Genomic DNA, 57,671 nt, shown 5'->3' on the forward strand with positions numbered 1-57,671 from the left:
GTCGGGGCAAGGGTTTGCTTATTCGACAAGTATGGGCAGGGTGATCTTGGGCGTCAAGCAATGCCATTCCGCCAATTGATAATGATTCTTATTAACTGGTAGAATGACTGTTGATATAGCCTCGCTCAACGCTTGAAGGTCGATTGTGAAAAAACTCTGGTTCCAGCTGCACTGGTTGGTCGGCATCACCGCCGGCACGGTATTGATCGTCATCGGCCTGACCGGCGCCATCCTCGCTTTCCGCGACGAGCTGCTGGACGTGCTCAATCCCGGCGTGACCAGCGTGGCGGTGCGCCAGGCGCCCGTGCTGGCGCCGCCGCAGGTGGCCGAAGCGGTCAAGCGCGCGCATCCAGGAGCGCGCATCACCAGCATCGTCCTGGATGCCGAGCCGGGGACCACGGCGCGCGTCAGCCTGGCGCCGGCGCCGGGCGAAAAGCATGGCGAGACCGTCTTCGTCAATCCGTACAGCGGCGCCATGATGCCGCCGCTGCATTACGACGAAGTGTTCGAATGGGTCGAATCGCTGCACCGCCATCTGCTGCTGCCGCGCGATGACGGCCGTCCGGTGGTCGGCGCGCTGGCCCTGTGCCTGATGGGGCTTGCGTTGAGCGGCCTGTATCTGCGCTGGCCGCGTCGCCCGCTTGACTGGCGTACCTGGCTGACCTTCGATACGCGCCTCAAGGGGCGCTCCTTCCTGTGGGGGCTGCATTCGGTGGCGGGCACCTGGGCGCTGCTGGCCTACCTGCTCTTCACCGTCAGCGGTGTGTACTGGAGCTATGACGTGGTGCGCGACACGGTCGATGGCTGGGCCGGCGTGCGGCGTCCGCCGCGTGTAGCGGCCGCGCCCAAGCCCGCCGGCGCCAAGCGCGTCGAAGCCCATGCCGAAGCCGCCGACCTGACGCTGGCCTGGTCCACCTTCCAGCAGCAGGCGCCGGGATGGCGAACTGTCTCCCTGCGGCCGCCGGAACGCGTCACGCAGCCGCTGCAAGTGCTGTGGGTGGCTAGCGACGCGCCGCACATACGCGCGCGCAGCCGCATGTCGATCAACCAGCAGACCGGCGCCATCGTCAAGAACGAGCCGTATGTGCAGATGGGCGTCGGCGCCCGCGCGCTGACGACGCTTTATCCGCTGCACATGGGGACGTATTTCGGTTTGCCTGGGCGTCTGTTCATGTTCTGCGCCAGCCTGGCGCTGCCTGGCTTCGCGGTCACGGGTTGGATGCTGTACCTGAAGCGCCGTCGCCAGAAGCGCGAAGCGCAGGCCGAACGCGCCAAGCTGGCCGAAGCCGGCCGCATCGACAGCGCCGATCCTGTGCTGCTGGCCTACGCCAGCCAGACCGGATCGGCCGAGCGGCTGGCGCTGCAAAGCGCGGCCGTGCTGCAACAGGCCGGCGTGGCGGTGCATGTGCAGTCGCTGGAAAAGCTGACGCCACCGCTGTTGGGCAGCTACCGCCGCGTGCTGTTCGTCGCCAGCAGTTTCGGCGACGGCGAACCGCCGGACACCGCGCGCCGCTTCAGCCTCCTGCTGCATGCCGCCGCCGAGGAGCTGGCGCATTTGCAGTACGCCGTGCTGGCGCTGGGCGACCGCAATTATCTGCAATTCTGCGGTTTCGGCCAGACGCTGGACCGCCGCCTGCGGGTGCTGGGCGCGCAGCCGCTGCATCCGATCATTGAAGTCGACAACGGCGACGCCGGTGCGCTGGCCCGCTGGTCGCAGGCCTTGCGCGAGCTGGCCGGCATCGGTGGCGATGCGCCATCCGTTGAACTGTCGGCTGCGCTGCCCGACAGCGGCTACACCAGCTGCCATCTGGCGCGGCGCGAACTGCTCAATCCGGGCAGCGCCGGCGGGGAACTGTACGAAATCACGCTGACCGGAGGCGATGGTGCGAGCTGGCGTCCGGGCGCCTTGCTCGATGTCTGGCCGGGCCACTACGCGCCGGAGCAATCGGCGCGGCGCTATTCGCTGGCGTCGCTTCCGCAGGACGGCTGCATACAGCTGCTGGTGCGCCAGGCTCGCAACGAACACGGCATGGGCCTGGCCTCCGGATGGCTGACGACGCAAGCCGCGTTAGGCGATGAAGTGCGCGTGCGTCTGGTGGACAATCCATCCTTCGACATACACGACGGTGCGCAGCCGGCGATCTACATCGGCAACGGTTCCGGCATGGCGGGCTTGCGCTCGCACCTGCGGGCGCGGGTGGCTGGCGGACAGCGGCGCAACTGGCTGGTGTTCGGCGAGCGTCAGCGCGAATTCGACAGCATCTGCGCCTCCGAAATCGATGGATGGCGAGATAGCGGCCATCTGCCGGAGCTGGACCTGGTGTACTCGCGCGACGCCGACGGCCAATACGTGCAGGATCGCCTGCGCGCCAAGGCCGGCCAGCTGCGCAGCTGGATCGCCGACGACGCCGTGATCTACGTGTGCGGCAGCCTGCAAGGAATGGCGGGCGGTGTGGACGCCGCGCTGGAAGACATCATCGGCAGCGCAGCCCTCGACGAGCTGCGCGAAGCCGGCCGCTATCGCCGCGACGTGTATTAAAGCGCGGTCTCGTAACCTTCGAGGACGTTGACGACGTTGGTGCCCAGCTCCTTGACCGCGTAGCCGCCTTCGAAGATGAAGGCGGTCGGCAGGTTCAGGTAGGCGAGACGCTCGCCGATCTTCAGATAGTCGGCGCTTTGCAGCGCGAAGCGCGACAGCGGATCGCCGGCGAAGGTGTCCACCCCCAGCGACACCACCAGCGCATCCGGCGCGAAGCTGCCCAGGCGGATGCAGGCCGTCTCCAGCGCCGAGAACCACGCCTGCACCGAGCTGCCCGCCGCCAGCGGCAGGTTCATGTTGTAGCCCATGCCCGCACCTTCGCCGCGCTCGTCGGCATGCCCCAGATAGAACGGATACTCGTTGCGCGGATCGGCGTGGATGGAGATGAACAGCACGTCGTCGCGATTGTAGAAGATGCTCTGCGTACCGTTGCCGTGGTGGTAGTCGATGTCGAGGATGGCAACCTTGCGCGCGCCGTCGTCCAGCATGTGCTGCGCCGCCAGCGCGGCGTTGTTGAGGAAGCAGTAGCCGCCGAAGAAATCCGCGCCCGCATGGTGGCCCGGCGGACGGCTCAGCACAAACGCGCCGCGCTCGCCCAACCGCAGCGCGTGCGCGGCGTTGACCGCGCAATCGGCGCCGGTCTTGGCGGCGGTCCAGGTGCCGGCCGTCAGCGGCGTGCCGCTGTCCATCGAATACAGCCCCAGTTTGGCGCAGAAGTTATCCGGCTCGATGTCGTCGCGCAGCGAGCGTATCGGCCAGACGGCGGGGAAGGCGTCCTTGCCGGCGTTGGCCGGATCTAGCGCCAGCCATTCGCTCCAGGCGCCGCGCAGGAAGTGCAGGTAGCGCGGCGTGTGGATGCGTTCCAGCGACATCAAGGGCACGCCGTGCGGCGTGACGATCTTGCCCAGTCCGCGCCGGCCCAGCTCCGCCAGCACCGCGTCGGCACGCTCCGGCTTTTCGAAGCAGGGCACCATCTCGCCGCGGAAGATTTCAAAGCGGCCGTGGTGCTGGGCGTGCAGTTCGTTGTAAAAGGTGAGCAAGGAAGCCTCGGGTTCAGTCGCAGTCCGTGCTGGAGTGGCACAGATTGCTGGCGCGGTAGGCGGTGACGTAATCGTCGAAGCTCGATTGCGGCGCCGCTTCCATCTCCGCCTGCTCGGCCAGCGAGGTCGCTGCCAGGCCGTCGAAGTAGGCAGCTTCGCCGGCATCCGGCGCATGGCTGCGGAAGTAGGCCGCGTGCTGCTTGCTCTGCGCCAGGCCGAAGGCGGCGAACGATTTGCCGTTGGCGCGCAGGGCCGCCAGCACCTTGGCCGATGGCGTCAGGTCGGCGTCGAGCAGCTTGGCCGCCTGCTGCGCCATGGCGTCGGCGTGGACGGTGTCGCCGCGCTGCGCGTCGAGCAGGGCCGCCACCGGGCGGATGCGTTCGAGCAGCTGCTGGCCCCAGGCTTGCAGGCTGATGGCGCCGTCGTCGCTATTGAGCGTCAGGCCCGGACGGCGGCCTTCCTTGACGGTGCGGGCGAAGTTGTCGGTGTGGCGCAGGCCTTCTTCCGGCGAGATGGCCGGGCTGTCCTCCAGTGCGCAGAACAGCAGGAAGGCGTCGAGGAAGCGGCCGGTCTGCACGCTGATGCCAACCGGTTCGAACGGGTCGACGTCCATGCAGCGCACTTCGATGTACTGCACGCCGCGCGCGCACAGCGCCTGGATCGGCCGTTCGCCGGTCTGGATCACGCGCTTGGGGCGGATGGTGGAGTAGTACTCGTTTTCGATCTGCAGCACGTTGGTGCTCAGCTGTATCCATTCGCCGTCGCGCTTGGTGCCCAGTTCCGCATACGGTGCGTACGGCTGGTTGACGGCCTTGGTCAATGCGGCCACGTAGCTGTCCAGGCAGTTTTCGTGCGGGCTCAGTCCCGATTGCGCATCGTTCTGGTAACCCAGGTCGCTCATGCGCAGGCTGGTGGCGTAGGGCAGGTAGAGCGTGTCGTCGGACAGCGTTTCCAGCTTGTGCGGACGGCCGCGCAGGAAGCCGGTCGACAGCACCGGCGAGGCGCCGAACAGATACATCAGCAGCCAGCTGTAGCGGCGGAAGTTGCGGATCGTCGCCAGGTAGGCTTCGGACTGGAAGGACTTCGGCGACAGGCGCCTGGCGTTGCCCTCATGCTCGGCCAGCACGCGCCACAGGCGTTCGTCCAGCGAGTAGTTGTAGTGGATGCCGGCGATGCACTGCATGGCTTTACCGTAGCGCAGCGCCAGGCCGCGCCGGTACACATGCTTGAGCGTGCCCATGTTGGAGGTGCCGTACCAGGCGATCTCGATCTCGTCCTCGCCCGGCAACTGGGCCGGCATCGACTGGCTCCACAGCAGCTCGTCGCCGAGCTTGCTGTAGGCGTAGCGGTGGATGCCATCCAGTTTGTCGAGGGTGACGGCGATATCGGCCTCGGCCGGTGTAATGAATTCCAGCAGCGTCTCAGCGTAGTCGGTGGTGATCTGCGGGTGCGTCAGCGCCGAACCCAGGGCCACCGGATGCGGGGTCGCGGCCAGATGGCCGCGCGGATCGACCCGCAGCGTTTCCCGTTCGATGCCGCGCAAGCCACCCAGCACCGCACGGTGCTCCGGCTGGGCCAGCAGGGCCAGGCGGCGTGTCAATAGAGTTGGCAATTTGAAATCCTTTCTTGTGCAGCAAAAAAATTATTGGTGCTGAGAGTAACCGAAATTGGCCGAACCCGCCTGACGGCGATAAAAAGAACATTTTAACAAAACCGGGGCCGGGCTTCGGTGCGCCAGCAGACCCCCGTATTTGCCACACCGGACGAAATGTTTGGCAAACGGGAAAATTTTGTGTTCGGTCCAAAGCTACCCATAATCAGTCATCGTCTGTAACCATGCGGAGACGGCAAGATGAGAGACCAGGCCCCAGCATACAAGTCCGTGTTGTTCATCGATGCCGGTGTGGCGGGCGCCGCCGCACTGGCGGACGGGGTGGCAGACGATGTGCTGGTGGTCAGGCTGGCGGGCTGGCGCGACGGCGTCGAGCAGATCGCCGACGTGCTGCGCCGCATGGAAGGCCTGGACCTCGATAGCATCCAGATTGTCTCGCACGGCGCCGCCGGCCGCATGCAGCTGGGCACCGCCATCCTCGACGGCGACGGCCTGGCGCGCTACGCCGACGCGCTGCGCGAATGGGGCGGCGCGCTGCGCCCCGGCGGCGACCTGCTGCTGTACGGCTGCGACCTGGCCCAGGGCGCGGACGGCCGCGCCTTCGTCGACGGCCTGGCCGCCGCCAGCGGCGCCGACGTCGCCGCCTCCACCAACGTCACCGGCGCCGGCGGCGACTGGCAACTGGAATACAGCAGCGGCGGCATCGAGGCGGCCGGCGCGCTCGGCGTCCAGGCCGAGCTGGCCTACGACCACTCGCTGGCGCTGGTCAACGGCGGCGTCAACGGCACCATCAACTTCACCACCAGCAGCACCGTCAACCTGCTCAGCGTCACCGGCCTGACGGCCGGCGCCGTGGTCCACGTCGACAACATCCTCGGCCTGGGCCTGGACGTGTACGCGCAAAGCGCGCTCGGCGGCGGCGTCACGGTGGCCAACGCCGACGGCTTCAGCGTGCTCGGCGTGCCGGTGGCGGACGACCGCCTGACCGTCAACGGCTCGCTGCTGTCGCCGGTCACCTACGTCGACCTGCGCGCCAACAGCGGCGTGTTCGACATGGTCAGCCTGAAGCTGGGCAGCGGCAACCTGGTCGGCAATCTGCTGGGCACCATCGTCTACACCGTGTATGCGCTGGACGCCAACTACCAGCCGAACGGGGTCGGCGTCTCGCTGCTGAGCCTGGTGGTCAACGAATACGGCTTGCTGAACTTTGCGTCGATGGCCAATTTCAAGGGCATCTACGGGGTGCGCATCGTCAACCCGCTGGGCTTCGAGGTCGGCATCGACGACCTGACGATCGCCAACGCGCGTCCGGCCAACACCGTCACGTCGGCCGCCTACGACGCCGGCACCGGCGTGCTGAGCGTCACGGCCACCGGCATCCACGCCGGCGACGCCATCGATCCCGGCAAGTTCACCATCACCGGCCAGGGCGGCGCCAGCTACACGCTGACCTCGCCCGTGGTCAGCGCCGCCAGCGGCACGCAGGTGTCGGTCACGCTGAACGCGGCCGACAAGCTGGCCATCGCCGGCATCCTCAACAACAACGGCGCCAGCGGCGTCGACGGCACCGCCTTCAACCTGGCGGCGGCCGCCAACTGGGACGGCAACCTCAGCGGCGGCGACGATTTGACCGGCAACGCCATCAGCGTGGCCAACGTGCAGCTGCCGACGATCACCTCGGCCAGCTACAACGCCGCCACCCACGTGCTGTCGGTGACGGGCACCAACCTGGTCGGCGTGGCCGGCGCCGCCAACGACATCACGGTGGCCAAGCTGGCGTTGAAGGGCGAGGGCGGCGTCACGCGCTTGCTCAGCACCAGCGGCAATGTGGACGTCACCAGCGCCACCTCGTTCTCGGTGACGCTGTCGGGCGCCGACATCGCCGCCGTCGCCGCGCTGCTGAACAAGAACGGCACGCAGTCGGCCGGCGGCACCGGCTACCTGCTGTCGGCCGGCGACGACTGGAACAGCGTGATCGGCAACGCCAACATCGCCGTGGGCGGCGTCGGCGTGGCGGTGTCCAACACCTCCAACAGCGCGCCCACCATCAGCGGCGCGGCGGCCGCCGGCGTCGGCGACAACGCCACGCTGCAGCCGTTCGGCGCCGTCACCGTGGCCGACGTCAACGGCGACAACGTCAGCCTGACCATCAGCTACAACAGCGCCAACGGCGTCCTGAGCGGCGCCGGCCTGGCCGGCAGCGCCGGCAGCTACACGCTGAGCGCCGCCACGCCGGCCGCGCTGACGGCCACCCTGCGCGCGCTGGTGTTCACGCCCACCGCCAACCAGGCCGCCGTCGGCGTCGGCGTCGCCACCACCTTCACGCTGACGCCCACCGACAGCAACGGCCTGGCCGGCAGCGCCAACAGCGCCACCGTGGTCACCGCCACCTCCGTCAACGACGCGCCGGTGCTGGCCGGCACGGCGGCGGCGCAGGGCATGACGGCCGGCGGCACGCTGCATCCGTTCGGCGCCGTCACGCTGAACGATCCCGACGTCGGCGCCTCGGTGATCGTCACCATCGCGCCGGACAGCGCGGCCAAGGGCTTCTTCACGGCGGCCTCGCTGAGCGCCTCGGGTTTTTCCACCATCGACGGCGGCCTCACTTACACCCACGCGGCGGCGGCGCCCGGCGCGGCGCAGGCGGCGCTGCAGGCGCTGGTGTTCCAGAGCACGGCCGGCCTGAGCGCCACCACCACCTTCACCGTCAGCATCAACGACGGCAGCGTCATCGTCAGCAACAGCGCCACTACGGTGGTGTCGGCCACGGCCAGCACCACCACGGCGCTGACGGTGGCCTTCTCGGCCGACAGCGGCGTCAGCGCCACGGACCTGATCACCAACGTCGCCGCGCAAACCATCTCCGGCACGCTGAGCGGCGCGCTGGCCGTCGGCGAATCGGTGCAGGTGTCGCTGGACAATGGCGTGAGCTGGACCAGCGCCACCGCCGCCGCCGGCAGCAGCAGCTGGCTGCTGGCCGGGCAGACGCTGAGCGGCAGCGGCACGCTGCAGGTGCGCGTGACCAACGTCGGCGGCAGCAGCACGCCGCTCAGCCACAGCTACGCGCTGGACACCACGGCGCCCGCCACCGCCTCGGCCACGGTGGCGTTTTCCGCCGACAGCGGCGTCGCCGGCGATCTGATCACCAGCACGGCGGCGCAGACCATCTCCGGCACGCTCAACGCCGGCCTGGCGGCCGGCGAGCATGTCGAGGTCTCGCTCAACAACGGCGCCACTTGGGCCACCGCCAGCGGCAGCACCGGCAGCGCCGCCTGGACGCTGGCCGGCCAGACCATCAGCGGCAGCAACACGCTGCAGGTGCGGGTGGTCGACACCGCCGGCAACGCCGGCCCGGCCGGCAGCAGCAGCTATGCGCTCGACACCACCGGGCCGACCGCCTCGCTCAGCACCAACGTCAGCGTGCTGAAAAGCGGCGAGAGCGCCACCATCACCGTCACCTTCAGCGAGGCGCCGAGCGGCCTGGCGCTGGCCGACTTCACGCCGGTCGGCGGCACGCTGGGCGGCCTGGCGGTCACCGCCAATCCGCTGGTCTACACGCTGGAGTTCACGCCGAACGCGGGCCTGAGCGGCTTGCTGGGCGGCGTGTCGCTGGCGGCCGGCAGCTACACCGACGCCGCCGGCAACAGCGGCGCCGGCGCCGCCTCGGCGGCGATCTCGATCACCACGCTGGGCCCCAGCGTCATCGTCACCAGCGACGCCGCCGCGCTCAGGACCGGCGAGACGGCCACGCTGACCTTCACCTTCAGCAGCCAGCCGCTCGGCTTCACGGCATCCGACATCGTCGCCAGCGGCGGCGCCGTCAGCGGCCTGGCGGCCACCGCCAATCCGCTGGTGTACACCGCGCTGTTCACGCCGGGCGCCAACGTCAGCGGCCTGGCCTCGGTCACGGTGGCCGGCGGCAGCTACACCGACCTGCTGGGCAACCAGGGCGGCGCCGCCGTCACGCCGGTGATCGCGGTCGACACGCGCGCGCCCACGCTGGCCATCACCAGCGACCTGGCGGCGGTGCACATCGGCGACACCGCCACCGTCAGCTTCACCTTCAGCGAACTGCCGGTGGGCTTCGCCGCCGGCGATATCGCCACCACCGGCGGCACGCTGAGCGGCTTCGGCGTGACCGCCAACCCGCTGGTGTACACCGCCATCTTCACGCCGGCGGCGGGCGTGGCCAGCGGCGCCGCCAGCATCACGGTGGCCGGCGGCAGCTACTTCGACGTCGCCGGCAACGGCGGCGTGGCCGGCGCCACGCCGTCCATCGCCATCGACACGCTGGCGCCCACGGTCACCGTCGGCGGCGTGGCGTTTTCCGCCGACACCGGCGCCAGCGCTTCCGACCTGGTGACGCGCACCGCCGCGCAGACCGTCTCCGGCACGCTGAGCGCGGCGCTGCTGGCGGGCGAGGTGGTGCAGGTGTCGCTGGACCACGGCCTGACCTGGCAGAACGCCAGCGGCGGCGCCGGCAGCGGCAGCTGGTCGCTGGCCGGCGTCACGCTGGCCGGCAGCGACACGCTGCAGGTGCGCGTCAACGACGCCGCCGGCAACCACGGCGCCGCCCTCTCGGCCGCCTATGTGCTGGACAGCGCGGCGCCGACGGTGCTGGTGGCCAGCGACCTGGCGGCGCTCAACGCCGGCCAGCACGCCAACCTGACCTTCACCTTCAGCGAGGCGCCCAGCGGCTTGACGCTCGCTTCCCTGAGCGCCACCGGCGGCGCCGTCAGCGGCCTGGCCGCCACCGCCAATCCGCTGGTGTACACGGCGGTGTTCACGCCCGCCGCCGGCCAGTCCGGCGTCAGCGCCTCGGTCGCGGTCAACGCCGGCGGCTATACCGACCTGGCGGGCAACGGCGGCCAGTCCGGCGCCTCGCTGCCGATCGTGATCAACAGCGCGCTGCCGTCGGTGCTCATCACCAGCAGCGCGGCCGCGCTGAAGAGCGGCGAAACGGCGCTGATCAGCTTTACCTTCAGCACGCCGCCGACCGGCTTCACCGCCGCCGATATCGCCGTCAGCGCCGGCACCGGCGCGCTGAGCGGCTTCGCCGCCACCGCCAATCCGCTGGTGTACACGGCGCTGTTCACGCCGGCCGCCGGCCAGGCCGCCGCCAGCGCCGCCGTCAGCGTGACGGGCGGCAGCTACACCGACATCTTCGGCAACAACGGCGGGGGCGGCAGCTCGCCGGCCATCGCCATCGACACGCTGGCGCCGACGGTCGCCATCAGCAGCAGCGCGGCCGGCGTCAAGATCGGCGAAACCGCCGTCATCACCTTTACCTTCAGCGAGCAGCCGGTGGGCTTCAGCGCCGGCGACATCGCCGTCACCGGCGGCGCCTTGAGCGGGCTGGCGGCCAGCGCCAATCCGCTGGTGTACACGGCGCTGTTCACGCCGACGGCGGGCCTGCAAAGCACGGCCGCCAGCATCGCCATCGGCGCCGGCGCCTTCGCCGACCTGGCGGGCAACAGCGCCACGGCGGGCGCCTCGCCGGCGCTGACGGTGGACACGCTGGCGCCGACCGCCGTCGCCAACGCCGTGCTGTTCTCGGCCGACACCGGCGCCAGCGCCACCGACCTGGTCACCAGGACCGCCGCGCAAACCATCAGCGGCACGCTGGCGACGGCGCTGGGCGCGGGCGAGGTGGTCGAGGTCTCGCTGGACAACGGCGCCAGCTGGAGCGCCGCCGCCGCCGGCGCCGGCAACAGCTGGACGCTGGCCGGGCAGACGCTGGCCGGCAGCAATACGCTGCAGGTGCGCGTCAGCGACGCCGCCGGCAACCACGGCGCCGCGTTCTCCACCGCCTATGTGCTGGACAACACGGCGCCGACCGCCACCATCGTCAGCAGCGCCGCCGCACTCAAGGCCGGCGAGACGGCCACGCTGACCTTCACCTTCAGCGAAGCGCCGTCCGGCCTGGGCGCCGGCAGCGTCACCGTCAGCGGCGGCGTGCTGGGTGCCTTCAGCGCCACCGCCAACCCGCTGGTGTACACCGCGCTGTTCACGCCGACGCCGGGCGTCGACGGCGGCAGCGCCAGCATCGCGCTCAACGCCGGCGGCTACAGCGACACCGCCGGCAACGCCGGCGCCGGCTACACGCTGCCGGCGATCGCGGTCGACACCCAGGCGCCGTCGATCGCCGGGGCGTCGGTGGCGCTGTCGGTCGACAGCGGCATCGCCGCCGACCTGGTCACCAACGTCGCGGCGCAAACCCTGAGCGGTACGCTGAGCGGCAACCTGTCGGCCGGCGAAACGGTGGAAGTCTCGCTGGACAACGGCGCCAGCTGGAGCGCCGCGGCGGGCGCCGTGGGCACGGCCGCGTGGACGCTGGCCGGGCAGACGCTGACGGCCGGCGCCGGCCACCAGGTGCAGGTGCGCGTCAGCGACGCCGCCGGCAACCACGGCGCGGTCGCCAGCAGCGCCTATGTGCTGGACCAGACCGCGCCGACGCTGCAGATCAGCAGCAGCAAGACGGTGCTCAACAGCGCCGAAACCGCCACGCTGACCTTCACCTTCAGCGAGGCGCCGCAGGGCTTTACCGCCGGCGCCATCGCCGCCACCGGTGGCGCCATCAGCGGCTTCGCCGCCACCGCCAATCCGCTGGTGTACACCGCCGTGTTCACGCCGACGGCGGGACAGGCGGCCGGCGTCGGCGCGGTCAGCGTGACGGCGGGCGCCTACAGCGACGCCGCCGGCAACGGCGGCCTGGCCGGCGCCGGGCCGGCGATCAGCTATGCGACCGTGGCGCCGGGCGTGGCCATCAGCAGCGACGTCAGCGCGCTGCACGCCGGCCAGACCGCCACCATCAGCTTCAAGTTCAGCGTGCCGCCGCTGGGCTTCACCGCGTCCGACATCAGCACCAGCAACGGCACGCTGGGCGCGCTGACGGCCACCGCCGATCCGCTGCTCTACACCGCCGTGTTCACGCCGGCCGCCAACCTGGCCGGCGGCGGCGGCGGCGTCAGCATCGGGCCCGGCCTGTTCGTCGACGGCCTGGGCAACGCCGGCACCGCCGCCGCCATGGCGCCGATCAGCATCGACACGCTGGCGCCGACGCTGGCCATCACCAGCAGCGCGGCGTCGCTCAACAGCGGTTCGACGGCGCTGATCACCTTCACCTTCAGCGAGGCGCCGCCGGTGTTCAGCCTGGGCGACATCACGGTTGCCAACGGCACGCTGGCCAACCTGACGCAGAGCGCCAACCCGCTGGTGTACACGGCGGTGTTCACGCCGGGCGCCAACATCGCCGCCGGCGCCGCCACCATTGCCGTCATCGGCGGCGCCTACACCGACCTGGCCGGCAACGGCGGCGGCGCCGCGCCCACGCCCAGCATCAGCATCGATACGCTGGCGCCCACCATCGGCGGCGCCAGCCTGCTGTTCTCGGCCGATACCGGCAGCAGCAGCACCGACCTGGTCACGCGCACCGCCGCGCAAACCATCGCCGGCACCGTCAACGGCCTGCTGGCCGTGGGCGACGTGGTGGAGGTTTCGTTCGACAGCGGCGCCAGCTGGGTCGGCGCCAGCGCCGCCGCCGGCAGCAACAGCTGGGTGCTGGCCGGGCAGACGCTGGGCGGCAGCGGCACGCTGCAGGTGCGCGTCAGCGACGCCAACGGCAACCACGGCGCCGTCTACGCGCGCGCCTATGTGCTCGACACCACCGCGCCCACGGTCGCCGTCAGCAGCGACACCGCCACCTTGCGCAACGGCCAGGCGGCCACCATCAGCTTCACCTTCAGCGAGGCGCCGGCCGGCTTCACGCTGGGCGACCTGATCGCCACCGGCGGCACGCTGAGCGGCTTCACCGCCACCGCCAATCCGCTGGTCTACACGGTGCTGCTGACGCCGACCCCGGGCCTGACCGGCGCCGCCGGCGTCACGCTGGGCAACGGCCTGTACGCGGACGCCGCCGGCAACAGCGGCAGCGGCGCCAGTTCGCCGGCGATCAGCGTCGACACCATCGCGCCGACGCTGGCCATCGCCGCCAGCAGCGCCGCGCTCAAGGCCGGCGACACCGCCGTCATCACCTTCACCTTCAGCGACGCGCCGGCGGCGTTCACGCTGGCCGACGTCAGCGCCAGCCACGGCACGCTGAGCGGGCTGGCCGCCGGCCCCGACCCGCGCGTGTACACCGCCGTCTTCACGCCGGACGCCGGCACGGCCGCCGCCAGCGCCGTCATCAGCGTGGCCGGCGGCGTGTACGCGGATGCGGCCGGCAATACCGGTTCCAGCGTCAGCAGCGGCGCCATCGCCATCGACACGCTGGCGCCCACCACCTCCGGCGCCACGGTCGCCTTCTCGGCCGATTACGGCGCCAGCGGCAGCGACCTGGTGACCAACGCCGTCGGCCAGGTCATCAGCGGCACGCTGGACGCGCCGCTGGCCGCCGGCGAGCAGGTGCAGGTCTCGCTGGACAACGGCGCCAGCTGGCTGAACGCCGTCGGCGCCGCCGGCTTCAGCAACTGGGCGCTGGCGCCGCAGCTGCTGAACGGCAGCGGCACGCTGCAGGTGCGGGTGGCCGACGCCGCCGGCAACCACGGCCCGGCCTTCAGCGCCGGCTATGTGCTGGATCTGGTGGCGCCGACCATGACCGTCACCAGCAGCGCCGCCGCGCTCAAGGCCGGCGACAGCGCCACGCTGACCTTCACCTTCAGCGAAGCACCGACCGGCTTCACGCAGGCCGACCTGGTGGCGCTCAACGGCACGCTGAACGGCTTCACGGCCACCGCCAACCCGCTGGTCTACACCGTCGTGCTGACGCCGTCGGCGGGCCTGGGCGGCGCCAGCGCCGGCGTGACGCTGGCGGCCGGCCTGTACACCGATGTCGCCGGCAACCTCGGCGCGGCGATGGCCTCGCCGCTGATCGCCATCGACACCCAGCCGCCCACGGTGGCCATCAGCACCAGCGCCACCCAGCTCAAGATCGGCGAGCTGGCCACCATCACCTTCACCTTCAACGAGGCGCCGCTGGGCTTCACGGCCGGCGACGTCGCCGTTACCGGCGGCACCCTGAGCGGCTTCGGCCTGACCGCCAATCCGCTGGTGTACACGGCGCTGTTCACGCCGACGCCGGGCGTGGCCGGCGGCACCGCCAGCATCGCCATCGGCGTCGGCGGCTACCTGGACGCCGCCGGCAACCCGGGCCTGGCGGCGGCGGCGCCGGCGATCCAGTTCAGCACCCTGGCGCCCGCCACCGTCAGCGCCGGCGTGGCCTTCAACGCCGACACGGGCGTCTTCAACAACGACCTGGTGACCAGCAGCGCGCTGCAGACCATCAGCGGCACGCTGGACGCCAACCTGGCCGCCGGCGAGATCGTCGAGGTCTCGCTGGACAACGGCGTCAGCTGGAGTACGGCGCTCGCCGCCGCCGGCTCCCCGGCCTGGGCGCTGGGGCCGCTGGTGCTGGGCGGCAGCGGCGTGCTGCAGGTGCGCGTGACCGACGCCGCCGGCAACCACGGCGCCGCCAGCGCCAACGCCTATGTGCTGGACAGCGGCGCGCCCGGCGTCGCCATCAGCTCCGACGCCGCGGCGTTGAAGGCCGGCGACAGCGCCACGCTGACCTTCACCTTCACCGAGGCGCCGCAGGGCTTCACCACGGCCGACGTGGTGGCGGTCGGCGGCGTCAAGGGCGCGCTGACGGCCACCGCCAATCCGCTGGTCTACACGATGAGCTACACGCCGACGGCCGGTTTCAGCGGCGTCGGCGGCGTGACGCTGACGGCCGCCAGCTACACCGACCTGGCCGGCAACCCCGGCGCCGGCGCCGCCGGCCCCGCGCTCAGCGTCGACGCCCAGCCGCCCACGCTGTCCATCACCAGCAGCAGCACGGCGCTCAAGGCTGGCGACAGCGCCACGCTGACCTTCACCTTCAGCGAGGCGCCGCTGGGCTTCGCGGCCGGCGACATCACGGTCAGCGGCGGCACCATCGGCGGCTTCACCGCCACCGCCAATCCGCTGGTCTACACCGCCGTGTTCACGCCGACGCCCGGCACCGCGGCCGGCAGCGCCGTGATCGGCGTGGCGTCCGGCGTCTACAGCGACGCCGCCGGCAACGGCGGCGCCTCCGGCAGCGCGCCGGCCATCGTCATCGACACGCTGGCGCCGCTGTCGGCGGTCAACGGCGCGATCGCGTTTTCCGCCGATACCGGCATCAGCAACAGCGACCTGATTACCTCGGTGGCGGTGCAAACCGTCAGCGGCACGCTGTCGGCGCCGCTGGCCGCCGGCGAGACGGTGCAGGTCTCGTTCGACAACGGCGCCAGCTGGCAGGCCGCCGCCGTCAGCGGCACCGGCTGGTCGGCCGGCGCCACCTTGACCGGCAGCGGCGTGATGCGCCTGTACGTGAGCGACGCCGCCGGCAACCACAGTCCGGAAATCGTCCAGGCCTACCAGTACGACGCCACGCCGCCGACGGTGGCCATCACCGCCTCGTCGGCGGTGGCCAACGGCATGGCGCCGACCACCATCACCTTCACCTTCAGCGAGGCGCCGCAGGGCTTCACGGCGGCCGACCTGACGGTCAGCGGCGGCACCATCGGCGCCGTGACGGCCACCGCCGATCCGCTGGTCTACACCGTGCAGTTCACGCCGACGCCGGGCCAGGCCAGCGGCACCGCCACCATCACGCTGACCGGCGGCGGCTATGTCGACGCCGCCGGCAACAACGGCGCCGGCAACGCGCTGCCGGCGCTGTCGATCGACACCGTGGCGCCCACCGCCACCGCGGGCAGCGTGCAGTTCTCTTCCGACAGCGGCACGCCCGGCGACATGATTACCAACAATCCCAACCAGACGCTGACCGGCACCCTGAGCGCGCCGCTGGCGGCCGGCGACGTGGTGCAGGTGTCGCTGGACAATGGCGTCAACTGGAACCTCGCCGCCGTCAGCGGCACCACGTGGACGCTGGCCGGCCGCACGCTGCAGGGCAGCGGCCACATGGTGGTGCGCGTCAGCGACGCCGCCGGCAATGTCAGCACGCCGATGGTGATGCCGTATGTGCTCGACACCCAGGCGCCGACCGTCACCATCACCAGCAGCGTGGCGCAGGTGGGCGAAGGCGGCAGCGCGCAGATCACGCTGACGCTGAGCGATCCCGGCGTGCTGACGCTGGCCGACATCGGCGTCAGCGGCGGCACCTTGTCCAACCTGAGCGGCGGCGGCACCGTCTATACGGTGACGCTGACGCCGCCGCCGTTCAGCGTCACGCCGATCACCGTGAGCGTGGCCGGCCACCTGTTCAGCGATGCGGCCGGCAACGCCAGCGCGGCGGCCGCGCCGCTGCAACTGGCCGTCAACACCTTCCCGACGCCGATCACCGGCACGCCGTCGACCGTCGACGGCGTGCAGATCATGACGCAGACCGGCGTCGATCCGCGCACCGGCTTGGCGACGCGCACCGTGACGGTGCCCGTCGTCAGCAGCACGCGGCCCGAGGACCACAGCACGCCGCATGCGAACCTGGCCGACATTCCGCTCGGCCTGGCCGCCGCCGGCGCGGCGCCGGGCACCAGCCTGGTGGTCAGCCTGCCGGTCGGCATCGGGCTGGAGGCGGCCGGGCCGTCGGTGCTGCTGAACGGCGCCATCGCGCTGACGGACCTGATCGGCCGCATCGACGACCATACGCTGCAGGGACAGGCGACGCGCGCGGCGATGGAGGCGCAGGCCGGCATCTACCTGGCCAGCCTGGCGCCGGGCGTGCAGCTGCAGCATGGCACGCTGACGCTGGCCGCCGGCAGCGCGGCGGCCGGCGGCGCCGAGATCATGATTACCGGCACGGACCCCGCCACCGCGTCGGCGACGGGCGGCGCGCTGCACGACACGCTGCATGACACGGCCGCCGGCGGCACCGCCATCGCGCTGGTGATCGATGCGCGCGCGCTGCCGCAGGGCATAGGGCTGCAGCTGGCCGACATCGATTTCGCCGCCATCATCGGCGCGGCGACGGTGCACGGCGGCGCCGGCCAGAACTTCTTCATCGGCGACGACGCCGCGCAGCGCATCGTGCTGGCCGACGGCGGCGGCAACGACACCCTGTACGGCAACGGCGGCAACGACGTGCTGGGCACCGCCGGCGGCCGCGATTACCTCGACGGCGGCGCCGGCAACGACATCCTGTTCGGCGGCGCCGGCAACGATGCGCTCAACGGCGGCGCCGACAACGACACCCTGCAGGGCGGCCGCAGCGACACCGGCCAGTGGCAGTTCTACCTGAACGCCGCCGGCGTGGTGGTGGGCCGCCACCAGATGGCCTTGACCGATGCGGCGGCGACGGAGACCGTCAGCGCCGCGCAGCTGAACCTGGAGGTCGCCACGCTGGGCTTTGCCGGCCCCAGGGCCTCCAACCTGCAAGACCTGTCGCTGATGTACCACGCCGCCTTCCACCGCGCGCCGGACCTCGATGGCCTGAGCTACTGGAGCAACAGCGGCCGCACGCCGCCGCAGTTCGCCGCCGACTTCCTGCGATCGCCGGAAGCGCTGGGCGGCATCATGACCCTGAATAACCATGACTTCGTGGTGCGGCTGCTGCAGAACAGCGTGGACCGCGCCGGCACGGCGGCGGAGCTGTCGCACTGGATCGGCATGCTGGACGCGGCGCCGGGCGACATGCAGGTGCGCGGCGCGGTCTTCATCGACATCGCGCTGACCGCCGAACACCGCGCGGACTATGTCACGGCCGACGGCATGATCCTGGGCGGCGAGCTGCTGGCCGACGAGCGGGGCTGGATTGCCGGCTCCGGCGACGACCGCCTGCAGGGCGGCGGCGGCAACGACCTGCTGGTCGGCGGCGACGGCGTCGATACCGTGGTGTATGGCGACGCGGCGTCCAGCTACAACGTGGTGCTGGGCCGCAACGGCGACGTGATGATAGGCGAGCCCGATGGCGGCCGGGATACGCTGCGCCAGATCGAGCGCGGCGAGTTCAAGGGCGGCGAGACGGTGGACCTCGGCTTCACGCAGGCGTCGGCCAAGGCGCTGCAGGAACTGGGCATGATGTACCACCTGACGCTGAACCGCGCGGCGGACCTGGAAGGCTTCCAGTTCTGGCTGGCCACGGGGGCGAGCGGCAGCGTGCTGGCGCAGGGCTTCACGGATTCGCCGGAGATGGCGCGGCGCTTCGGCCAGCTCGACGACGCCGGCTTCGTCAAGCTGCTGTACCAGAACACGGTGCGGCACGATCCCGACGCCGCCACGCTGGCGCAATGGGACAGCTTCCTGGACAGCCATAGCCGCGCCGACCTGGTGGCGCTGCTGGCCAACGACGTGACGCTGGTCGGCAGCCAGTACGGCACGGACGGCATGAATCTGATAGGCAGCTTGTAAGCTGCCATTCTGCCGGCGGCGAAAACGGTTTTGGCGCACGAGACGGCGCGCGTGCGCGGGCCGAACGCGGGCATACTGTGTCCATGCCGAAGCCGGGAGCGCCGCCATGTTTGCCTTGTCCACGATCGAGCAGCTACGCGCCAACATCCTGGTCGTCGACGATGAGCGGGATGAACAACGCTGCCTGACGGAGCTGCTGCGCCGCCAGCTGTACCACGTGCGCGTCGCGGGCGACGGCTATTCCGCCTATCAGGATGCGCTGGCCAGCCGGCCGGACCTGGTGCTGCTGGACGTGCGCATGCCGCGGCTGGACGGCTTTGCCGCCTGCCGCCTGCTCAAGGCCAATCCGGTGACGCAGGCGGTGCCGGTGATCTTCCTCAGCGCGGTCAGCGATCCCGATGAGCGGGTGGCCGGCCTGGCGGCGGGCGGCGTCGATTTCATCGCTAAGCCCTATCACCCGGCCGAAGTGTTTGCGCGGGTGCGCATCCACCTGGAACTGGCGCGCACGCTGCGCGCCGCCGTCGCCGTGGCGGCCCACGCCGCCGCCGCCGTTGCGCCGCCGCCGCACGATCCGGACGAGGTGTTCGTCGCCGCCGCCATGCGGCTGATCGGCGACAACCTGACCGTGCCGCTGACGCTGGCCGAGATCGCGCACGCGGTCGGCACGCACGAGAAGCGCTTGTCGCAGGCCTTCCGCCGCTACGCCGGCATGACGGTGTTCGTCTATCTGGCGCAGCAGCGCATGCTGCGCGGCCGCCAGCTGCTGGCGGAGACCGACATGAGCGTGCAGCAGATCGCCGAGCAGACCGGCTTTCGCAGCGCCGCCAATTTCGCCACCGCCTTCCGCGAGCGGGCCGACGTGACGCCGACCGCCTATCGCAGCGCGGTGCGGCAGGCCGGCGCCGGCTCATGAGCATCGGCGGCGACGATCCCGCCGCCGTCCGCGCGCGCCTGCTGGCGCTGGTGAGCCATCAGCTGAAGGTGCCGCTGGCGCGCATCGCCGCGCAATCCACCGACGCCGCATCGGCCGCCGCCGCGCGCGGCCAGCTGGAGTGGCTGGACAGCCTGCGGCTATGCCTGCACAACGACAGCGGCCCGCCGCCGCAGGTGGCCTGCCCGCTGTACCTGCACGCGCTGCTGCGGCAAGCCGCCGCCGCCGGCGCGACGCTGGCCCGCGAGCATGGCCGCGTTTTCGTCCATCAGGAAGATGCCGCGCTGCCGGCCGTGGTGGCGCTCGATGGCAGCCACCTGGCGCAGGCGTTGCGCCAGTTGCTGGCGGCGGCGGTGCGGCGCTGCGGCGCCGGAGGCGTGCGGTTCTCGCTGCAGGCCCTGGCGCGGGAGGGCATGGTTCGGCTGCGCTTCCGCATCGAGGCCGGCGCCGAAGAGGCGGCATGGCGGGAGGTGGCGCCGGCCTTCAGCGACGATCTGCGCGCCGACATCGGCCTGACGCTGGCCGCGCAGCTGGTGCGGGCGATGCAGGGACGCCTGCTGCAAAGCGGCGACTGCTGGTGCTTCGAACTGGATGCGGACATCGCCGCCGAGGAGGACGTGCTGGCGCCGGCGCCGGAGTTCCAGCTGCCCGCGCCGTTCGGCCAGGGCCGCACCGTGCTGCTGCTGGAGCCGCAGGCGGCGTTGCGGGATTACCTGATGGAGATACTGGAGAGCGCGGGATTCGACGTCGCCGGCGCGGGCGACGCCGGCGACGCGCATCCGGCGCTGATCGTCTGCGGCGACGAGGCGCTGGCCTGGCGGCTGTTGCGCGCCGGCGGGCCGCCGGTGCTGCTGCACGCGGCGCGGCCGCCGCAGCGGCCGGCCGGATTGGCGGTGACGCTGGAGCTGGCCGCCGTGCTGTATAAGCCGGTTACGCCGGAGGCCTTGCTGGCAGCTGTCCGCCGCTGACCCGTTCGATGCCGGCCAGGTCGCACCAGCTCTGCACCTCGGCATAGCCGGCGGCGGCCAGCAGTTCGCGCACCTGCAACGCCTGGTCGTAGCCGTGCTCCATCAGCAGCCAGCCTTGCGACTTCAGATGGGCGGCGGCGCCGGCGACGATGGTGCGCAGCGCCGACAGGCCGTCGGCGTGGTCGGTCAGCGCGCCGGTCGGTTCGTAGCGCAGGTCGCCCTCGGACAGGTGGCGGTCGCCGCTGGCGATGTAGGGCGGGTTGGAGACGATGATGTCGAACGGCGGCCGGCCTTGCAGCGCGGCGTACCAGTCGCTGTGCAGGAAGTCGACCCGGGCGCCGTTGGCGGCGGCGTTGCGGCGGGCCACGGCCAGCGCCTCGGGGCTGACGTCGAGCGCGGTGACGGCGGCGTCGCGCCGGGTGTGGGCCAGCGCCACGGCGATGGCGCCGCTGCCGGTGCCCATGTCCAGCAGGCGGCCCTGCGGCGGCAGGCGGTCCAGCGCCAGTTCGACCAGCAGTTCGGTGTCGGGACGGGGAATCAGCACGGCGCCGTTGACTTCAAACGGCAGGCCGAAAAATTCGCGCTGGCCGACGATGTAGGCCACCGGTTCGCCGGCCAGGCGGCGCTGCACCAGCGCGGCGAAGCGCGCGGCCTGTTCGGCATCGAGCCCGCGTTCGGACTGGGTAATCAGGCTCACGCGCGACAGGCCCAGCGCGTGGCACAGCAGCACGCGGTTGTCCAGCGGGTCCAGCAGGGACTGCACTTGCAGCGCGCCGATGGTGACGCCTGCGGTGATGGAGCCGGTATCTTCGATCATACGATGGGCATCAGCGCGCGCGGCGGATCAGCAGCCAGGCCAGGGCCAGCGTGCACAGGCCGAAGCCGAGGAAGGACCACTGCGGTATCGACAGGCCGAACCACGGCGCCAGCGCGTCTTCGCACAGGCCGTCGGCGCGGAACAGGAAGGGCAGGTAGGTCGCGGTGGGGATCTTGTTGAGGAAGGTCTCCATCGGATCGATGCCGCACGACAGGCCGGGATGGGCCAGGATATACAGGTGCTTGCCGGCGGTGTACAGGCCGCCCAGCGCGGCCATCAGCGCGAGGCCGGTGCCCAGCCTGGGCTTGGTGTAGGCGCCGGCCAGGCAGCAGATGCCGATGCCGATGAACAGGTAGCGCTGGATCACGCACAGCGGGCAGGGCAGCATGTCCAGGCCGATCTGCAGATACAGGGCGACCCCGATCAGGCCGAAGCAGGCGATGGCGATGGACAGCAGCAGGGAGCGCGTATGTATCATGGGGTGATCCGATTCGGTGGCGGTGGAAGTAGCGGGCAATTCTCGCACAAAGTTGTCACTTCAGCCTTAGGCCGGTGTTAACTCAGTCGCCCAGCGCCGCCAGCAGCTCGGCCTGGTGCTCGGCGGCCAGCGCATTGGTCAGCTCAGCCAGGTCGCCGTCCATGATGAAGTCCAGCTTGTACAAGGTCAGGTTGATGCGGTGGTCCGTCATGCGGCCCTGCGGGTAGTTGTAGGTGCGGATGCGTTCGCTGCGGTCGCCCGAGCCGATCAGGCTCTTGCGGGTGGCCGCTTCCTTCGACTGCTGTTCGCGCAGCTGCACGTCCTTGATGCGCGTGGCCAGCACCCGCATGGCCTGCGCCTTGTTCTTGTGCTGCGAGCGGTCGTCCTGGCACTCGACCACGATGCCGGTCGGCAGGTGGGTGATGCGCACGGCCGAATCGGTCTTGTTGATGTGCTGGCCGCCGGCGCCGGAAGCGCGGTAGGTGTCGATGCGCAGGTCGGCCGGGTTGATGTTGACGTCTTCCACTTCATCGGCCTCCGGCATCACCGCCACCGTGCAGGCGGAGGTGTGGATGCGGCCCTGGGTTTCGGTGGCCGGCACGCGCTGCACGCGGTGGCCGCCGGATTCGAACTTCAGCTTGGAGTAGACGCTGTTGCCGATCAGGCGCACGATCACCTCGCGGTAGCCGCCCAGGTCCGACGCCGATTCCGACACCACTTCCACCTGCCAGCGATTGCGCTCGGCGAAGCGGGTGTACATGCGCAGCAGGTCGCCGGCGAACAGCGCCGATTCGTCGCCGCCGGTGCCGGCGCGGATCTCCAGGAAGATGTTGCGCTCGTCGTTGGCGTCCTTCGGCAGCAGCATTTTTTGCAGCTCCAGTTCCAGCTCCGCCAGGCGGCTCTTGGCCGCCTCGATCTCGTCCTGCGCGAAGTCCTTCATCTCCGGATCGCCGAGCATTTCCTGCGCGGCGGCCAGGTCGCCGATGGCTTCCTGGTAGGACTTGTACAGCGCCACCAGCGGGCCGAGTTCGGCGTGCTCGCGGGTCATCTTGCGGTAGGCGTCCATATTGTTGGTCGCGCCTTCGGACATCAGCAATTCATCGAGTTCGACCAGGCGGTTCGCCAGTTGATCGAGCTTGGCCAGCATGGATGGTTTCATAGCGTATTCGTGTTGGGGTTGAGGCAGATGCCGCGATGGCGCGGCGGGGAGTGCGCGGCGGCGTGGCGCGCGCGGGATGAGGCAGTGCCGCTAACGGCGGCCGCGGAACAGCTGCGGCAGCAGCTCGGCCAGGTGGGCGCGTTCCTCGCCCTGCGCGCGGTGCAGCGCCTGCTGCGGGCCGTGCATGAATTTCGCGGTCAGGCCCTTGGACAGGGCTTCCAGCACGGCGTCGATATCTTCGCCCTTGGCCAGCATCTTGCGCGCGCGTTCCAGCTCCAGCTGGCGCAATGCTTCGCCGTTTTCCTGCAGGCTCTGGATCACCGGCACCACGGCGCGGTCGTCGATCCAGTGCATGAACGATTGCACGCGGGTTTCGATGATGGCTTCGGCCTGGGCCACGGCGGCCTGGCGGTTTTCCATGCCGGTCTGGACCACCTTGCCCAGGTCGTCCACGGTGTACAGGAAGGCGTCGTTGAGGCGGCCCACTTCCGGTTCGATATCGCGCGGCACGGCCAGGTCGACCATGAACATCGGCTTGTGGCGGCGGGCCTTGATCGCGCGCTCCACCATGCCCAGGCCGATCAGCGGCAGCGACGAGGCGGTGCAGGAGATGACGATGTCGTACAGGTGCAGCTTGTCCTGCAGGTCGGCCAGGCGGATGGCGCGGCCGCCGAAGCGGTGCGCCAGCAGTTCGCCGCGGTCCAGCGTGCGGTTGGCGATGGTGATGGTCTTGGGGTTCTGTGCCGCGAAGTGGGTGGCGCACAGCTCGATCATTTCGCCGGCGCCGATGAACAGCACGTTCTGCTCGGCGATCTTGTCGAAGATGCGCTGCGACAGGCGCACGGCGGCCGCCGCCATCGACACGCTGTGGGCGCCGATCTCGGTGGTGCTGCGCACTTCCTTGGCGACCGAGAACGAGCGCTGGAACAGCTGGTGCAGATAGGTGCCCAGGCCGCCGGCTTCGTCGGCGGTGCGGATCGCGTCCTTGATCTGGCCCAGGATCTGGGTTTCGCCCAGCACCATCGAGTCGAGCCCGGAGGCGACGCGGAAGGTGTGGCGCACGGCGTCGTGCTGCGGCAGCAGGTACAGGTGCGGGCGCAGCTCGGCGTAGTTCAGCTTGTGGAAATCGGCCAGGAAATGGGCGCCGGCGTCGAGCGGGTCGGGCACCTGGCTGGCCGCGTACAGCTCGGTGCGGTTGCAGGTGGACAGGATGGCCGCCTCGTCGCTGCCGCGATGGTCGATGCGCTCGAACCACGACCGCGCCGCCACCACCGCCTGGCCCAGTTGCTCAGGGGCGAACGCCAGCTGCTCGCGCAGCGAGACGGGGGCGGTGTTGTGGTTGAGGCCGACGGCAAGCAGCTGCATTTCGGGTCCGTGCGTTGATTGTGCGGACATTATACCGTGTTGTACCAGTAGGTTGCCTGTGGCTGCCTATACCGTTGGCAGCATACCGTGCATATCGCGGGTCCGATCAGGCGCCCAGTTTTTCCAGCCGGTAGCCGTAGCTGTAGACCGGCACCAGGCGGAAGCCGTTTTCCGGCTTCAGCTGCAATTTGTTGCGGACGCGCGAGACGTGGGTGTCCATGGTGCGCGACGGTACGGCGGTCTCGCGTATCCATACCGCTTCATGGATGTAGGCGCGCGACAGCGGCCGTCCGATGTTGCGGAAAAATAACAGTGCCAGGTAGAACTCTTTGTGGGTGACGTCCAATACGATGCCATCCATCAACAAACGGCCGGGACGGGTCTCGAATACGTATTGACCGAATTGCAATTGTTCGGCGCCGTTCTGGGCCGGGTAGGCGCGGCGCAACAAAGCTTGCACTCGGGCCACCATTTCGCTGCGGCGCAGCGGCTTGATCATGTAGTCGTCGGCGCCGGCGGCCAGGCCGGCGACGATATCGTCCTCGCCGGAGCTGGTGGTCAGGAACAGCACCGGGGCGCTGTCGGGCAGCTTTTCGCGGGCGCGGCGCAGCACTTCGGCACCGCTGAGATCGACCACTTGCCAGTCGAGGATCAGCATGTCGTAGCTATCCTTGCGCAATTGCGCCAGCACGTCCTTGGCGGTCTGGAAGCTGTGGCAGACGTGGCCTGCCGAGGTCAGCACCTGGCAGATCAGATCGGCTTGGCTGCGGTCGTTGTCAAGTACGGCGATTCTCATACTACTGCCTGTAGGAAATTATGTTAAGGAGAAGTCACTACAAATATAACAGAGATTTACAAAAAAAGTTAGCAAAATAGCTAATTATTTTTCTTAATGCACTAATATTTCCCTGACGACAACTCAATAATTCACCGTGCGCGCTTGCACAACCATTACACGGTACACTGGAAAAACGCTGAGTTCAATGAAGAAGTTGAAAAAAGGAAAGAACATCAAGTAACCGCCGGGAGCACGCATGGGATTGAAAAAAGACACAAATTGGACGCTGGTGCCGGGGACCGAACGTGACATCGAAGCGGTGCGCGAGCGTTGCCGCAAGCTGGTGCGGCGGCGCGCGATGGTGTCGGCCGGCGTGGCGGCGGTGCCGATACCCGGTCTGGACGTGGTGTCCGACCTGCGCCTGTTCGCGCTGCTGATCGACGATATCAACCAGGAGTTCGGCCTGACGGCGCAGCAGATCGAGCGCATGCAGCCGAAGTTCCGGCTGATCGCCTACGAAGCCGCGATCGGCGTCGGCGGCATGCTGGTGGGGAAGCTGGTGACGCGGGAAGTGGTATTGCAACTGCTGCGGCGTACCGGCCTGAAGTCGGTGGCGCGCCAGGCCGGCAAGCTGGTGCCGCTGGCCGGGCAGCTGGCCTCGGCCGGCATCGGCTTCCTGGCGTTCCGCCAGATCGGCTACCAGCATGTGGATGCCTGCGCCAGGGTGGCGCAGGAACTGGTGACGGCCGGCATCGGCCGCCCGGCGTGATTACGCGTCCGGCAGCACCACGTTCACGTCCAGCACCTCCAGGTTGCCCTGGCGGTCCAGCGAGATCTTGATGTCGTCGGCGTTGACCTTGGTGTACTTCGAGATCACCTCGATCAACTCCTTGTGCAGCGCCGGCAGGAAGTCCGGGCCGCTGCGGCCGTTGCGCTCGCGCGCGATGATGATCTGCAGCCGCTCCTTGGCCGCGGTGGCGGTTTTCGGTTTTTGCGGGAACAGGAAAGAAAGCAGGGCCATGATTACTTGCTCCCGAAAATACGCTGCAGCAGGCCAGGCTTCTCGTAGTTAGTGAAGCGCAACGGCAATTCCTGGCCGAGGAAGCGCGACACCACATCTTCGTAGGCTTCCGCAACATCGGTGCCCTTGAAGTGAATCGCTGGATTGCCCTGGTTCGACGCATGCAGCACCGATTCCGATTCGGGAATGATGCCGATCAGTGGTATACGCAGGATTTCCTGCACATCTTCGTACGACAGCATTTCGTCCGCTTCCACGCGTTTCGGCGAGTAGCGGGTGATCAGCAGGTGCTCCTTGACCGGCTCGCCGCCGGTCTGGGCGCGGCGCGACTTGGCCTGGATGATGCCGAGGATGCGGTCCGAATCGCGCACCGACGATACTTCCGGATTGGTGACGATGATGGCTTCGTCGGCGAAGGTCAGCGCCATCAGCGCGCCGTGCTCGATGCCGGCCGGCGAATCGCAGATGATGAATTCGAAGCCCATGTTGATGAGCTCATGCAGCACGACTTCCACGCCGTCTTCGGACAGCGCATCCTTGTCGCGCGTCTGCGACGCCGGCAGGATGAACAGGTTGTCGCAGTGCTTGTCCTTGATCAGCGCCTGGGTCAGCGATGCCTCTTTATTGATCACATTGATCAGGTCGTACACCACGCGGCGTTCGCAGCCCATGATCAGGTCGAGGTTGCGCAGGCCGACGTCGAAGTCGATGACGGCGGTTTTATGGCCGCGCATGGCCAGCCCGGTGGAGAAGCTGGCGCTGGAAGTCGTCTTACCGACACCGCCCTTACCGGACGTTACAACAATAATTCTCGCCACAAAAAAGTCCTTTTCAGAGAGTTGCTAGTCAAGCGCGGTTTGCAGAATTGACAGATAGTATATCGATTCGGTCGCCGACCAGGCGGATTTGCGCAGGAGAACGTGCATATTCGGCCGGGAAGCCGTCTTCAAATGTGCGGTAAACGCCGGCAATCGACACTAACTCCGGCGACATCGTCATGGCGAAGATGCGCGCCTCGGCATTGCCGGAAGCGCCCGCCAGCGCGCGGCCGTTGAGCGTGTTGTACACGTGGATGCTGCCGTCGGCGATGATCTCGGCGCCGTTGTTGACCACGGCGGTGATGATCAGGTCGCAGCCGCGCGCGTAGATGCGCTGGCCGGCGCGCACCGGGGTGTCGATAATCATCACGCCGGCGTTGCCGGGGAAGCCTTCGGCCGGTGCGGCTGGCGCTGCCGCGGGAGCGGGGGCTGCGGCCTTGACCGGCGCCGGTGTAGCGGCTTCGGCCTCTTCGCGCGGCTTGGTCGCGGTCTCCAGGCTCAGGCCGTGGGCGGCGATCTCGGCGGCCATGGATGGCGGCGCGTTGCGCACGGCGACCGGATTCAAGCGGTATTTTTTCAGCAGGGCGATGATGCCGGCCCAGTCGACCGGGCCGCTGCCGGCCGGCAGCGCGGCGACGTCGATCACGGTCAGGTCGTCTTCGAAGAAGTCGGTGGTGCCGCCGGTCATTTCGGCCAGCGCGGCATCGAGGGCCAGGCGGTCCGCCGTGGACAGGATGGCGGAGACTGCGACTACGGTGGAAATCTTGATTTCTATGGGCTTTTGAAACAGGCTCTTGGACATGGGCGACAGTATTAGAGGGTTAACCTCGCGCGCATGCGCAGGCACGAGCATTTTACTGTGGAAAACGGCGGATGGGGAGGGCTGGCACCGTACTGGGCCAGTAAAAATGCGGGATGGCGGGAGGCGTCGTTCCCGCGAAGGCGGGAATCCATACGCAGCCGGCGTGGTCGAGACGCACGCTCAGCATGGATCCCCGCCTTCGCGGGGATGACGACGTCAGTAGATCGCGTGTTCAGCGCGCAGCTGGCGGGCGGCCGCGACCATGTTGCGCAGTGCGGTTTCGGTTTCCGCCCAGCCGCGGGTTTTCAGTCCGCAATCCGGGTTGACCCACAAGTTGGCCGGCGGGATCACCGCGCTGGCTTTCTGCAACAGCCGCACCATCTCGGCCTGGCCCGGCACGCGCGGCGAGTGGATGTCGTACACGCCGGGGCCGATCTCGTTCGGATAGCGGAACTGGCCGAAGCCGTTCAGCAGCTCCATGTCCGAGCGGCTGGTTTCGATGGTGATGACGTCGGCGTCCATGGCGGCGATCTGCGGCAGGATGTCGTTGAACTCGGCGTAGCACATGTGCGTGTGGATCTGCGTGCCGTCGGCCGCCGCGCTGGCCGACACGCGGAAGGCGCGCGTGGCCCAGTCCAGGTACTCGTCCCAGCGGCTGCGGCGCAGCGGCAAGCCTTCGCGCACGGCCGGCTCGTCGATCTGGATGATGCCGATGCCGGCCTGCTCCAGGTCGGCCACCTCGTCGCGGATCGCCAGCGCGATCTGCAGCGCGGTGCGCGCGCGCGGCTGGTCGTCGCGCACGAACGACCATTGCAGGATGGTGATAGGACCGGTCAGCATGCCCTTCATCGGCTTGCCGGTCAGGCTTTGCGCGTGCACGGTCCAGTCGACCGTCATCGCCTTTGGACGGCTGACATCGCCGTAGATGACGGGCGGCTTGACGCAGCGCGAACCGTACGACTGCACCCAGCCCAGCTGCGTGAAGACGAAGCCGGCCAGCTGCTCGCCGAAGTATTCGACCATGTCGTTGCGCTCGGCTTCGCCGTGGACCAGCACGTCCAGGCCCAGCTCTTCCTGGCGGCGCACGGCGTAGGCGATTTCTTCGCGCATCTTGGTTTCATAGTCGGCCGTGTTCAGCTCGCCGCGCTTGAAGCTGGCGCGGGCGGCGCGGATGGTGGCCGTTTGCGGGAAGGAGCCGATGGTCGTCGTCGGGAAGGCCGGCAGCTTGAAGCGGGCGCGCTGCTCGGCCTGGCGCTGGGCGAACGGCGAGTGGCGGCGGTCGGCGTCGGCGGGCAGGGCGGCGATGCGCGCACGCACGGCGTCCTGGTGCACGCGCGGGCTGGCGCGGCGGCTGGCGATGGCGGCGCGCGATACTTCCAGCGCGGCGGCGGTGGCCGCGTCGTAGTCGCCTTGCAGCGCCTGCTTGAGCACATACAGCTCGTCGAGCTTCTCGGTGGCGAAGGACAGCCATGAGCGGATTTCAGCATCGAGCGCGGTCTCGGCCGCCAGCGTGAACGGCACGTGCAGCAGCGAGCACGAGGCCGACAGCCACAGCTTGCCGCCGCGCTTTTCCGCGATCGGCGCCAGCGTGGCCAGCGCGGCGTCGAGGTCGGTGCGCCAGATGTTGCGGCCATCGACGATGCCGACCGACAGCACCTTGTGCACCGGCAGCCAGTCGGCGATGCTGGTCAGTTCGTGCGGCGCGCGCACGCCGTCCACGTGCAGGCCGGCCACCGGCAGGCGGCAGGCCAGGCTCAGGTTTTCTTCCAGCGGCGAGAAGTAGGTGGCCAGCAGCAGCGGCACGCCGACCTGGTTCAGCTGCCAGTAGCTGTTCTCGAACGCGCTGCGCCAAGGCGCCGGCAGGTCGAGGCCGAGGATGGGCTCATCGATCTGCACCCACTGCACGCCCTGCGTCTTCAGACGGTCCAGCACCTGGCCGTAGACCGGCAGCAGCTTGTCCAGCAAGGCGAGGCGGTCGAAATCGCCGTCGGCCTTGGCCTTGCCCAGCCACAGGAAACTCAACGGTCCCAGCAGCACGGCCTTGACCGCGTGGCCCAGCGCCTGCGCCTCGGCCACTTCGTCGAACAGGCGCTCGCAGGCCAGCGAGAAGGCGGTTTCCGGCGTGAACTCCGGCACCAGGTAGTGGTAGTTGGTGTCGAACCACTTGGTCATTTCCAGCGCGGCCGAGGCGTGCAGATTGCCTTCGCCGTGGGCGTCGTGCGCGTGGTCGTGGCCGCAGGCGGCCGGCTCGGCGGCCTTGTTGCCGCTCTTGCCGCGCGCCATAGTGAAGTAGCGGCTCAGCTGCGACTGGCCGTCGCCGAAACCGTAGCGTGCCGGTTCGCAACCGAGCAGCTGGATGTGGTTGGCGACCTGGTCGTAGAAGGCGAAATCGCCGACCGTGACGAAGTCCAGCCCGGCCTGCTGCTGCAATGCCCAGTGGCGCGCGCGCAGGTCGCGGCCGACGGTTTCCAGTTCGGCTTCCGGCAATTCGCCGCGCCAGTTGGCCTCCAGCGCAAATTTCAGTTCGCGCGCCGCGCCGATGCGCGGAAAGCCCGGAACGTGGCTTTGTATGGCTTTATTCGATGTTGTCATTTTGATGTCATCCGCATTTAATATTGGTGATATAAAGTGTGCGGCAATCCGGTCTATAATCAAAACGAAAGATTTTGCGGCTTCACATGAAAAAATTTAATAGACCATGCTAGAGATACGTCACCTGCGCACCCTGAGTGCCCTACGCTCCGCCGGCAGCCTGGTTCGTGCTGCGCAACTGCTGAATCTGACGCAGTCGGCCTTGTCGCATCAAATCAAATTGCTGGAAGATCGCTACGGCGGGCCGCTTTTTGAGCGAAAATCCGTGCCGATCGGCTTTACCGCGACCGGCGCCCGCCTGCTCAAGCTGGCCGATCTGCTGTTGCCGGAAATCGAGTCGGCCGAGCGCGAAGTGGCGCGCCTGACCCAGGGCGACACCGGCCAGCTGCGCGTGGCGCTGGAGTGCCACACCTGTTTCGACTGGCTGATGCCGGTCATGGATGAATTCCGCAAGCGCTGGCCCGAAGTGGAGATCGACCTGGTGTCGGGCTTCCACAGCGAGCCGGCCGAGCTGCTGCGCAGCGGCGCCGCCGACCTGGTGATCGGCTCGCCCTACGGCCCGGACTTCGCCACCTTCCCGCTGTTCCGCTTTGAAATCCTGGTGGTGATGGCGCAGAAGCACCGCCTGGCGGCCCAGCGCCGCCTGCAAGCGTCTGATTTTGAAGGCGAAACGCTGATTACCTACCCGGTGCCGGAAACCCGCATCGACCTGATCCGCGAAGTGCTGCAGCCGGCCAATATCCACTTCGAACGGCGCACCGCCGAACTGACGGTGGCCGTGCTGCAGCTGGTCGCCAGCCGCCGCGGCATCGCCGCGCTGCCGAACTGGGCGATCAAGAACTATGTCGACTACGACTACGTGATCGCCAAGCCGGTCGGCGAACAGGGGCTGTGGAGCGACCTGTTCGTCTCCGTGCCGGAGGCGCAGAAGCAAAAGGCCTACGTGCTGGACTTCGTCAATGTGATACGCGAGCAGTGCGCCAGCACCCTGGACGGTATCAAATTATTATCGTGACAAATTGACATTGTTTCTTCAGAATGATTGAGGCGGATTTGACGCACATCAAGCGTCTCGCCAAACTCGCCGCTTACGATGGGTGCCCAGTGATTGCAGGCCGCTGGCATGGATGCTGCTAGAGAAACCCTTGCACGAGGGAAGGTTCTCGCGGCGACGCACAATCGAAACCCTGCACGGCCTCATCGCCGGAAGCGTATTATCGAAGTTCGCGTTGTTGCTAAACTAAGCCGGCCGTGGCCGGCGCATTGGAGAGTCATATGGATGATGTAGTTATCGTGGCCGCTGGCCGTACCGGCGTGGGCAAATTCGGCGGCAGCCTGGCCAAGACCCCGGCTTCCGAGCTGGGCGCGCATGTGATCAAGGGCCTGCTGGCCAAGACCGGCATCGATCCTAACCTGATCAGCGAAGCCATCCTCGGCCAGGTGCTGACCGCCGGCGTCGGCCAGAACCCGGCGCGCCAGGCCGTCATCAAGTCCGGCCTGCCGAACACCATTCCCGGCTTCACCATCAACCACGTGTGCGGCAGCGGCCTGAAAGCCACCCATCTGGCGGCGCAAGCGATCAAGGCCGGCGACGCCGACATCGTCATCGCCGGCGGCCAGGAAAACATGAGCGCCTCGCCGCACGTGATGAACGGTTCGCGCGACGGTTTCCGCATGGGCGATTTCAAAATGGTCGACTCCATGATCGTCGACGGCCTGTGGGACGCCTACAACCAGTACCACATGGGCACCACCGCCGAGAACGTCGCGAAGAAATACGAGATTTCCCGCACCGAGCAGGACGAGTTCGCGCTGAACTCGCAGCTGAAAGCGGAAGCCGCGCAAAAGGCTGGCAAGTTCAAGGATGAGATCCTGCCGCTGGAAATCGTCCAGAAAAAAGGCAGCATCGTGTTCGACAGCGATGAATACATCAAACCAGGCTCGACCATCGAAGCGCTGGCCGGCCTGCGCCCCGCCTTCGCCAAGGATGGCAGCGTGACCGCCGGTAACGCCTCCGGCCTGAACGACGGCGCCGCCGCCGTCATCATGATGTCCGCCACCAAGGCCAAGGAACTGGGCCTGCCGGTGCTGGCCAAGGTCAAGGCCTACGCCTCGTCCGGCCTGGACCCTGCCTTCATGGGCATGGGCCCGGTCTCGGCCACCAAGCTGTGCCTGAAAAAGGCCGGCTGGACCCCGGACGACCTGGACCTGCTGGAAATTAACGAAGCCTTCGCCGCACAGGCCGTGGCCGTCAACAAGGAAATGGGCTGGGACACCAGCAAGATCAACGTCAACGGCGGCGCCATCGCCATCGGCCATCCGATCGGCGCTTCCGGCGCCCGCATCCTGGTCACGCTGATCCACGAAATGGTGCGCCGCGATGCCAAGAAAGGCCTGGCCTCGCTGTGCATCGGCGGCGGCATGGGCGTGGCGCTGGCCATCGAACGCGCTTAAGCAGTACTCGCAACATTTGTAGCATCAGGCAGTAGCAGTGCCGCGCCGGGTTGTCGACGGCGCGGTGTCAGATGATTTTTGGTGTCTATTAACGAGGGGACGAAAATGGCAAGAGTTGCATTAGTAACCGGTGGCATGGGTGGTCTGGGCGAAGCAGTGTGTTTCAAACTGTCGGCACTAGGCTATTGCGTCGTCACCACGTATTCCCCTGGCAATCCGAAGGTCGAGCAATGGCTCGCAACTACCCGCGATCAGGGCTTTAATTTCCGCGCTTATCCGTGCGACGTGGCCGACTACGATTCGGCCCAGGCGTGCGTGGCCGCTATCGAAAAAGATATCGGTCCGATCGACGTGCTGGTGAACAACGCCGGCATCACCCGCGACATGACCTTCAAGAAGATGGACAAACCGAATTGGGACGCCGTCATGGCCACCAATCTGGACTCCGTGTTCAACATGACCAAGCCTGTGTGCGATGGCATGGTGGAACGCGGTTGGGGCCGTATCATCAATATTTCGTCGGTCAACGGCCAGAAGGGCGCCTTCGGCCAGACCAACTATTCGGCCGCCAAGGCCGGCATGCACGGCTTCACCAAGGCGCTGGCGCTGGAAGTGGCGCGCAAGGGCGTGACCGTCAACACCATTTCGCCGGGCTACATCGGCACCAAAATGGTGATGGAAATCCCTCAGGAGGTGCTCGATACCAAGATCATCCCGCAAATTCCGATGGCCCGCCTGGGCAAGCCGGAAGAAGTGGCGGGCCTGGTGGCCTACCTGTCGTCGGACGAAGCGGCTTTCGTCACCGGCGCCAACATCGCCATCAACGGCGGCCAGCACATGTCCTAAGCGGCTAAGCATTGCAGCCCAAGGCCAGGATCGTTCGCGATCCTGGCTTTTTTTTCGTACAATCTGCTATCGATGCCTAAAGGATAGCCATGTTCGACCCGACCTCGCCCCTGTTCCCGCCCGTCCTGCCGTCACGCCACGGCATGCTGGCGGTTGACGACCTGCACACCATCTACTGGGAAGAAGTCGGCAATCCGCAGGGCATACCGGTGGTGTTCCTGCACGGCGGCCCGGGCGCCGGCCTGTCGCCGCAGCACCGCCGCTTCTTCGATCCCGAGCAGTACCGCGTGATCCTGTTCGACCAGCGCGGCGCCGGCAAGTCGCTGCCGCTGGGAGAATGCCGCGCCAACACCACCCAGCTGCTGGTCGAGGACATCGAGCGCCTGCGCGTGATGTTCGGCATCGAGCAGTGGCTGGTGTTCGGCGGTTCCTGGGGTTCGACGCTGGCGCTGGCTTACGGCCAGGCGCATCCCGAGCGCTGCCTGGGCTTCATCCTGCGCGGCATCTTCCTGTGCACGCAGGCGGAGGTGGACTGGTTCCTGCACGGCGCCCAGTGGTTCCACCCCGAGGTGCACGCCGATTTCATCGCCGCGATCCCGGAGGCGGAGCGCGGCAACCTGCTGCAAGCTTATGTGAACCGCATCATGAGCGACGACCCGGCAATCCACTGGCCGGCGGTGCGCGCCTGGAGCCGCTTCGAAGGCCGCCGCGTGTTCCTGATGCCGCAAGCCGAAGATCCGCCGTCGGACACGCTGGACCTGGGCGTGGGCCGGCTGGAATCGCACTACATGGCCAACCTGGGCTTCTTCGGCGAGGACCAGCTGCTGCGCAATATGGACCGCATCGCCCACCTGCCGGCGGTGATCGTGCAGGGCCGCTACGATGTCATCTGCCCGCCGGTATCGGCCTGGCGCCTGCACCAGGCCTGGCCCGGATCGGTGATGAACATGGTGCCCGACGCAGGCCACGGCGCCATGGAAAAAGGCATTTCGCGGGCGCTGGTGGGAGCCACCGAGCAGTTCAAGCGTAGCCGCGGATTTGTCTGAGATCGGGCGCCGCCCGCCCGGAATCGGCCCGCATGGCGCGCGGGCTGATACACTATCGATAATTCCAGCTTCCACGCATCCATGAATATACAAGTCGGCGATATCGGCCATATCATCCAGCTGGCGATTGCGCCGGTGTTCCTGTTGACGGGCGTATGCACCAACCTGATGGTGCTGACCAACCGCCTGGCGCGCATCATCGACCGTTCGCGGGTGCTGGAGGACAGGCTCGATATCGGCTACAGCGACGTCTACCTGAACGAACTCGATGTGCTGTACCGAAGATCGCACCTGATCAACGCCTCGATCACGCTGTCGACCGCCTGCGGGCTGCTGATTTGCCTGGTGATTGCGATGCTGTTCCTGGGCGATATCACCAACATCTCGTTGGACAAGTACATCGCGGGCATGTTCGTGGTGGCGATGCTGGCCCTGATCGGCAGTTTCGTCTACCTGCTGCGGGAGATTTTCATCGCTTCGGCGGCGATGCGCTCGCACCGCCATGTGCGCCGCCCGCTCAAATAACTTTGTAAAGAATAGAGTACCAACATGCACGATTACCAACGCCCTCCGACCCTGTATCGCTACGGCGTGCGCGAAGACCTGGAACTGGCGCTGACCCAGGGCCAGTTCATCCTGACCCCGGCCAACAGCTGCCTGACGCTGAGCCTCTCCAAGGCCTGGGACCGCAAGCTGTTCGAGCTGTTTTCGTCCGACAGCTGCCTGGTCATCCACAACACCGAGGAATTCGGCGAGCGCCTGCATCGCGCGGTGCAGCGCACGCTGCCTAGCTGGGCCGGCATCGACGGCGCCGTCGAATACGGCACCCGCGCAGCCCTGGGCGTGGCCTTCACCAAGACATCGGCCGAAGCGCAGGAGCAGGAGTGGCAGTTCGCCTGGCGTGCGATGCAGGCCAAGCTCAGTCTCAATCCGGTGCTGGTGAAGATCGGCAGCCTGGAAAACTTCGCCGAGCTGCGCGACCGCGATACATATCTGGCTTAATTATTGAGCTAAATTATTTAGCATCTTCGCGGCGGTCGAGGCGCGCCAGCACAGCGTTCATCATGCGCTCGATATCGCCGCGTATCATCTTGGCGCCGAGGATGCCGGGCACGTAGAAGTTCGGTATCAGCTTGCCGCTGTAGACCACCCGGGTGCCGCCGGTCTCGGGCACCGGTATCAATTCCCAATGCGATTCGTAGTGCTTCATGTCGCCGGAGATCAGCGAAATGTCGATCGACGACATCGGCTGCTCAGTCGCGCGCACGATCAGGTGGATGGATTTGGTCATGAACAGGAAGCGCGCCACGCCGAATTGTTCGACGATGACCTCATTGCCGTTACGGGACAAGACCTTGCACGACTCCATGTCGGGCACGAATTCGGCCATGCGTTCATAGCCTGTCAGGATGCGCCATACCTTCGGCAGTGGCGCCGCCACCGTGCCGGTGGCGTCCACTTCGTACATATGCAGCGCATCGAGTTCAACCCGGTTGACCGACACCTCCAGCTTGGGCAATTCAAGCTTAGGTGCCTGCGCCAGCACCGGGGCGGCTACACCTAACAACAAAAACAGAAGGAATCGCATCATCTTTCCAGCGTAAGGGAAAGGGTGGCAGAATACAAGAGCGCTACCGCACCGACCGCCAAATTCGCGGGGCGGGCGCCGGGACTTTAGAAGCCCAGGTCTAGAGAATTGAGTTTTAATGCGGGCATCATCGTGCTTGACCCAACGTCTGACTCTAAGAACCATAATGACAACTTCACCATACCCACACCTGCTGGCTCCCCTCGATCTTGGCTTCACGACGCTGCGCAACCGCGTCGTCATGGGCTCCATGCACACCGGTCTTGAGGACCGCTTCTACAACTACGGCAAACTGGCCGCATTCTATCGCGAGCGCGCACGCGGCGGGGTGGGATTGATCGTCACCGGCGGCATCTCCCCCAACCGCTCCGGGTGGCTGCTACCCTTTGGAGGTACGCTCAACTTCAAGGGCGATGTCATCAACCACCGCCGCGTCACCAGCGCGGTGCACGAGGAGGGCGGCAAGATCCTGATGCAGATCCTGCACGCGGGCCGCTACGGCTACCAGCCGTTCGTGGTGTCGGCGTCGGAGAAGAAATCGCCGATCTCGCCGTTCAAGCCGCGCGCGCTGACCGAGGCCGGCATCGAAGCCACCATCCGCGACTACGCCCGCTGCGCCAAGCTGGCGCGCGACGCCGGCTACGACGGCGTCGAGGTGATGGGCAGCGAAGGCTATCTGCTCAACCAGTTCCTGTGCGCCCGCACCAACCTGCGCACCGACCGCTGGGGCGGCAGCATCGAGAACCGCATGCGCCTGTCGGTGGAGATCGTCAAACGCATCCGCGCCGAAGTGGGCAATGACTTCATCATCATGTACCGCCACTCGCTGCTGGACCTGGTCGACGGCGGCAATACCTGGGACGACGTGGTGGCGGTGGCCAAGGCCCTGCAGCACGCCGGCGCCACCATCCTCAATTCCGGCTACGGCTGGCACGAGGCGCGGGTGCCGACCATCGTCACCTCGGTGCCGCGCGGCGCCTTCGCCAGCCTGGCGGGACGCCTGCGCCGCGAAGTGACGATACCGGTGGTGGCCTCGAACCGCATCAACATGCCGGCCGAAGCGGAAGGCATCCTGCAGCGCGGCGACGCCGACATGATCTCGATGGCGCGTCCCTTCCTGGCCGACTCGCACTTCGTCATCAAGGCCGCGCAAGGCCGCACCGACGAGATCAACACCTGCATCGGCTGCAACCAGGCCTGCCTGGACCACACCTTCTCCAACAAGCGCGCCAGCTGCCTGGTGAACCCGCGCGCATGCCACGAGACGGAGCTGGTCTACGCCCCGGCCGCGAAGAAGCGCCGCGTGGCGGTGGTCGGCGCCGGGCCTGCCGGTCTGTCGGCGGCCACGGTGGCGGCCGAATGCGGCCATGACGTCACCCTGTTCGATTCCAGCGACAGCGTCGGCGGCCAGTTCAAGATCGCCATGCAGATCCCGGGCAAGGAGGAATTCGCCGAGACCATCCGCTACTTCCGCCGCAAGCTGGAACTGACCGGCGTCACCGTCAAGCTGGGCGTGCGCGTCACGCGCGAGCAGCTGATCGCCGAGGGCTACGACGATGTGGTGGTCGCCACCGGCATCAAGGTGCGCCGTCCGCCGATCGAAGGCATCAACCATCCGAAAGTGCTGTCGTATATCGACGTTTTGCAGAACAAGGCGCCGGTGGGCAAGCGCGTGGCCATCATCGGCGCGGGCGGCATCGGCTTCGACGTCGGCGAATACCTGCTGCACGATCCCAAGCATCCGCTGCCGCTGGCGCTGGATGTCTGGGCCAAGGAATGGGGCGTGGACATGAAGGGTGACGCGCCTGGCGGCCTGACGACGGTGGAGACGCCGGAGCCGGTGCGCCAGCTGTATCTGCTGCAGCGCAAGACCTCCAAGCTGGGCGCGGGCCTGGGCAAGACCTCGGGCTGGGTGCACCGCGCGGTCCTGGCGCGCAACGGCGTGGTGATGCTGGCGGGCGTGCAGTACGACCGCATCGACGACCAGGGCCTGCACGTGACCATCGCCGGCGAGCAGCGACTGCTGTCGGTGGATAACGTGGTGGTCTGCGCGGGCCAGGACAGCCTGACCGAGTTGATGCCGTCGGAAGAGGAAGTCAAAGCCAACGCAGCCTGGCCGCGCTTCCACAAGATCGGCGGCGCCGCACTGGCGGCGGAGCTGGACGCCAAGCGCGCCATCAAGGAAGGCGCGGAGCTGGCTGTCAGCCTGTAAGCTACAGGCTATGCGGCAGGCAGTCGATCCACCATGCGAACGACTGCCTGTTCGAATGTCTGCTTGCCGTTCATATAGGGTTGCCACTCGCTGGCGATGATCGGCGCGAATGGCGACCAGTAGCCTTTGAACAGGCCGCCCTTGTCGGCGTAGGGTTCGTAGTCGATACCGTCGCGCCGTTTGAGTACTGCTTTCACCACGGCGCCTACGGTGTAGAACTGCACCGCGTGCCACAGGTCCGAATCGGCCGAGCGATGCGTCGCCTTGAGGCGGGCGTCGATCATCTCTTCGAGCTTCTCCGTCGATGCGATGTGCGAAATCTCGTGATACGTCATCTCCAATGCAGCGAGTCCCTGATAACTGGGGCGACCGCCGGGGATGACTGTTTGCGTGTCCGTGTAGCCGCCCTGGCGCTTGCCGGTTTCCACCACGATGTCGATGCGGATCGGTGTCGATGGGAAGGGCGTTTGCAGATGGCGCGCAATGCCTTCCTGGACTTCAGCGCCGTAGCGCTCATCCAGCCGCTTCGCTTCGGCGATCCACTGACGGTTGCTGGCGTCGTGCTGCGCCCAGAGGCAGCGCGCATAGATCGGCGCGACACTGTTCAACGTGGACGCCAGCTGCGGCGGCAGGGCCAGACCGCTGGCGTCGCGCCGCGTGTCGGCCACGCTCAGCGCGGTTTTGATGGCTGTCATCTGCTCGTCGAACAGCAGATCGCGCTTGGCGTAGTTGTCGTGGTACCAGGCGACGGCGCCGCGCAACGTCGCCATTTCGTCGGCGGTGGGCGTGGCCGTCCAGCCGGTTTTTTCCAGCAGTTCCGGATGCACGCCCAGGTTGTACAGGAAGTGATGCATGTTCATCAGGAAGGCGCTGTGAAAGTCCAGCTGCACGCGTGCCGGCGATGCCCCCGCACCCGGGAGTAGCAGCGATGCCGGCAGCGCCACCGCACAGCGCATCAGCGCGCGCCTAGTGACTATGATGGCCTCCGCCTTTTGCCAGGTTGGCCAGCACGAACTCCGTCATGCCCTTCGCCAGTTCCTGCTCGCCGATGAAGACTTCGCCCGCGCGTTCGCCGCGCAGCAGTTCCGCTTCCTCGTCGCTGTGCGTGCGCACTACGGTCTTGATGTTGGGGTTGAGCGCGCGCGCGGTTTCGATCATGGTCCGCACGTGGAAGGTGTCCGGTGTGGCGATCACCAGCATCGCGGCGCGCGCGATGTGGGCCTGGATCAGCACCGCCGGTTCGCCCGCATTGCCGGCCACCGCATGCGTGCCGTCCTTGCGCAGCTGGTCCACCAGCTCGCGGTTCTGTTCCGCCACCACGAAGGGGATGCCGCGTTCGGTGAGCGCGGCGGCGATGCGCCGTCCCACGCGGCCATAACCGACCAGCACCACCTGGCCGGCCAGATGCTCCTGTGGCACCGATGTCGGCAGCTCCGCCAGCGGATCGGCCGTGCGTTCGAACTTGGCCGCCAGCGATGCGTTCCGTCCCATCCAGCGTTCCAGCGGCTTGGTGACGCGGAACACGACCGGGTTCAGCGCAATCGAGATGATCGCGCCGGCCAGTATCAGGCTTTGGCCTTCGGCCGGCATCAGGCCCAGGGACAGGCCCAGCGCCGCCAGGATGAAGGAGAACTCGCCGATCTGCGCCAGGCTGGCCGAGACCATCAGCGCGGTCTTGGCCGGATAGCGCAGCAGCAGCACCAGCAGGAAGGCCGCCACCGATTTGCCGACCACGATGATCGCGACCACGGCCAGCAGCTTGAGCGGCTGCTCGATCAGTATCGCCGGCTCGAACAGCATGCCGACCGAGACGAAGAACAGCACCGCGAACGCGTCGCGCAGCGGCAGCGATTCCTCGGCGGCGCGGTGCGCCAGTTCGGATTCGCGCAGCACCATGCCGGCGAAGAAGGCACCCAGCGCGAACGACACGCCGAAGTAGTGGGTCGACGCGTAGGCGATGCCGACGGCGGCGGCGATTACGCACAGCGTGAACAGCTCGCGCGAACCGGTGCGCGCCACCTGCCACAGGATCCAGGGGAACAGCTTGCGGCCGACCACCAGCATCAGCGCGATGAAGGCGCCGACCTGGCCCAGCGTGATGGCCAGCGTGGTCCACAGGTTGGCTTCGCCCATGCCGGTAACGCCATGGCTTTCGCTGTATGTGCCGCCCAGCGAGCCTGCCAGCGCAGGCAGCAGCACCAGCACCAGCACCGTCACCAGGTCTTCCACCACCAGCCAGCCGACCGCGATGCGGCCGTTGAAGCTGTCGAGAATTCCGCGTTCCTCCAGCGCCCGCAGCAGCACCACCGTGCTGGCCACCGACAGCGCCAGGCCGAATACCAGTCCACCGCCTGTGCTCCAGCCCCAGAAGTGCGCCAGCACCATGCCCAGCGCGGTGGCGACTGCAATTTGCAGCACGGCGCCCGGCAGCGCGACGCGCCGGACGGCCCATAAATCATCGAGAGAGAAGTGCAGGCCGACGCCGAACATCATCAGCATCACGCCGATTTCGGCCAGTTGCCCGGCCAGCGCCGTATCGGCCACGAAGCCCGGCGTGGCGGGGCCGATGATGATGCCCGCAGCCAGATAGCCCACCAACGCCGGCAGTTTAAGGCGCGTTGCGAGATAGCCGAACAAAAGGCCGAAGCCCAGTGCGGCAGCGATGGTGGTAATCAGGCTGATATTGTGGGGCATGCGTGCGGGGCTCCTGCGCTAGGGTGGGTGAGCCCTAGCGTAGCACAATCGCGCCCCGTACGGATCGTCGGATCAGTAGGCCAGGGCCGCCGGCGCCATGCGCATGCTGACGCCGAAGCGGTTGAAGGCGTTCATCAGCGACACGGCCACGGTCAGGTCGGCCAGTTCCTTTTCGCTGAAGACGGCGATCGCCTTTTGATAGTCGCTGTCCGGCACATTGGTCTGGGCCACGCGGGTCACGCTTTCGGCCCAGGCCAGGGCGGCACGCTCCTTCTCGCTGAACAGCGCGGCCGCTTCCTCCCACACCGGCACCAGCGCCACCTTGTCGATCTTGACGCCCTGGTTCAGCAGGTCGCGGGTGTGCATATCGATGCAGTAGGCGCAGCCATTGATCTGCGACACGCGCAGGTAGACCAGCTCCACCAGCTCGGACGGCAGGTCGCAGGTTTGTACATAGCTCTTGACGGCGGCGAAGCCCTTGTAGGCTTCAGGGGCGTGCTTGAATACTTCGAGGCGCTTGCTCATGGCGTTTCCTTGATTGATTGCGAATGAGCGTATTCTGCTGATGCATGGCCTAGTCGTGAAGAGCCAAGAATGGGCTATTGGACTAGGCCATGTTTACATCAGCCTGAGTATCCGTTTGCCGAGTTCCCGCGCCCGCTGCGGGGTGTCGATGTTGGTGAAGGCCAGCAGCAGCGCCGACGCCGCATGCGGCAGCACGCTGCGCTCGGACAGCGCCAGCGCGGCCATGCCGTCCTGCCGCATGCGCTCGGCCAGTGCGCGGTCGGTGTGGCGGCCCTTCATGCGCAGCACCAGATGCATGCCGCCCGGCTGCGGATCGATGCGCAGGTGTTTGCCCAGCACCGCGGCCAGTCCTTCGGCGGCGATCTGGCGGCGCTCGGCGTACAGGCGGCGCATGCGCTGGATGTGGCGGGCGAAGTGGCCTTCGTTCATGAAGTCGCTGACGATGGTTTGCATCAGCGCCGGGCCGCTGGCGGCGTAGGTCTGGCTTATCTGTTCGAAGCGCGCCACCTGCGCCGGCGGCACCACCAGGTAGGCCAGCCGCACCGCCGGGAACAGCACCTTGCTGAAGGTGCCGGCGTACAGCACGCGGCCGTCGCGGTCCAGGCTTTGCAGCGCAGGCAGCGGGCGGCTGGCGTAGCGGTATTCGCCGTCGTAGTCGTCTTCCACGATCCAGGCGTCGGCCTGTCTGGCCCAATCCAGCAGCGCCAGGCGGCGCGGCAGCGACAGCGCGACGCACAGCGGGCTTTGATGCGCGGGCGTGACGATGGCGGCCCTGGCGCGCGGCGCGGTGGCCACGCCGTGCGACACCACCAATCCGTCTGCGTCCACCGCCACCGGGGCCAGTTTCATGCCGGCCTGTTTCAGCAGCTCGCTCGTCGGCGGGAAGCCGGGGTCCTCCACCCAGACGCCGTCGCCCGGCTGCAGCAGGGCGCGTGTCACCAGCTCCAGCGTGTTGCGGTAGCCGGAGGTGATGAACACCTGCGATGGCGTACAGTCGATGCCGCGTGACAGTTGCAGGTAGGTGGCGATGGCGGTGCGCAGCGGTGCCTGGCCGGCGAAGGGAGGGTAGGCCATGTCATCGGCTTGCGTGGCGCGGATCGCGCGCGCCGCCAGTCGCGCCCACACCTTGCGCGGGAAGGCGTCCAGCGCAGGCAGGCCCATTTGGAAGGGGCGGTTCAGCGGGGTGGGCATCGCCGACGCTGCCGATGTCGTCGGACTGGCGCGGGTGCGCGGTGTGCGTGCGGGTGTTGCTGCGGCGTGGCGGGCCAGCGCCGGGGTCACGATGGTACCGGCCTGGCCGCGTGTTTCGACATAGCCTTCGGCGGCCAGCAGCGAGTAGGCCGCTTCCACCGTGCCGCGCGCCAGTCCCAGCTCCAGCGCCAGCGCACGGGCCGATGGGATGCGGGCCTCCGGCAGCAGCAGGCCTTCCGAGATGGCGCTGCGGAAGCGGGTGTAGATCTGCCGGTACAGCGGTTCGGCGGCTGCGGTGTCGAGATGGAGGAAATCTGGCTGGTTTTTCATGGCCTAGTTGGGATGTCGTTTTATGGCTCTGGAGATTATGCCATTGCGCTCATAAGATGATGTTTTGAAAGGATCAGCCATGAACGACAAACTGAAGGATGTAGAGACGGCGGACCAGCTGCGCGCCTGCTACCCGGTGATGAAGCAGCTGCGCCCGCACCTGGAAACCGAGGACGATTTCGTCGCCCGCGTCACGCGCATGGGGCAGCAGGGTTATCGCATCCTGGCCGCGTGGGAGGGGGGCGAAGTGGTGGCCTTGGCCGGTTATCGCCTGGAGGAGAATCTGGTGTACGGCAAATTCCTGTACGTGGACGACCTGGTGGCGGGCGAGAAAACGCGCGGCCAGGGCTGGGGCGCACGGCTGCTGGAGCATCTGACCGTGTATGCGGAGCAGGCGGCATGCGTCAAGCTGGTGCTCGACACCGGGATGGCGAACGCGCTGGCGCAGCGCTTCTACTTCCGTCAGGGCTTGCTGACGGGCGCCATGCGCTTCGGTAAATTCCTGAAAGCGGGTGCGGCATGAAGATCCTGCACATCACTTGCAGCGCGCGCGGGCAGCAGTCGGTGAGTTATCGCCTGTCCCAGCGCGTGATGGACCGGCTGTTGTCGCAGCACCCTGCCGCGCAAATCGTCACGCGCGATCTGTGGGCCGAGCCGCTGCCGCATATCGACGGCGAGTATGCGGCGGCCCTGGGCGGCACGCGTGACCGCGTATCGGCGGCTGCGGCGCGCGGCCTGTCGTCGCTGGCTCTGTCGGACCGGCTGATCGCCGAGCTGCGCGACGCCGATTGCGTGGTGATCGCCACGCCGATGCACAACTTCACGGTGCCGTCGGTGTTGAAGGCGTGGCTGGACCACGTGGTACGCATAGGCGTCACCTTCAACGCCACGCCGGAAGGCAAGATCGGCACGCTGGAGGATCGTCCGGTGTACATCGCCGTCAGCTCCGGCGGCTACCGTACCGGCGAGCGCGCCCGCCAGCCTGACTTCCTCGAACCCTATCTGCGTGCCATCCTGCCGACGATAGGCCTGAAAAACCTCAACTTCGTTTCCGTCCAGGCCACCGCCTTCGGCCCGGAAGCGACAACGGCCGCTTTCGCGGCCGTCGAGCGGGAGCTGGAAGCCTGCGTCGCTTAAATCCGGCGCACCACCACGCAGCCGATCGAGTAACCGGCGCCGAAGGAGCAGATCACGCCCAGCTGGCCCGGGGCCATGTCGTCCGAGTGCTTGTGGAAGGCGATCACCGAACCGGCCGACGAGGTGTTGGCGTAGGTGTCCAGGATCACCGGCGCTTCGCCCGGCTCGGCGTCGCGGCCCAGCACCATGCGGCTGATCAGCAGATTCATGTTCAGGTTGGCCTGGTGCAGCCAGTAGCGGCTTACCTGCGGCACTTCCAGCCCGGCGCCGGTGATGGTGTTCTTGATCATCTCGGCGGCCATCGGGCACACGTCCTTGAACACCTTGCGGCCCTGCTGGCGGAACAGCTTGTCCGGCTGGCCGATGCCCGCTTCGTCGAAGCGGTTCAGGAAGCCGAAGTTGTTGCGGATGTTGTTGGAGAAGCTGGTCTTCAGCTTGGTCTCGACGATTTCCCAGCGGTGCGAGCCCTTGGCCGTGTCGGCCGCTTCGATCACCATCGCCGTGCAGGCGTCACCGAAGATGAAGTGGCTGTCGCGGTCGCGCCAGTTCAAATGGCCGCTGGTGATTTCAGGATTGAGCACCAGCACCGCGCGCGCCTGGCCGCTCTGCACCGCCGCCACCGCCTGCTGGATGCCGAAGGTGGCCGACGAGCAGGCCACGTTCATGTCGAAGCCATAGCCTTCGATGCCCAGCGCGCCTTGCACTTCCACCGCCATCGCCGGATAGCCGCGCTGCATATTCGAGCAGGCCACCAGCACCATATCGATATCGGCCGCCACGCGGCCGGCGCGGTCCAGCGCCTGGCGGGCGGCCGCCACGCAGATCTCGGCCTGCAGCGACAGTTCCTCGTCCGCGCGCTCGGGAATGCGCGACACCATGCGCGCCGGGTCCAGGATGCCGGTCTTTTCCATCACATAGCGCGACTTGATGCCGGACGCTTTTTCGATGAAGGCCACGCTGGACATCTCCAGCGCCGTGACCGTGCCTTCCGCGATGGCGGCGGCGTTGTCGGCGTTGAACTGTTCGGCGTAGGCGTTGAAGCATTCCACCAGCTCTTCATTGGAGATCGACTGGGCTGGCGTAAAGAGGCCGGTACCGCTGATGACAGCTTGTTTCATGTTTAAACTTTCAAATTTAGCAATGGCTCACGCCAATAATGAGGCAAATTCTACACAATGGCTGCACGTTAGGCGAAAATAAAAGCGGCGCCCTTGAGGCGCCGTTAAAAAAATGGGGTCAAGTCTGACATTTGGACACGGGCTCTACCGTAAAGCGATCTACGGTAGAGCCCGTGTCCAAATGTCAGACTTGACCCCCAATTTTTATTTCTTGGCCAGATCCTTCTTGATACCGCCGAGCGCGGCTTCGGTCTGCACCACCGTGGTTTCCGGCTTGGCCAGCTGGACCGGCAAGCCTTTCAGGTGGTTCAGCGCCTGCGCCAGCTGGAAATCGTCGGCGCTGCCGTATTCCAGCGGCTTGCGTTTCTTCTCCAGCGCCACGATGCGCAGCTGCTCTTCCAGCTCGTCGCGCTTGCTCTTGGCGATTTCCTGGTCGCGGTCGTTCGTCAGGTGTTTGTCGAGGTCGGCTTCGCGGGTGCGCAGCGCGTTCAGGCCGTCGCCGTCGGCGTTTTCATCCACCGCCAGGTCGGGCACGATGCCCTTGGCCTGGATCGAGCGGCCGTTCGGCGTGTAGTAGCGCGCCGTGGTCAGCTTGACGGCGGTGTCGGCGGTCAGCTGGCGGATGGTCTGCACCGAGCCCTTGCCGAAGGTCTGGGTGCCGATGATGTCGGCCCGCTTGTAATCCTGCAGCGCGCCGGCGACGATCTCCGAGGCCGAGGCCGAACCGGTGTTGACCAGCACCGCCATCGGCACCTGCTTGAGCGCGGCCGGCAGCTTGGCCAGCGCGTCGCTGTCGTTGCGCAGCGCGTAGTATTCGGGACGGCCGTAGAAGATCTGCTTGGAATCCGGCAGCTGGCCGTTGGTCGAGACGATGGCCGCATCCTTGGGCAGGAAGGCCGCCGCCACGCCGATCGCGCCTTGCAGCACGCCGCCCGGGTCGTTGCGCAGGTCCAGCACCAGGCCCTTGATGTTCGGATCCTGTTTGTACAGTTCGATAATCTTGGCGGCCAGGTCATCGACGGTCGGTTCCTGGAACTGCGAGATGCGGACCCAGGCGTAACCAGGCTCGACGATCTTGCCCTTGACGCTCTTCTGGTGGATTTCCTCGCGCGTGATGTTGAACACCAGCGGCTCGGCCTCGCCCTTGCGCAGGATGGTCATGCTGACCTTGGTGTGCGGCTCGCCGCGCATCTTCTTGACCGACTCGTCCAGGCTCAGGCCCTTGACCGGCGTGTTGTCCAGCCGGGAGATCAGGTCGCCCGCCTTGATGCCGGCGCGCCAGGCCGGCGAATCCTCGATCGGCGCGACGATCTTGATGTAGCCATCCTCGCTCTGGCCGATCTCGATGCCGAGGCCGACGAACTTGCCCTGCGAACCTTCGCGCAGTTCGGCGTAGGCTTTCTTGTCCAGGTAGGCGGAGTGCGGGTCCAGCGAGGCCACCATGCCGGAGATCGCTTCGGTCAGCAACTTCTTGTCTTCGACTTTTTCGACGTAGTCGGATTTGATCAGGCCGAACACGTCGGCCAGCTGTCGCAGTTCTTCCAGCGGCAGCGGCGGGTCCACCGGCTTTTGCGCCATGGCGGAAAACTGCAGCGAGATCGCGACACCGGCCACGACACCCAAGCCGATCAGTCCGGAATTTTTTAGTTTCTTGCCCATGTTTCACCTATCGAAGCTGTTGCCGATAGCCGCCGCCTGTGGGATTTCCCGCCGCAACGTGCTTGAGTTGAGTATAAACCTGATTCCTGGCAAACGTAGTAGCCGTCGCGAAATGATTTATACCTTTACGAGAATTTACAACGCTTGCCGTTGACTTTTAAAGCACGCCAGCGCCCGCTTGCGAAGCGTCAAGTTTGCTGTTTTGTACTCAGTGTATCCCCCACGTTCACGTCCGTAAGCAATTGTAAGAAGTCCTGTAACGGCGGGGGGCGAGACCTAAACTGAACTCGTATTTCTCTCTACCCTGAAGTGGTTTTCGCCTGCGCCCCAAGCGCAGGCTTTTTTTTATCCATGGAGCCTACATGCGTATTAACTTCCGTTCCACGTTGCTGCGCATGAGCGCTGCATTGGCCCTGAGCGCCGCGCTGTCGCCGGCGTTTGCCCTGCCTGTCATGGAGATGCGCGCCGAAGACTTGCTGCCGATGGCGGCCGAGCTGAAAAAATCGCTGAACCTCAACGCCAACCAGCAAATCCTGTGGCAGCAGACCGAAAGCAAGACGCGCAACCTGCTGCGCGAGCGCCAGGCCCGCCGCGAACGCCTGCAGGCGGCCACGCTGGAAGCCACCAAGGGCGCCAGCGTCGAACTGCGCGACCTGGCCAAGGCGGTCGACGAGGAAACCACTGCCGCCGCCGGCGAAGAAAAGCTGCTGCGCGAATGGTGGCTGACCGTCAACGATGCCTTGAATGAAACGCAGCGCCAGACCGTGGTGCAGCTGGTCGGAGAACAGCTGCTGCGCGTGCCGGACAGCGGCGTCCACGGCGCCGCGCCGCACAAGCAGGAAGGCGGCGAACAGCAGCATCGCGGCGGACGCAAGAACGGCATGGGCGGCAGCGTCGGCGGACCCGGCGGCGCCAGCATCAGCCTGCCCGGCGGCTAACAGTCGTTCCCGCGCAGGCGGGAACCCATGCTGAGTATCCTGGCTGGCGAAGTATGGATTCCCGCTTTCGCGGGAATGACGGGCTGCGTTAAGGGTTGCCCTTAGCCGGGCGGGGCGCTGTGTATCGTAAAGTAAAAAACCGCCCGCTGATCAATTTGCGGGCAGGGCTGCCGGTAGAATATTCAGCCTATGAATAAACTGATCTCCTTTGCCTGCCTGGCCCTGTTGGGCGCCGCCGAAGTTCACGCACAAACCGATGCCGCACCTGTCACCGCGCCCGCCAAGCCGGCCCCCGGGCCGGACGGCAAACCGCTTCCCCAGGTGACCATCAGCGGCGGCCGCGCCGCCGACATGGACGAGCGCCGCAACTCGGTGGCGGGCAAGCAGGTCTATGGCCGCGAGGAGCTGGACCGCAACGGCGACAGCAACCTCGGCGATGTTCTCAAGCGCCTGCCGGGCGTCACCATCGGCGGCCGTCCGGGCCGCGGCGGCGATGTCCGCATGCGCGGCATGGGCAGCGGCTACACCCAGGTGCTGCTGAACGGCGAACGGCCGCCGGCCGGCTTTTCGATGGAGTCGCTGGCGCCCGACCAGGTCGAACGCGTCGAAGTGATGCGCGGCCCGATCGCCGAGCACAGCACGCGCGCCATCGCCGGCACCATCAACATCATCCTGCGCGACGGCTACCAGCAGAAAGATAACCAGCTCAAGTTCACCGACAGCATCGAGCAGGGCCGCCACGCGCCCAATCTGTCGCTGACGGTGCCGGGCAAGACCGGCAGCCTGACCTGGCTGCTGACCGGCTCGGTCTTCGAAAACCGCCAGCACGACCAGACCGAAACCCTCAACCGCGACACCCGCAGCGACGGCGTGGTGGTCAAGGACCAGAACGTTCTCGACGAGACCAAACGCAGCTCGCGCGGCATCCACCTGACGCCGCGCCTGTCGTACAAGTTCGACAATGGCGATACGCTGAACTTCCAGCCCTTCCTGATGGTCAACCGCAGCGACGGCGATGGCCGCAGCGACCTGACGCAGAACGCCGGCCTGGTGCCGGCCGCGCTGCTGCAAGCGCCCGAGTACAACCTGGCGCTGACCGGCACCCACTCGGAATCGACCTTTCTGCGCGGCTTCGGCAACTGGGTGCACAAGCTGCAGGGCGCGGCCAAGCTGGACGTCAAGTTCGGCTTCGGCAGCGGCCACAGCGACAGCGATTCGCTGCGCTATCAGTACGACAACAGCGGCAAGCTGCTGCAGCGCTACACCGACGATTCCACCGTGCGCGACCGCAGCGCCAGCACCGGCGGCAAGTACACCACGCCGATCGGCAAGGAACACGCGCTGGCGGCCGGCTGGGATATCGAGCTGGGCCACCGCGCCGAGACCAAGACCTCGCTGGACAAGGATGGCGTGTCGCAGTTCGGCGATTCCGGCAACGACCTGACCGCCGACACCCGCCGCCTGGCCGTGTTCGCGCAGGACGAGTGGGACATCAGCCAGCAGTGGTCCGGCTACGCCGGCCTGCGCTGGGAAGGCATACGCACCACCAGCACCCGCGCCGGCCAGGACATCAGCAATACCAGCAGCGTGCTGAGCCCGCTGCTGCACGGCGTCTACCGCATCCCCGGGCATGACAAGGACCAGATCCGCGCCAGCCTGACCAAGAGCTACAAGGCCGCCAACATCCAGGACTTGATCGCGCTGCCGGCGCTGTCGCGCCTGAACAGCGCCACCCGTCCCGACCGCACCGGCAATCCCGACCTGAAGCCCGAACTGGCGACCGGCCTGGACTTCGCCTACGAACACTACCTCGGCCGCAGCGGCATCATCACTGCCGGCGGCTTCATCCGCGACATCAAGGACTTGATCCGCCGCGAGCTGACCTTGCAGGACACGCCGACCGGCCAGCGCTGGGTGTCGACCCCGGGCAATATCGGCCACGCGCGCACCAAGGGCATCGAGCTGGAGGCCAAGTTCCAGCTGCAGGAATTGATGGCGGACGGCCCGGCGATCGACTTCCGCTCCAACTACAGCCGCTTCTGGTCCAGCGTGGACGGCATCCCCGGCCCCAACAACCGCCTCGACGCGCAACCGAAGCAGACCGCCAACGTCGGCCTGGACTACCGCCTGAAGCCGGTGCCGCTGACGCTGGGCGCCAGCCTCAACTGGACGCCGCAGACCATCATCCAGAGCAGCGCCGAGCAGGTGGTGTACACCAGCCGCAAGCGCTCGTTCGACGCCTACGGCCTGTGGAAGTTCGATGCGCGCCATCAAATCCGCATTTCTGCGAATAATCTGATGGCGGAAGACGCCCTCGGTAGTAATATCGTGACCGCCCGTGGCCTGGCACAATTGGCCGATACGACCAACCAGACGTACGTCGTCTGGAGCGTCAAATACGAAATGAAGTTTTAACCACAAGGGAACTGTAGTGAAACGATACTTGCTGAGCACGCTTGCTTTGAGCCTGATGACCGCCTACGCCGGCGCCGCCGATCCTGCCCCGGTCTCCGGCATCGACACCCAATACATCGACGCCAGCGTGCGTCCGCAAGACGATTTCTATCGCCACCTGAACGGCGAGTGGCTCAAGGTCACGCAAATCCCGGAAGACAAATCCAGCTGGGGCACCTTCGCCAAGCTGCGCGACGACGTGCTGCCGCAACTGCGCGGCATCATCGAAACGGCCGAGGCCGATAAAGCCCGCAAGGCCGGCAGCGATGCGCAAAAGATCGGCGACCTGTACGCCAGCTTCATGGACGAGAAAAAGCTGGAGACGCTGGGCGCCAAGCCGCTGGCGGGCGAACTCAACCGCATCCGCGCGATCAAGGACAAGAAAGCCTTCCCGATGCTGATCGCCCACTTGAGCGAACTCGGCGTGAGCACGCCGTACGGCGTTTACGTCAGCCAGGATGCGCGCGAATCGACCAGGTACGCGGTCGGCATTTCGCAAAGCGGCCTGGGCCTGCCGGACCGCGACTACTACCTGAAAAAAGACGACGCCAAGATGGTCGACACGCTGGCCAAGTACGAGGCGCATGTGGCCAAAATCCTGGCGCTGGGCGGCGACAAGCACGCCGCCGCCAGCGCCAAGGCCATCGTCGCGCTGGAAACCGCGCTGGCCGAGGCGCAGTGGACCAAGGTCGAGAACCGCGACCCGGTCAAGCGCTACAACAAGACCGAGATCGCCAAGCTGTCCGCGCTGGCACCGGGCTATGACTGGCAGCACGCGCTGGCCGCGGCCGGCGTGGCCAGCAAGGTCGACTACGTGATCGTCAACCAGCCGAGCTACCTGGCCGGCTTCAACGCCCAGCTGGAAAAGACCGACCTGGCGACCTGGAAATCCTACTTCGAATGGCAGCTGCTGCGCCGCGCCGCGCCATATCTGTCGAAAGATTTCGCCGATGCCAGCTTCGATTTCTACAGCACCGTGCTGACCGGTATCGAGGTCAAGCCGCCGCGCTGGAAATCGGCGGTGAGCCTGGTCGAAGGCAGCCTGGGCGAAGTGCTGGGCAAGCTGTACGTGGGCCAGTACTTCCCGCCGGAGCGCAAGGCCCGCATGGAAGAGCTGGTGAAGAACCTGCTGGCCTCGTACAAGACCAGCATCGACACGCTGGACTGGATGAGCCCGGAAACCAAGAAGGAAGCGCAAGCCAAGCTGGCCAAGTTCACGCCGAAGATCGGCTACCCGAACAAATGGCGCGACTACTCGTCGCTGGCCATCGTCCGCGGCGACCTGGCGGGCAACGTGCTGCGCGCCTCGGCGTTCGGCTACCAGCGCATGATCAACAAGCTGGGCAAGCCGATCGACCGCGAAGAGTGGGGCATGACGCCGCAGACCATCAACGCCTACTACAACCCGTCGATGAACGAGATCGTGTTCCCGGCCGCCATCCTGCAGCCGCCGTTCTTTGACGCCAAGGCCGACGACGCCGTCAACTATGGCGCCATCGGCGCGGTGATCGGCCACGAAATCAGCCACGGCTTCGACGACAAGGGCAGCCAGTCCGACGGCGACGGCAATCTGCGCGACTGGTGGAGCAAGGAAGACCGCGCCAACTTCAAGGCCAAGGCCGACGCGCTGACCAGGCAGTACGACGGCTACAGCCCGATCGAAGGCTACAACGTCAACGGTTCGCTGACGCTGGGCGAGAACATCGCCGACAACAGCGGCGTGGCGATCGCCTACAAGGCCTACAAGCTGTCGCTGGGCGGCAAGCAGGCGCCGGTCATCGACGGCCTGACGGGCGACCAGCGCTTCTACATGGGCTTTGCCCAGGTATGGCGCAGCAAGACGCGCGACAAGCAGCAGATCGTGCTGATCAAGACCGACCCGCACTCGCCGGGCCAGTTCCGCGCCAACGGCACCATGGTCAACCAGCCGGGCTTCTACGAAGCCTTCGGCGTGAAGCCGGGCGACAAGATGTATGTTGCGCCGGAACAGCGCGTCATCATCTGGTAAGCGCTTAACCACCGGGAAGAACGCAAAAAAAGGCCACCTCGCGTGGCCTTTTTGCTATTGTTCCGGGATAGTAACGACTGGGGTCAAGTCTGACATTTGGACACGGCCTCTTCCGTAGTAAGGACTTACAGCCGGGCTCGTGTCCAAATGTCAGACTTGACCCCATCATTGGAGAGAGACTTGAAAGTACATATGTTAAGCGCGCTGATGTTGGCGCTGCTGGCTTCGGCCGGTGTCCAGGCACAGCAAAAAACCTCGGGCGTCGACCTGGCCGAAATCAACGCCGCCGTCCGCCCGCAGGACGACTTCTTCCTCAATCTGAACGGCAAGTGGCTGGCCAAGACTGAAATCCCGGCCGACAAGTCGAGCTGGGGCTCGTTTGAAAAGCTGGACGACGACACCAAGCCGCAGCTGCGCGCCATCATCGAGACGGCCGCCGCCGATCCGAACAAGACGCCCGGCTCGGACGCCCAGCGCATCGGCGATTTCTTCGCCAGCTATATGGACGAAGCCAAACTGGAGCAGCTGGGCCTGAGCCCGCTGCGCGCCGAGCTGGACCGCGTGGCCGCGCTCAAGGACAAGAAAGACATCCCGGCCCTGATCGCCCACTTCAACCGCTACGGCGTGACCGCGCCCTACGGCTTCGCCATCCACCAGGACAACAAGGATTCGACCAAGTACGTGGCCGACATCGTCCAGGACGGCCTGAGCCTGCCCGACCGCGACTACTACCTGAAAAAGTCGGACAAGAAGATGGCCGACACGCTGGCCAAGTACGAGCAGCACGTGACCAAGATGCTGACCCTGGCCGGCAACGCCAACGCGGCGGCCGACGCCAGGGCCATCGTGGCGCTGGAGACCGAGCTGGCGAAAGTCCAGTGGACCAAGGTCGAGCTGCGCGACCCGGTCAAGGCCTACAACAAGGTGCCGTTGGATAAACTGTCGAAGCTGGCGCCCGGCTACGACTGGGCCACCTGGCTCAAGGACACCGGCATCGCCGGCAAGGTCGACTACGTCATCGTCAGCCAGCCCAGCTTCATCACCGGCTTCAACCAGGTGCTGAACAAGACGCCGCTGGCGACCTGGCAGGCGTGGTTCCGCTGGCAGGTGATCCACGCTAACGCGGCCTATCTGTCGAAAGATTTCGCGCAGGAGAACTTCGCCTTCTACGGCACCGTGCTCAGCGACATCAAGGAACAGCAGCCGCGCTGGAAACGCGCGGTCAACGCCACCGACGGCGCGCTGGGCGAGAGCCTGGGCAAGCTGTACGTGGCGCAGCATTTCCCGGCCGAACGCAAGGAACGCATGGAGGCGCTGGTGCAGAACCTGCTGGCGGCTTTCAAGCAAAGCATCACCACGCTGGACTGGATGGGCCCGGCCACCAAGGAACAGGCGCAGGCCAAGCTGGGCAAGTTCATGGTCAAGATCGGCTATCCGAACAAGTGGCGCGACTACTCGCCGCTGGTGGTGGCCAAGGATGATTTGGTCGGCAACATCCAGCGCTCGCGCGCGTTCGACTACGACAAGGAAGTGAACAAGCTCGGCAAGCCTATCGACCGCGACGAATGGGGCATGACGCCGCAAACCATTAACGCCTACTACAACCCGGAACTGAATGAGATCGTGTTCCCGGCCGCCATCCTGCAGCCGCCGTTCTTCAACGCCGACGCCGACGACGCCGTCAACTACGGCGCCATCGGCGCGGTGATCGGCCACGAGATCAGCCACGGCTTCGACGACCAGGGCGCCCAGTACGACGGCGACGGCAATCTGCGCGACTGGTGGACCAAGGCCGACCACAAGAACTTCGCCGCCAAGAGCAAGATGCTGGTCAAGCAATACAACGCCTTCAGTCCGGTCAAGGGCTACCACGTCAACGGCGAGCTGACCCTGGGCGAGAACATCGCCGACAACTCGGGCGCGGCGATCGCGCTCAAGGCGTACCGGATTTCGCTCAACGGCCAGCCGTCGCCGGTGATCGACGGCCTGACCGGCGAGCAGCGCTTCTACATGGGCTTCGGCCAGGTGTGGCGCAGCAAGATCCGCGACGCCCAGCAAATCGTTTACCTTAAATCCGACCCGCACTCGCCGGACCAGTTCCGCGCCAACGGCACGGTGCGCAATCAGCCGGGTTTTTACAACGCTTTTGGCGTAAAACCGGGCGACAAGATGTATCTGGCGCCAAAAGACCGCGTCATCATGTGGTAACACTTTATGCGGTGGCGGCCCTGTGATATAAAGCGCAACAGGGCCAAACATCGTGGATTGGCCTTTATACAATCAAGAGGATATTTTCGTGAAACGTCATCTCGTAAGTGCATTGACCCTGAGCCTGATCGCAGGCCTGGCGGGCGCCGCCGACAGCACCACAAGTGCAGCTCCGGCCAGCGCCCAAGTAGCAAGTGGCAAGCTGGTTTCCGGCATTGCGGTGGAATACATCGATCCGGCGGTACGCGCGCAGGACGACCTGTTCATCCACATGAACGGCAAATGGCTGGCCACGACCGAAATCCCGGCTGACAAAGCGAGCTGGGGCTCGTTTGCCAAGCTGCGCGACGACATCCAGCCGCAGCTGCGCGCCATCATCGAAGGCGCCGCCGCCAACAAGGCCGGCGGCCCTGAAGCCCAGCGCATCGGCGACTTCTACAGCAGCTTCATGGACGAAGCCAAGCTGGAACAGCTGGGCCTGACCCCGCTGAACGCGGAACTGGCCAAGATCGCCGCCGTGTCGAACAAGAAGCAGCTGCCGGCGCTGATCTCGCACCTGAACAAGATCGGTGTGACCGCGCCTTACGGCTACGGCATCCACCAGGACAACAAGGATTCGACCAAATATGTGGTCGATTTCGGCCAGGATGGTCTGGGTCTGCCTGACCGCGACTACTACCTGAAAGCCGACGACAAGAAAATGGCCGACGCGCTGGCCAAGTACGAACTGCACATCACCAAGATCCTGACGCTGGCAGGCGACGCCAAGGCTGAAGCCAACGCGCGCGCCATCGTGGCGTTCGAAAAAGAGCTGGCCAAGATCCAGTGGACCAAGGTCGAACTGCGCGACCCGGTCAAGGCCTACAACAAGGTCGACATCGCCAAGCTGGGCAAGGTTGCGCCGGGCTACGACTGGAACGCCTACCTGGCTGACGCCGGCATCGCCGGCAAGGTCAAATACGTGATCGTCGGCCAGCCTAGCTACCTGAAGGGCATGACCGCGCTGCTGGCCAAGACCGATCTGGACACGCTGAAATCCTACTTCCGCTGGCATCTGCTGCGTTCGGGCGCGCCTTACCTGAACAAATCGTACGTCGATGAAAACTTCGCCTTCTACGGCACCGTGCTGAGCGGCGTTACCGAACAGCGTCCACGCTGGAAGCGCGGCGTTTCCGTCACCGAAGGCGCGCTGGGCGAAGCAGTCGGCAAGATCTACGTCGAGCAAAACTTCCCGGCCGAGCGCAAGGCGCGCATGCAGGTGCTGGTCAACAATCTGCTGGCTTCGTACAAGACCAGCATCGACCAGCTGGACTGGATGAGCCCAGTCACCAAGAAACAGGCGCAAGAGAAGCTGGCCAAGTTCACCACCAAGATCGCGTACCCGAACCACTGGCGCGATTACTCCAAGCTGGTTGTTTCCAAGGACGACCTGGTTGGCAACGTGATCCGTTCGCGCGAGTTCGAGTACAACAAGGAACTGGCCAAGCTGGGCAAGCCGATCGACCGCGAAGAGTGGGGCATGACGCCGCAAACCGTCAACGCCTACTACAACCCGGAGATGAACGAGATCGTGTTCCCGGCATCGATCCTGCAAGCACCGTTCTTCAATGCTGATGCGGACGACGCGGTCAACTACGGCGCCATCGGCGGCGTGATCGGCCACGAAATCAGCCACGGCTTCGACGACCAGGGCGCGCAGTACGACGGCGACGGCAATCTGCGTGACTGGTGGACCGCTGCGGACCACAAGAACTTCGCGGCCAAGACCAAGATGCTGGTGGAGCAGTACAACCAGTTCAGCCCGCTGCCTGGCTACCACGTCAACGGCGAGCTGACCCTGGGCGAGAACATTGCCGACAACAGCGGCATCGCGATTGCGTACAAGGCGTACAAGCTGTCGCTGGGCGGCAAGGAAGCCCCTGTCATCGACGGCCTGACCGGCGACCAGCGCTTCTACATGGGCTTTGCGCAGGTATGGCGTTTGAAGATGCGCGAAGCGCAGCAGATCGTTCAGATCAAGACCGATCCGCACTCGCCAGGCCAGTTCCGCGCGAACGGCCCGATGCGCAACCAGCCAGGCTTCTACGACGCCTTCAACGTGAAGCCGGGCGACAAGATGTACCTGGAACCAAAAGACCGCGTCATCATGTGGTAATCACCACGTAGCGCAAGCAAAGGGCCGCAGCGATGCGGCCCTTTTTCATTTCAGAGTAAACTACGGACTTCGATTTATAAAAAACCGGTACCCTCATGCGCTTGCGTTATTCCGCACTCATTGTTTTGCCCCTGCTGCTGGCCGCTTGCGGCGATTCGTTCAAGCCTGTCGATGTCTACATGGCCAAGACGCCGGAGTGCTCCGCCTGGCAGGATGGCTCGCGCTATGAGCTGCCGCGTGGGATCAGCGTGTCAACCACGCCGCCGGTGACGCTGCCGGACGGCGGCGCCGAGTTCACCTTCGTCTACCTGGTGCCGCGCGGTGAGCGCGCCCTGTTCCTCTCCCGCGAATACCACGTCACCGCGCCCAAGGGCGCTGTACTGGCCAAGGCCGAACTGGTCAGCTTCTACCAGCGCGCCACCAACTCGCGGCCGGAGATCGTCGACGTGATCCCCAAGGTGCCGGACATGCTGGTCGCCGGCGCCACCAGCGATGATACGATCTGGCGCGTGCGCCTGCGCGTGAAGGAAAAACTGCCCGAGCGTTTCGACGTCGTCCCGCCCGCTTTCGAGATCGCGCTGACCAAGTACCCGATGCGCACCTTCACCTACCGCTACTTCGCCGACCGCAAGACCTTCGGCCTGTGCAGCTAAATCCAAGCTTGGCGGATTTCCGCATAAGCAGTATCCGGTTCATGCGGTTTTCCGCCTGAACCGCACCGCGCTTTTTTCACGCCTCCTTACAAATCAAGGACTTGAACCGCAGCCCGTGCTTGGCACGGAAGCTGCAATGTCTCCGGTAACTACAACCACAAAGGAGACACGCATGTCCAAGTTCCGTCTGTTATCGCTGGCCCTCGCTC

General features: G+C 66.6%; 39 protein-coding genes (1 of these 39 cut by a window edge). 21 read left to right on the plus strand and 18 right to left on the minus strand.

The genetic code is table 11. The features are described 5' to 3' along the window. The first annotated feature begins 145 nt into the window (after positions 1 to 145). On the plus strand, positions 146 to 2,539 hold the full coding sequence (locus tag GEV02_RS09905) for a sulfite reductase flavoprotein subunit alpha (protein ID WP_328595772.1): 2,394 nt from the start codon (positions 146 to 148) through the stop codon (positions 2,537 to 2,539). On the opposite strand, the gene GEV02_RS09910 is transcribed toward GEV02_RS09905, so the two are convergent. Further along, positions 2,536 to 3,579 carry a histone deacetylase family protein gene (locus GEV02_RS09910; protein ID WP_152837831.1) on the minus strand — a complete coding sequence of 348 codons (1,044 nt, stop codon included), beginning with the start codon at positions 3,577 to 3,579 and terminating at the stop codon, positions 2,536 to 2,538. The genes GEV02_RS09905 and GEV02_RS09910 overlap by 4 nt on opposite strands. 13 nt (positions 3,580 to 3,592) lie before the next feature. Continuing rightward, positions 3,593 to 5,191: a glutamate--cysteine ligase gene (gene gshA / locus GEV02_RS09915; protein ID WP_152837832.1), complete on the minus strand. Its 1,599-nt coding sequence runs from the start codon at positions 5,189 to 5,191 to the stop codon at positions 3,593 to 3,595. A 240-nt stretch (positions 5,192 to 5,431) separates the two neighbouring features. Between gshA and GEV02_RS09920 the strand changes: the two genes are divergently transcribed. The 3 genes from GEV02_RS09920 to GEV02_RS09930 all read left to right on the plus strand — a co-directional run bounded on the left by GEV02_RS09920 (position 5,432) and on the right by GEV02_RS09930 (position 20,416). Next, positions 5,432 to 18,517, plus strand: coding sequence for an Ig-like domain-containing protein (locus tag GEV02_RS09920; protein WP_152837833.1), 13,086 nt, complete (start codon positions 5,432 to 5,434; stop codon positions 18,515 to 18,517). 106 nt (positions 18,518 to 18,623) lie between these two features. Continuing rightward, entirely contained in the window at positions 18,624 to 19,430 is an 807-nt protein-coding gene (locus GEV02_RS09925) for a response regulator transcription factor (RefSeq protein WP_152837834.1), read from the plus strand. Then, entirely contained in the window at positions 19,427 to 20,416 is a 990-nt protein-coding gene (locus GEV02_RS09930; protein ID WP_152837835.1) for a hypothetical protein, read from the plus strand. The genes GEV02_RS09925 and GEV02_RS09930 overlap by 4 nt, the downstream gene beginning before the upstream one ends. Here GEV02_RS09930 and prmC read toward each other — a convergent pair. The 5 genes from prmC to GEV02_RS09955 all read right to left on the minus strand — a co-directional run bounded on the left by prmC (position 20,379) and on the right by GEV02_RS09955 (position 25,031). Beyond that, the gene (gene prmC / locus GEV02_RS09935; protein WP_152837836.1) at positions 20,379 to 21,233 is read right to left on the minus strand and encodes a peptide chain release factor N(5)-glutamine methyltransferase; all 855 of its coding nucleotides are present in this window, start codon (positions 21,231 to 21,233) and stop codon (positions 20,379 to 20,381) included. The two genes, GEV02_RS09930 and prmC, sit on opposite strands and share 38 nt — an antisense overlap. A gap of 10 nt (positions 21,234 to 21,243) precedes the next feature. Further along, the gene (locus GEV02_RS09940; RefSeq protein ID WP_152837837.1) at positions 21,244 to 21,711 is read right to left on the minus strand and encodes a disulfide bond formation protein B; all 468 of its coding nucleotides are present in this window, start codon (positions 21,709 to 21,711) and stop codon (positions 21,244 to 21,246) included. Between the two features lie 82 nt (positions 21,712 to 21,793). Then, positions 21,794 to 22,870 (minus strand): peptide chain release factor 1, encoded by a 1,077-nt coding sequence (gene prfA / locus GEV02_RS09945; protein WP_152837838.1) that lies wholly within the window; start codon positions 22,868 to 22,870, stop codon positions 21,794 to 21,796. Between the two features lie 90 nt (positions 22,871 to 22,960). Beyond that, a complete protein-coding gene (hemA, locus tag GEV02_RS09950) occupies positions 22,961 to 24,235 on the minus strand; it encodes a glutamyl-tRNA reductase (protein ID WP_152837839.1) in 1,275 nt (424 codons plus the stop codon). Positions 24,236 to 24,341: 106 nt separating this feature from the next. Continuing rightward, complete coding sequence (locus GEV02_RS09955; protein ID WP_008443614.1) at positions 24,342 to 25,031, minus strand: response regulator transcription factor; 690 nt, start codon at positions 25,029 to 25,031, stop codon at positions 24,342 to 24,344. Between the two features lie 238 nt (positions 25,032 to 25,269). Between GEV02_RS09955 and GEV02_RS09960 the strand changes: the two genes are divergently transcribed. After that, positions 25,270 to 25,782 (plus strand): hypothetical protein, encoded by a 513-nt coding sequence (locus GEV02_RS09960; protein WP_152837840.1) that lies wholly within the window; start codon positions 25,270 to 25,272, stop codon positions 25,780 to 25,782. On the opposite strand, the gene minE is transcribed toward GEV02_RS09960, so the two are convergent. The 4 genes from minE to metE all read right to left on the minus strand — a co-directional run bounded on the left by minE (position 25,783) and on the right by metE (position 30,246). Continuing rightward, complete coding sequence (gene minE / locus GEV02_RS09965; RefSeq protein ID WP_008443622.1) at positions 25,783 to 26,034, minus strand: cell division topological specificity factor MinE; 252 nt, start codon at positions 26,032 to 26,034, stop codon at positions 25,783 to 25,785. It lies immediately after the preceding gene. A gap of 2 nt (positions 26,035 to 26,036) precedes the next feature. After that, positions 26,037 to 26,852: a septum site-determining protein MinD gene (gene minD, locus GEV02_RS09970; RefSeq protein ID WP_026334797.1), complete on the minus strand. Its 816-nt coding sequence runs from the start codon at positions 26,850 to 26,852 to the stop codon at positions 26,037 to 26,039. 28 nt (positions 26,853 to 26,880) lie between these two features. Next, entirely contained in the window at positions 26,881 to 27,654 is a 774-nt protein-coding gene (minC, locus tag GEV02_RS09975) for a septum site-determining protein MinC (protein ID WP_152837841.1), read from the minus strand. A gap of 216 nt (positions 27,655 to 27,870) precedes the next feature. Beyond that, positions 27,871 to 30,246, minus strand: coding sequence for a 5-methyltetrahydropteroyltriglutamate--homocysteine S-methyltransferase (gene metE / locus GEV02_RS09980; RefSeq protein ID WP_152837842.1), 2,376 nt, complete (start codon positions 30,244 to 30,246; stop codon positions 27,871 to 27,873). Positions 30,247 to 30,352: 106 nt separating this feature from the next. Here metE and GEV02_RS09985 point away from each other — a divergent pair, with 106 nt between their 5' ends. From GEV02_RS09985 to GEV02_RS10010, 6 genes are all read left to right on the plus strand, one after another. After that, positions 30,353 to 31,261, plus strand: coding sequence for a LysR family transcriptional regulator (locus GEV02_RS09985; RefSeq protein ID WP_152807669.1), 909 nt, complete (start codon positions 30,353 to 30,355; stop codon positions 31,259 to 31,261). Positions 31,262 to 31,521: 260 nt separating this feature from the next. Further along, positions 31,522 to 32,700, plus strand: a complete 1,179-nt coding sequence (locus GEV02_RS09990) for an acetyl-CoA C-acetyltransferase (protein ID WP_152837843.1) — start codon at positions 31,522 to 31,524, stop codon at positions 32,698 to 32,700. Positions 32,701 to 32,805: 105 nt separating this feature from the next. Beyond that, positions 32,806 to 33,546, plus strand: coding sequence for an acetoacetyl-CoA reductase (gene phbB, locus GEV02_RS09995; protein WP_008443632.1), 741 nt, complete (start codon positions 32,806 to 32,808; stop codon positions 33,544 to 33,546). A gap of 89 nt (positions 33,547 to 33,635) precedes the next feature. Beyond that, a complete protein-coding gene (gene pip, locus GEV02_RS10000) occupies positions 33,636 to 34,592 on the plus strand; it encodes a prolyl aminopeptidase (protein ID WP_152837844.1) in 957 nt (318 codons plus the stop codon). 81 nt (positions 34,593 to 34,673) lie between these two features. Next, entirely contained in the window at positions 34,674 to 35,117 is a 444-nt protein-coding gene (locus GEV02_RS10005) for a DUF2721 domain-containing protein (protein WP_070268240.1), read from the plus strand. 24 nt (positions 35,118 to 35,141) lie between these two features. Beyond that, complete coding sequence (locus GEV02_RS10010; protein WP_152837845.1) at positions 35,142 to 35,594, plus strand: hypothetical protein; 453 nt, start codon at positions 35,142 to 35,144, stop codon at positions 35,592 to 35,594. 13 nt (positions 35,595 to 35,607) lie between these two features. Here the strand turns inward: GEV02_RS10010 and GEV02_RS10015 are convergent, their stop codons facing one another. After that, entirely contained in the window at positions 35,608 to 36,180 is a 573-nt protein-coding gene (locus GEV02_RS10015) for an SRPBCC family protein (RefSeq protein ID WP_152838070.1), read from the minus strand. A 166-nt stretch (positions 36,181 to 36,346) separates the two neighbouring features. Between GEV02_RS10015 and GEV02_RS10020 the strand changes: the two genes are divergently transcribed. Further along, the gene (locus tag GEV02_RS10020; protein ID WP_152837846.1) at positions 36,347 to 38,392 is read left to right on the plus strand and encodes an NADPH-dependent 2,4-dienoyl-CoA reductase; all 2,046 of its coding nucleotides are present in this window, start codon (positions 36,347 to 36,349) and stop codon (positions 38,390 to 38,392) included. Positions 38,393 to 38,400: 8 nt separating this feature from the next. Here GEV02_RS10020 and GEV02_RS10025 read toward each other — a convergent pair whose 3' ends face one another. From GEV02_RS10025 to pdxR, 4 genes are all read right to left on the minus strand, one after another. Further along, a complete protein-coding gene (locus tag GEV02_RS10025) occupies positions 38,401 to 39,348 on the minus strand; it encodes a hypothetical protein (RefSeq protein ID WP_152837847.1) in 948 nt (315 codons plus the stop codon). A 10-nt stretch (positions 39,349 to 39,358) separates the two neighbouring features. After that, the gene (gene ybaL / locus GEV02_RS10030) at positions 39,359 to 41,086 is read right to left on the minus strand and encodes a YbaL family putative K(+) efflux transporter (RefSeq protein ID WP_152837848.1); all 1,728 of its coding nucleotides are present in this window, start codon (positions 41,084 to 41,086) and stop codon (positions 39,359 to 39,361) included. A gap of 72 nt (positions 41,087 to 41,158) precedes the next feature. Continuing rightward, positions 41,159 to 41,611: a carboxymuconolactone decarboxylase family protein gene (locus GEV02_RS10035; RefSeq protein ID WP_008443642.1), complete on the minus strand. Its 453-nt coding sequence runs from the start codon at positions 41,609 to 41,611 to the stop codon at positions 41,159 to 41,161. Between the two features lie 93 nt (positions 41,612 to 41,704). Beyond that, the gene (gene pdxR / locus GEV02_RS10040; protein ID WP_152837849.1) at positions 41,705 to 43,132 is read right to left on the minus strand and encodes a MocR-like pyridoxine biosynthesis transcription factor PdxR; all 1,428 of its coding nucleotides are present in this window, start codon (positions 43,130 to 43,132) and stop codon (positions 41,705 to 41,707) included. Positions 43,133 to 43,211: 79 nt separating this feature from the next. Here pdxR and GEV02_RS10045 point away from each other — a divergent pair, with 79 nt between their 5' ends. Then, a complete protein-coding gene (locus tag GEV02_RS10045) occupies positions 43,212 to 43,655 on the plus strand; it encodes a GNAT family N-acetyltransferase (RefSeq protein ID WP_152837850.1) in 444 nt (147 codons plus the stop codon). After that, on the plus strand, positions 43,652 to 44,269 hold the full coding sequence (locus GEV02_RS10050; protein ID WP_152837851.1) for an FMN-dependent NADH-azoreductase: 618 nt from the start codon (positions 43,652 to 43,654) through the stop codon (positions 44,267 to 44,269). Before GEV02_RS10045 ends, GEV02_RS10050 begins: the two co-directional genes overlap by 4 nt. Here the strand turns inward: GEV02_RS10050 and GEV02_RS10055 are convergent. Both GEV02_RS10055 and GEV02_RS10060 read right to left on the minus strand, forming a co-directional pair. After that, positions 44,266 to 45,387: a beta-ketoacyl-ACP synthase III gene (locus GEV02_RS10055; RefSeq protein ID WP_152837852.1), complete on the minus strand. Its 1,122-nt coding sequence runs from the start codon at positions 45,385 to 45,387 to the stop codon at positions 44,266 to 44,268. The genes GEV02_RS10050 and GEV02_RS10055 overlap by 4 nt on opposite strands. A gap of 204 nt (positions 45,388 to 45,591) precedes the next feature. Then, positions 45,592 to 47,046 (minus strand): S41 family peptidase, encoded by a 1,455-nt coding sequence (locus GEV02_RS10060; RefSeq protein WP_152837853.1) that lies wholly within the window; start codon positions 47,044 to 47,046, stop codon positions 45,592 to 45,594. A gap of 362 nt (positions 47,047 to 47,408) precedes the next feature. On the opposite strand from GEV02_RS10060, the gene GEV02_RS10065 reads away from it, so the two are divergent. The 7 genes from GEV02_RS10065 to GEV02_RS10095 all read left to right on the plus strand — a co-directional run. Continuing rightward, positions 47,409 to 47,984, plus strand: a complete 576-nt coding sequence (locus tag GEV02_RS10065; RefSeq protein WP_152837854.1) for a hypothetical protein — start codon at positions 47,409 to 47,411, stop codon at positions 47,982 to 47,984. A gap of 189 nt (positions 47,985 to 48,173) precedes the next feature. After that, complete coding sequence (locus tag GEV02_RS10070) at positions 48,174 to 50,399, plus strand: TonB-dependent receptor plug domain-containing protein (protein WP_152837855.1); 2,226 nt, start codon at positions 48,174 to 48,176, stop codon at positions 50,397 to 50,399. Positions 50,400 to 50,454: 55 nt separating this feature from the next. Continuing rightward, positions 50,455 to 52,446 carry a M13 family metallopeptidase gene (locus GEV02_RS10075; protein ID WP_152838071.1) on the plus strand — a complete coding sequence of 664 codons (1,992 nt, stop codon included), beginning with the start codon at positions 50,455 to 50,457 and terminating at the stop codon, positions 52,444 to 52,446. Between the two features lie 192 nt (positions 52,447 to 52,638). Next, positions 52,639 to 54,654: a M13 family metallopeptidase gene (locus GEV02_RS10080; RefSeq protein ID WP_174999061.1), complete on the plus strand. Its 2,016-nt coding sequence runs from the start codon at positions 52,639 to 52,641 to the stop codon at positions 54,652 to 54,654. Positions 54,655 to 54,742: 88 nt separating this feature from the next. Next, positions 54,743 to 56,809, plus strand: coding sequence for a M13 family metallopeptidase (locus GEV02_RS10085; protein ID WP_328595773.1), 2,067 nt, complete (start codon positions 54,743 to 54,745; stop codon positions 56,807 to 56,809). 95 nt (positions 56,810 to 56,904) lie between these two features. Next, a complete protein-coding gene (locus GEV02_RS10090; RefSeq protein ID WP_152837857.1) occupies positions 56,905 to 57,462 on the plus strand; it encodes a hypothetical protein in 558 nt (185 codons plus the stop codon). Positions 57,463 to 57,634: 172 nt separating this feature from the next. Continuing rightward, positions 57,635 to 57,671, plus strand: the beginning of a protein-coding gene (locus GEV02_RS10095; RefSeq protein ID WP_152837858.1) for an ABC transporter substrate-binding protein. It continues 932 nt past the right edge of the window; the window shows 37 of its 969 coding nt (coding positions 1-37); it begins with the start codon at positions 57,635 to 57,637; the stop codon falls past the right edge of the window.

The organism is Rugamonas aquatica (assembly GCF_009380215.1).
In the GTDB taxonomy this organism is placed as follows: Bacteria; Pseudomonadota; Gammaproteobacteria; order Burkholderiales; family Burkholderiaceae_D; genus Rugamonas; species Rugamonas aquatica_B.

What these genes read in the sequence shown, in the direction of transcription:
- GEV02_RS09920 (WP_152837833.1), top strand. Translation starts at nt 5,432, where the DNA reads ATGAGAGACCAGGCCCCAGCATACAAGTCCGTGTTGTTCATCGATGCC.
- GEV02_RS09925 (WP_152837834.1), top strand. Translation starts at nt 18,624, where the DNA reads ATGTTTGCCTTGTCCACGATCGAGCAGCTACGCGCCAACATCCTGGTC.
- GEV02_RS09930 (WP_152837835.1), top strand. Translation starts at nt 19,427, where the DNA reads ATGAGCATCGGCGGCGACGATCCCGCCGCCGTCCGCGCGCGCCTGCTG.
- prmC (WP_152837836.1), bottom strand. Translation starts at nt 21,233, where the DNA reads ATGATCGAAGATACCGGCTCCATCACCGCAGGCGTCACCATCGGCGCG.
- GEV02_RS09940 (WP_152837837.1), bottom strand. Translation starts at nt 21,711, where the DNA reads ATGATACATACGCGCTCCCTGCTGCTGTCCATCGCCATCGCCTGCTTC.
- prfA (WP_152837838.1), bottom strand. Translation starts at nt 22,870, where the DNA reads ATGAAACCATCCATGCTGGCCAAGCTCGATCAACTGGCGAACCGCCTG.
- hemA (WP_152837839.1), bottom strand. Translation starts at nt 24,235, where the DNA reads ATGCAGCTGCTTGCCGTCGGCCTCAACCACAACACCGCCCCCGTCTCG.
- GEV02_RS09955 (WP_008443614.1), bottom strand. Translation starts at nt 25,031, where the DNA reads ATGAGAATCGCCGTACTTGACAACGACCGCAGCCAAGCCGATCTGATC.
- GEV02_RS09960 (WP_152837840.1), top strand. Translation starts at nt 25,270, where the DNA reads ATGGGATTGAAAAAAGACACAAATTGGACGCTGGTGCCGGGGACCGAA.
- minE (WP_008443622.1), bottom strand. Translation starts at nt 26,034, where the DNA reads ATGGCCCTGCTTTCTTTCCTGTTCCCGCAAAAACCGAAAACCGCCACC.
- minC (WP_152837841.1), bottom strand. Translation starts at nt 27,654, where the DNA reads ATGTCCAAGAGCCTGTTTCAAAAGCCCATAGAAATCAAGATTTCCACC.
- metE (WP_152837842.1), bottom strand. Translation starts at nt 30,246, where the DNA reads ATGACAACATCGAATAAAGCCATACAAAGCCACGTTCCGGGCTTTCCG.
- GEV02_RS09985 (WP_152807669.1), top strand. Translation starts at nt 30,353, where the DNA reads ATGCTAGAGATACGTCACCTGCGCACCCTGAGTGCCCTACGCTCCGCC.
- GEV02_RS09990 (WP_152837843.1), top strand. Translation starts at nt 31,522, where the DNA reads ATGGATGATGTAGTTATCGTGGCCGCTGGCCGTACCGGCGTGGGCAAA.
- phbB (WP_008443632.1), top strand. Translation starts at nt 32,806, where the DNA reads ATGGCAAGAGTTGCATTAGTAACCGGTGGCATGGGTGGTCTGGGCGAA.
- pip (WP_152837844.1), top strand. Translation starts at nt 33,636, where the DNA reads ATGTTCGACCCGACCTCGCCCCTGTTCCCGCCCGTCCTGCCGTCACGC.
- GEV02_RS10005 (WP_070268240.1), top strand. Translation starts at nt 34,674, where the DNA reads ATGAATATACAAGTCGGCGATATCGGCCATATCATCCAGCTGGCGATT.
- GEV02_RS10010 (WP_152837845.1), top strand. Translation starts at nt 35,142, where the DNA reads ATGCACGATTACCAACGCCCTCCGACCCTGTATCGCTACGGCGTGCGC.
- GEV02_RS10015 (WP_152838070.1), bottom strand. Translation starts at nt 36,180, where the DNA reads ATGCGATTCCTTCTGTTTTTGTTGTTAGGTGTAGCCGCCCCGGTGCTG.
- GEV02_RS10020 (WP_152837846.1), top strand. Translation starts at nt 36,347, where the DNA reads ATGACAACTTCACCATACCCACACCTGCTGGCTCCCCTCGATCTTGGC.
- GEV02_RS10025 (WP_152837847.1), bottom strand. Translation starts at nt 39,348, where the DNA reads ATGCGCTGTGCGGTGGCGCTGCCGGCATCGCTGCTACTCCCGGGTGCG.
- ybaL (WP_152837848.1), bottom strand. Translation starts at nt 41,086, where the DNA reads ATGCCCCACAATATCAGCCTGATTACCACCATCGCTGCCGCACTGGGC.
- GEV02_RS10035 (WP_008443642.1), bottom strand. Translation starts at nt 41,611, where the DNA reads ATGAGCAAGCGCCTCGAAGTATTCAAGCACGCCCCTGAAGCCTACAAG.
- pdxR (WP_152837849.1), bottom strand. Translation starts at nt 43,132, where the DNA reads ATGAAAAACCAGCCAGATTTCCTCCATCTCGACACCGCAGCCGCCGAA.
- GEV02_RS10045 (WP_152837850.1), top strand. Translation starts at nt 43,212, where the DNA reads ATGAACGACAAACTGAAGGATGTAGAGACGGCGGACCAGCTGCGCGCC.
- GEV02_RS10050 (WP_152837851.1), top strand. Translation starts at nt 43,652, where the DNA reads ATGAAGATCCTGCACATCACTTGCAGCGCGCGCGGGCAGCAGTCGGTG.
- GEV02_RS10055 (WP_152837852.1), bottom strand. Translation starts at nt 45,387, where the DNA reads ATGAAACAAGCTGTCATCAGCGGTACCGGCCTCTTTACGCCAGCCCAG.
- GEV02_RS10060 (WP_152837853.1), bottom strand. Translation starts at nt 47,046, where the DNA reads ATGGGCAAGAAACTAAAAAATTCCGGACTGATCGGCTTGGGTGTCGTG.
- GEV02_RS10065 (WP_152837854.1), top strand. Translation starts at nt 47,409, where the DNA reads ATGCGTATTAACTTCCGTTCCACGTTGCTGCGCATGAGCGCTGCATTG.
- GEV02_RS10070 (WP_152837855.1), top strand. Translation starts at nt 48,174, where the DNA reads ATGAATAAACTGATCTCCTTTGCCTGCCTGGCCCTGTTGGGCGCCGCC.
- GEV02_RS10075 (WP_152838071.1), top strand. Translation starts at nt 50,455, where the DNA reads ATGACCGCCTACGCCGGCGCCGCCGATCCTGCCCCGGTCTCCGGCATC.
- GEV02_RS10080 (WP_174999061.1), top strand. Translation starts at nt 52,639, where the DNA reads ATGTTAAGCGCGCTGATGTTGGCGCTGCTGGCTTCGGCCGGTGTCCAG.
- GEV02_RS10090 (WP_152837857.1), top strand. Translation starts at nt 56,905, where the DNA reads ATGCGCTTGCGTTATTCCGCACTCATTGTTTTGCCCCTGCTGCTGGCC.